Genomic DNA, 56,459 nt, shown 5'->3' on the forward strand with positions numbered 1-56,459 from the left:
CATCAGGTGCGCTTTCCTTCGATCGACACGGGGCCATACGGATAGGCCTGGCCGTTCTGGTTGACGAAGTCCATGAAATCGGCGCGCGCGCCGGGGAAGCCAATCATTTTCCAGCCGCCCATGTCGCGATTGCCGCCGTGGATCGGGTCGCAGAAGTAGCCTTCGCGGGTGTTTTGCAGCAACTGGCCGAAGAAGACGCCAGCCGGAACGTCCGCGAGATCGATCTTTTCTTTCTCCAGCGCGGCGAGCACGGTGTCGCGCGTGGGCGCGTCGAGGGCGTCGAACGGATGCGAGTAGGTCTTCGTGCAGTAGGCGTTCACCGCGGCGATGCCGAGCCGGTACAGATCGCGCGGCACGAGCTTCAGCTGATAGCCGAGTTCCGGCGCGCCCTGCTGGAATGGGCCCTGCATGTACCAGAGCGCACCGTGCGCGTACGGCGTGTCCATCTGCCGGTCGATGAATTCAGGCACGCCGGCTTCGACCGCGCCCGGGCCTTCACTGTCCGACGGGATCAGACGGTCGACCGCCGCGTGGATGAATGCCCATTCCTTCGCGTCGAAGAAATGCGGCTTGTAGTCGACGCCGGAGGCCTGGCCCGCGGAGGCGGCGCCGTTCGAACCCTGAGCGGTCGTCGCGGATTCCTTGACTTCGCAGCCGGCGAGGGTTCCGGCGGGAACCAGCGCGATGGCCGTGCGTAAGAAGCCGCGGCGGGAGGTGAGAGGAGATTGAGCCATATTGTTCTTTGTCACGAGATGGGAGCGCGCCATGGCGGCCCACGGGCAGTCGTCTGATTTCGGCGCCATGGTAAATGGAACCGGTTCCAAAGTCTTTTTACTTTTTTACAATAAGCTGTTTCGTGAAGTGATTAAATGCCACCGTTTTTGAAAAATCGCTTTTAAATCATAGGTGGTTTTCAGGCTGTGTGGCCTGAGAGCGGATCGGCGGGGTCGACGTGAAACTGACGCAAAAAAGCGACGTTTTCGCGCAAGCGTGGCTGTTAGCGGCCTGTCGAGCGGACGTGGTTTACCCGCGCTTACAGCACGCTGACGATGGCGAGCGGTCGCCGGCAGGGGCCTGAGACGGCCATACGGGTCACGTGAATCCCACTATATCGGCCAGTCGTATTGCGCCGGGCCCGGCGCGGGAATACTTTTCGCCTGCTGCAAACGCGCGAAAACAGACGAACCCTACAAATTGCAAGCTAATTACGCGCTGAAAGGCTCTTTTCGACGCCAGTGCCACGCGCCGCCGGGGGCACACATCACGACGACCATCAAGGAGACAAGCTGTGCTTCCCGCAACCATGCCGATTAACGTTGGCAATACCGCTTTCATGCTGCTCTGTGCAAGCCTCGTCATGCTGATGACGCCGGGGCTCGCGTTTTTCTACGGCGGTCTCGTCGAACGCAAGAACGTGCTGGCGATCATGATGCAGAGCTTCATCTCGCTCGCATGGACAACCGTGCTGTGGTTCGCTTTCGGCTACTCGATGTGCTTCGGCCCAAGCTGGCACGGCATCATCGGCGACCCGACCTACTATGCGTTCCTGCGCGGCATTACGCTGCAAACCATGTACACGGGCAACGATGCAGGCATTCCGCTGGTGGTCCACGTCGCCTATCAGATGATGTTCGCGATCATCACGCCGGCGCTGATTACCGGTGCGTTCACCAACCGCGTGACGTTCAAGGCGTACTTCCTGTTTCTGACTGGCTGGCTGGTACTCGTGTATTTCCCGTTCGTGCACATGGTATGGAGTCCGGATGGACTGTTCGCGAAGTGGGGCGTACTCGATTATGCCGGTGGCATCGTGGTTCACAATACCGCCGGATTCGCCGCGCTGGCGTCGGTGTTGTATGTGGGGCGCCGTCAGACCGTCACGCACAAGCCGCACAACGTGCCGTTGATCGCGCTCGGCACGGGCCTGCTGTGGTTCGGCTGGTATGGCTTTAACGCCGGCTCCGAGTTGCGCGTCGACGCTATTACGGCTTCGTCTTTCCTGAACACCGACGTTGCCGCTTCGTTCGCTGCCATTACGTGGCTGCTGATCGAATGGGCCAACGCACGGCAGCCGAAATTCATCGGTTTGCTGACCGGTTCCGTCGCCGGCCTCGCGACGATTACGCCCGCAGCCGGCTATGTGTCGTTGAGCACAGCCGCGATAATCGGGATTTCTGCTGGTGTGATCTGCTATTACGCGGTTGCGCTGAAAAACCGGCTCGGCCTCGACGACGCGCTCGACGTGTGGGGCGTGCATGGCGTGGGAGGCCTCGTCGGTACTGTTCTGCTCGGTGTGTTCGCGTCGAAGGCGTGGAATCCGAATGGCACGGATGGCCTGCTGTTGGGTGGCGGCGCTTTCTTCGTCAAGCAATGCGTGGCGGTGGCCGTGTCCGGCGTCTGGGCATTCGTGTTCACGTGGGGCATGTTGTGGCTGATCAACCGCGTGACACCCGTTAAGGTTGGTGACGCCGCCGAGCAGCAGGGGCTCGATGCCGAGTTGCATGGCGAAGCGGCTTATCTGGACGCGTAAGCGTCGGTACCGGTAGAGAAGAAAGCGGGACGCTTGCGTCCCGCTTTCTCTTTTCCACGGCATGATTAACGACGAGCCGACGCATACAAGCATGTGCGTCCGCAAACCTGCCGCCCAGTTCAATCTTTCGCGCTCAAAGCTGATGACACTCCCGAGGAGATCTGCCAGGAGGCGGCGCGACAAAAGCGCGATATTGCCTGGCACGCTTTGCTTTTTTAGTTCGATGTTAAGCCTGCTGCTCAGCCGTGTCGGAGACATTGGCATACGGCTGGGCCGCGCCTCCGGGTGTTCAAAGCGCGGAATATTTTGCAGCATGATGGTCCGCGTCAGGGACTCAGCGATGGTACAAATCCCGATCGGTTGAAGCCCCCGAAATACTCTAGTCTGAAATAATCAGATCCGTCATATTGGGGAGGTGAAAGCAAAATGAAAAATCGCTCACCGCTCGCTATCTGTTTGCCGCTCGCGATATTTGTCGCCGCATGCGTTCTGTCGCTTCCGACACTCGTGATCGCAATTGTCTGGATGACGATTGGCGTGATGGCGCTTGGTCACCGCAGCTTCGAAAGCTTTCCTACGACCGGGATTCGCCGTGAGTGGCTCCGAGGGTACCGCGGCGCATGCCTGTGGTTTTGCCACTTGGCCTGGTGGCCCTGGTACATGCGCTCGTCTATCCAGGATATCGCCGGGCAGATCGGGATGTCGCTGCATCGAACGAAGAAAGCAGGGGATAAAGGGCTGAATAGCTCGGCGGACAGGCGATCAAATGGCGACCATGATTGAACGCGCGAGGGGAACGGAGGGAGCCGCCATCTTCTGACGGTAGGCGCAAACCGCGCCCAATTCTGACCGGTCACAACTGCTGTCCAGATCCGCGCGTGTCCAACTGTACCTGTTGAATTCGTGAGTCACTAACGCACAATAAGAATCCCAGCCGTCCGGTGACGCATTGCCAGACGACGCTCGAAACTCCGCGTATAGCGTACGAACTTACCGAATGACAGCATTGATATCTCTGGTCCTGTTCGATATGGACGATGTTCTTTCTCATTACGACCGCTCAGCACGAGTCGATCATCTCTCAGCGGTGTCGGGCCGAACCCCTGAAGCTGTCCGTCAGGCCATTTGGGGATCCGGCCTGGAAGATCGTGCAGACGCCGGCCTGATCACCGGTGATGAGTATCTGAGCGCATTGGGGGAAATCCTGGGCTGCCGTGTCACTCGCGATGATTGGTTGACTGGCCGCCGCGCGTCGATATCGCCCAACGTCGAAGTGCTTGCGCTTGCCAGATCGCTGTCCGAGCGACACCGCGTAGCCGTTCTGACCAACAATTGTCTGCTGGTGACCGAAAACATCCAGTATCTCAATCCTGAGGTGGCTGAACTCTTTGGCCCGCACGTTTACGCTTCGGCCTCATTCGGTGCGGCCAAGCCGGCACCTCACACCTATCTTCGTTGCCTTGATGGCCTCGGTGTCAGCGCGGCCGAAACCCTGTTTATTGACGACCTCGAGATAAACGTGACGGGGGCAATCAACGCAGGTCTTCACGGGCACGTGTTTACCGGCGCGGCGTCATTATCCGAGGAACTGGAGCGTCGCAGGTTGCTGTAGCCGGGGTGCAGATCGTGCCAGCAAGTGGCGTGTCATCCCGGTCAGGAGGTTGCCCCATGAAAACCATCGTCGTTACCGCATACGTGTCGATGTTTGCGCGGCGGTCTTGCTATGCAGCAATGCTGGTCGTCTGTCTGACAGGACCCGTCGTGGCTCAAGAGCCCGCAAGTACGCCAGGTACGCCCACGGCTGCTGCCCCGAGCTACAAGGTCGGTGATACGTGGACATTTATACAGCGACGAACCGACTCCGAGCCCGGTACCCCCTATGTTCTGACGGTAGCAGCCGTAACAGAGGAGCAGACGACGTTGTCGTCATCGTGGAACGGCGGCCCCGCAAAGGAAATCGACTTGGACAATCAGGGAAACATGACGCGAGATGCCCACGGAACAACGTATGAGCCAAGCACTGGAAGCCTTAATTTCCCAATGACTGTGGGAAAAGGCTGGGACTTTCATCATGTACAGCGTTTCACGGGCGGAACCCTTGACGTCAGCGGCCACGACGAGATTGTTTCATTCGAGCGGGTACAGGTAACCGCTGGTTCATTTGATGCCTACAAAATAGTGAGCCGTGGGGTAAATGCAAAGCAGCTTGAACGCTTGTACAGTGCGCCATTCATCCAAACCTATTGGTATGCGCCCAGTGTGAAAAAAATCATCAAGTCGGATTACGCGTTGTATCTCAATCACCAGACGTGGACTCAGACTAGCGAATTAAGTGCCTTCTCACTGGCGCCTTGATGGACCTGAACGCTCACGCAGGCGCCGTCCGATTACGGCAAACTGACAAACCTCTCCGACCTCGTGCCGCGGCCGGTCAACATACTGCGGACTGCCGGTCACCACACAGGCAGCGGGCTTGATCGTCAGTATTATTCTTTCTTCGTCTTCGGTTGTTCGGGTTGCGGGTCACGTCCGCGTTGCGTCGGCGCCCTCGTACACGCATCCGGAGGCGTCACATTGGTCACGTCGTCGCAGCAGCACGCATAGACCGGAAATCCGTAGGCATTCGTGCGGATGATTTTCGTTGGCCCGTGCAGCGGGCACACTGCGTTCATGTCGTCTCCTTGGACTCATGATCGACGGGCTCGACTCGTAGACGCGCACGTCGGTTCGGGACGGCCAGGCGACGGTTCGACTAATCGGGAAAGTTAACCGTTGCCGGTCCGGCGCTCGAGGAGGGCGCCGGAAAAGAATCCACAGCAATATTCTACGACTCTCTCCACGTTGTGAAGGCACGATTGATGGTGGCACGAATGGCGTCCGCTCACGTAGACCGCAATCAATCATTCACTGGCGAGGGCCTTTCGGGCGGCTTTCTGACCGTAAGGAATCAGAAGCAAGCTGACATGCCTGAATTTCCGCGCTGCTTTAACCGAAGTGGCTGATGCCACGAATCCCGGCGCGGGTGCACCCTATTGGGTCGCTTCGATCAACTCACGCCTAGTCGTGGTGCAAATCAGTTGCGCAAGTTTCGGCCTGCGATTCAGCTCGGTGTACAGAAGGCCCCCAACATCCAGTTTGGCACATCGATTTTCCGTTGCGCGCATGTCCGATGATCCCCGCTTGGAATGCCTTCGATTGCTGCCGCGCTCATGCGTATCTGATCTCTCTGCGTTTTCTCCCGATGAGTTTTCGCAAAAAACTGGCATGACAGTTGCTCTAGTTGCTCGGCTCTATCGACATAAGGCCGACGTACGAGTCGGCTCTCCGGTTGCGCAATCAAAGAGGGGATTTCATGAAACTCATTACCGCAATCATCAAGCCGTTCAAGCTCGATGAGGCGCGCGAAGCCTTGTCGGCCATCGGCGTCTCCGGCATCACGGTGACGGAAGTCAAAGGGTTCGGCCGTCAGAAGGGGCATACGGAGCTGTATCGTGGCGCCGAATACGTGGTCGATTTCCTGCCAAAGGTGAAGATCGAGGCAGCTGTCTCGGACGACATCGTCGATCAGGCGATCGAGGCGATCGAACGCGCGGCACGCACCGGGAAGATTGGCGACGGCAAGATCTTTGTCACGCCGATCGAACAGGTCATTCGGATTCGCACCGGGGAGACCGGCGCGGACGCTCTGTAAATGCAACGGTAGCGATAGGAGGAAACGAAGATGCGCAAATTATTGATGTCCATGCTGATGGCCGGTTCGCTGCTCACGGGCGGCGTCGGCGCCGCCCTCGCGGATGACGCTTCCGCTCCCGTAGCCACTGCAGCGTCGGCACCGGCCGCTGAGGCGTCCGCCGCGGCGGCGGCCAGCGCCGCAGCCGCGCCTGATGCATCGGCCGCAGCCGCTGCCGCCGCACCGGCAGCGCCGACCGCGCCGTTCTCGGTCGATTCGTCGAAGATCAATTCGGGCGACACTGCCTGGATGCTGACCTCCACCGCGCTCGTGCTGTTCATGACGATCCCGGGTCTGGCGCTGTTCTACGGTGGCATGGTCCGCAAGAAGAGCGTGCTCGCGATCCTCATGCAAAGCTTCGCGATCACCTGCCTCGTGTCGATCATCTGGGTCGTGGTGGGCTACAGCCTCGCCTTCACGCCGGGCAACTCGTTCATCGGCGGCTTCTCGCGCTTCTTCATGGCGGGCATGAACTACATCCACGGCGACAAGGCGACGACACTGACCGTCAGCCACCTCGCGCCGACGATCCCGGAAACGGTCTACGTCGTCTATCAGATGACGTTCGCGATCATCACCCCGGCGCTGATCACAGGTGCGTTTGCCGATCGCATGAAGTTCTCGGCAATGCTGGTGTTCATGACGCTGTGGTCGATCATCGTCTACTCGCCGATCGCGCACATGGTCTGGGAACCGACCGGCTGGCTGGCTGCCGCGGGCATCCTCGACTTCGCGGGCGGCACGGTGGTGCACATCAACGCCGGTATCGCGGCGCTGGTCTGCGCGCTGGTGCTCGGCAAGCGTGTCGGCTACGGCAAGGAAGCGATGGCGCCGCACAACCTGACGCTCACGCTGATCGGTGGCGCCATGCTGTGGGTGGGCTGGTTCGGCTTCAACGCGGGTTCGGCAGTGGCGGCAGACGGCCGTGCCGGTTTCGCCATGTTCGCAACGCAAGTGGCAACCGCCGCAGCAGCACTCGCATGGATGTTCGCCGAGTGGGCAAGCAAGGGTAAGCCGTCGGTACTCGGTATCGTGTCGGGTGCGGTTGCAGGTCTGGTGGCGATTACGCCGGCTTCGGGCTTCGTCGGTATGACGGGTTCGCTCGTGATCGGTATCGCGGCAGGCGTGATCTGCTACTGGTCGGCAACGTGGCTCAAGCACAAGCTCGGTTACGACGACTCGCTCGACGCGTTCGGCGTGCACTGCATCGGCGGTATCGTGGGTGCGCTCCTGACCGGCGTGTTCGCGGTCAAGGACATCGGCGGCGCGGACGGCAGCGTCATTCTGCAAGCCAAGGGCGTGCTGACGACACTGATCTACAGCGGTGTGGTGAGCTTCGTCCTGCTGAAGGTCATCGACGTGGTGATGGGCATCCGCGTGTCGGAAGAAGATGAACGCGTGGGTCTGGACGTGAGCCTGCACGGCGAAGCCGTCGAATAGGCGGCGTGCCGGGCAAGTATCGGAAATAGCCCAGGCAGGTACGATCGGCTATTCTCCGAAGTCGGGGGGGCGAAAGTGCATTTTCGCCCCCCTTTTTGCGCAGCGAATCGCGAGTCGCTACGCCGGTGTAGAACCAGCGATACCTGCTATCGCAGTGGCACCAGAAAGATCGTCGCCACCTCTCCCAGGGTGGCAATCGCAATCGCCGAATAGATCGGGTTGGCACTCAAAAACACGTGCAACTTGATCTCGTCTTTGAACTTGAGCCAGGTGCCGAAAAATCCTAGCGACAGGATCAGGCCGGCCAGCAGGCTGAATCCCAACAACACCTCTATCCACTTGTTGTGTGTGAGACCGTTTGTCTCCCATGCGAACGCTGCCAGACAAACGAGTTGACTGGAGAGGACTGCTAATACGCCCGGATGATACTGTTCGAGTTTGTACATGACTGAAAGTGCCCCGTGCAACCGCTCGTTCTGTGGTCATGAGCCCGTCCAGCAAGCGACGGTGGTTTTATAAGGTGCGGTTGCGGACGCTGGCGGCAATGCCGGGTCGGCAGGGACCGCAAAATTTCAAGCGTTGCAAGACCTGAGGCGTGGCAGCCTCCAGCTGTCACGTAGGGCGCTTCACGAACGAAGTTGTAGGCTCTGTGCTCTTACGTTATCGGCGGCACCCGACCCATTTTACAGGGATGACCACGGGTGTTGTCACACCAATGTACACCGGGCATGGAAACAGAGGTTCTCGTCGTGGATTGTGCCTATATGCTAGCGTTGGGTCTGGACCCAATGTGAAGTGCACCATCCATGGAAAACCTCCTCAAAAAACTCGACCTCACCTCGCTGCGCCTGTTCGTCGCCGTCTGCCAGGAGCAGAACATCGCGCGCGCGGCTGAGCGCGAGTTCATCGCGTCTTCCGCGGTGAGCCGGCGCATTGCAGAGATCGAGGCGTTGATCGGCTTACCGGTGATTCAGCGCCAGTCGCGCGGCATTACGGTGACGCCGGTCGGCGAGACCGTGCTGCGCTATGCGCAGGCGATCATCGGCAACATCGAACAGATGAGTGCGGAGCTGTCGCGATTTTCGTCGGGGGCGAAGGGGCGGGTGCGGGTGGTGGCGAATCTCTCGTCGATCGTGCAGTTTTTGCCGGAGGACGTAGCGGCGTTCGGGCGCGTGTTTCCGGAGGTGTCGATCGAGCTGGAAGAGGAGAACAGTGCGGACGTGCTGCGTATCGTCGATGAACACGGCGCAGACTTTGGCATCTGCAACCCGGTGGCGGGTAGCGAAGCGTTCGAGCAGGTACCTTATCGGGAAGACCGACTGGCGGTACTGGTGCCGGGTGGCCATCGTCTTGCTAACGTCTCGCGCGCGGCGTTCGAGGCGCTGCTCGACGAGAGCTTCGTCGGCTTACGCAGCGAGAGCGCGCTAACGAAGCTTCTCGTGCAGCAGGCGGCTAGCGTGGGGCGGCAGCTCGATGTCAAGATTCGCGTGAGCAGCCTTGATGCGTTATGCCGGATGGTGCACGCGGGCCTCGGGATAGCGATCGTGCCCGAGCAGGTGGCACTGCTCTATGTGAACACGCTCGATGTGCGCTTGCTGTCTTTGAGCGATGCCTGGGCAGTCAGGCACCTGGTGATGATCTTCAAAGCCAGCGATCAACTAACGGCGAGCGCCGCGGCGCTAATGGGGTTTCTCGGCAAGGGGGCTTAACGCGCATGCAGGCACGCAGGCAAGCAGGCACGCAGGCAAGCAAGCAAGCGAGTGGGCAAGTTGGAGCAAGCCGGTCGATCCCGCCTGTATGATCTGGCGATCAAGCCGGCACGGCAACCGGTGCGCTCCCATCCCCCGCATCCAGCATTCGCACGGCAAATCCAAAGCATCGTTCTATCAGCGCCGGTTGCATGATGTCGCGTGGCGTCCCTTGCGCGATGATCGAGCCTTCAGCCAGCAACGCGATCGTATCGGCATAGCGCGCGGCGAGGTTCGGATCGTGCACGATCGCCAGTGCGCCGATATGCCAACGGCGCGTCAAGGCTTTCACTGTCTCGAGCAAACGATGCTGATGCGCAAGATCGAGTGCGGCGGTCGGCTCGTCGAGCAGCAGATAGCGTGGCGCTTCAATCGGCGTGTGATCCGTGGTTCCTGGTTGGTCCCGCCGGTTCGTTCGATCCGCTGTGTTCGACGCGTTCTCTGCATCCGGATGCGGCCAGATCTGTGCAAGCACACGTGCAAACTGCACGCGTGCCAGTTCGCCGCCGGACAGCGTGGTGATCTCGCGACCCGCTAACGGCCCGGCGCCGGCGAGGGTCAGCGCCTCGGCGACGATCCTGCGATCGTCGCGCGACACGGCGCCGTTTGTCGCATGCGGATAGCGGCCGAGCAGCACGATTTCTTCGACAGTGAAAGGAAACACAGGCTGTGACGCCTGCGGCAACACAGCCCGCAAGCGCGCCAGCCGCTTCGGGCCGATATCCGTCAGTGATTCGCCGTTGAGTGTCGTCGAACCGCTCTGCTGCGGTGGGCGTGTCGCACCATGGCCATGAAATTCCCCCGCGAGGGTTTTCAGCAGGGTGCTTTTGCCGGCGCCGTTGCAGCCGAGAAGCGTGGTCAGGCGGCCCGGCTCGATCGTCAGCGAAAGATCGCGCAGGATGGGGCGGTTACCGCGTGTGATAGAGAGGTGGCGGGTGATGAGCATCTTAGGCTCTCCGTTATGAAGTCCGCATGATTCACAGACCGAGTTGACTGCGGCTTCGCCACAACAACGCGAGGAAGAAGGGCGCACCGATGAGTGCGGTCAGAATGCCGAGCGGCACTTCGGCGGGCGCGGCAACAGTCCGTGCAGCGAGATCCGCGAGGACGGTCAGCGTCGCGCCGAGCAGCATCGCACCGGGCATCACCACGCGCTGGTCGGGACCGCACGCGAGCCGCACGCAATGCGGCGCCACGAGGCCGATGAAGCCGATCGCGCCGGTACACGACACCAACGCGCCGACCCCCAGCGCCGACGCCACCAGCACGGTGCGCTTGACCGCCTGAGCCGGTACGCCGAGATGCTGCGCTTCGGTCTCGCCGAGTTGCAGCGCGTTCAGCGCGTGGCCGTTGCGTGCGATCAGCGCTGCGCCGAATAGTACGAACGGCGCGACCGCGGCGAGCACGCGCCATTGGGCGCCACCCAGACTGCCCAGGCTCCAGAAGGTGAGCGAGCGGAGTTGCGCATCGTCGGCGAGATAGGTGAGCAGGCCGATCGCCGCGCCCGCGAGCGCGTTGATCGCGATGCCGGCGAGCAGCAGCAGCGGCAAGGCGAGCCTGCCGCGCGCGGCGGCGAGGCGATACACCAGCGTCGCCACGACCAGCGCGCCGATGAACGCGGCGACGGGCAGCCAGCCGAGACTCAACGCGCCGATCATGGGTCCGAGCACGATCAGCGTCGCCGCGCCGAGCGCCGCGCCGCTGGAGATGCCGATCAACCCGGGATCGGCCAGTGGATTGCGAAACAGCGCCTGCAACGCACTACCTGCCGAGCCGAAGCCTGCGCCGACCAGCAACGCCAGCAGGACGCGCGGCAGACGAATATCGAAGAGGACCGCGCGGGCCTGCTGAAGCGAAGGGTCGCTCGCCAGGTCGGCGGGTTGCGCGAGCAAGGCGGACCAGACTAGCGCAGGGCTGATTCGATAAGCGCCAATGCAGATTGCAGCGAGTGTCGCCAATCCGAGCGCGATACCGAGCGCGCCGAGCATGAGACGGGCGGCGCGTCGCCGTCGTTCTGCGAGCGTGCCCGGCGAGGCGGGTGCGCTCGCCGCGATGTCCATATCCATCAAGCCTCCAGAAGCCGCTGGTTCAGCGCGCTCACGGCGGCCGGCAGGCGGGGGCCGAAACCGAGTAGGAACAGCGCGTCGAGCGCCACGAGGCGCTTGTTTTGTCCCGCGGGTGTCGCGGCGAATCCCGGACTCGCCAGCATGGCTGCCTTGCCGCCCACCGCGCTCAGGCCTTCATCGGTCGTCAGAACAAGATCGGGCGCGGCGCTCACCAGCGCCTCGGCCGAGAGTGGCCGGTAACCGTTGAAGCCCTGCATCGCGTTGCGCGCGCCGGCATACGCGAGCATCGCATCGGCGGCGGTATGCTGGCCTGCGACCATCGCGGCATTGCCGGTGTGATTCAGCACGAACAGCACGCGAAGCGGTTGTGTGCGCTTCGTCAGTGGCGACGCCGCGACCGCGTCGCGGGCGCGCTGCCATTCGTCGTCGAACCGGGCGCGTAGCGCGTCGCCCTGCGGGTTCGCGTCGAGTGCCTTCGCAATGCCGCCAATCTTGTCGCGCACGCTGTCCGCATTGTGTTGCTCAGCGAACGATACGACGGTGACGCCCGCCTGTTTGACTTGCGCAAGGACATTGGGCGGCCCCGCTTCCGCGGAGGCCAGGATCAGATCGGGCCGCAAGGACAACAAACCTTCGGCCGACAACGCGCGCTGATAGCCGACCTTCGGCAATGCGCGCGCGGCGGCGGGGTAGCTGCAGGTCGTATCCGCACCGACCAGCAGGTTGCTCGCGCTGCCTTCTGCGCCAAGTGCGTAGACGACCTCGGCGAGCGCACCGCCGACCACGATCACGCGCCGCGGCGGCTGGGCGAACGCGCGTGGCTGGAGCGCGCCGAGCAACAGCGCGCCACCGCCGAGCATGAGGCGGCGCCGTTGCCCGCTGATACGGCCGCCGCTCACGTTGCCGCTCCGTCTTCGAGTGGTGCAATGCCGGCGATCAGTTCGCGCCACCCGTCGAGTTCAGGTGTGCCGGGTTTGCGCGCGCCGAACAGCATCGCGATGCTCTCGCCGCTGGCGTCGAACAGTTCGAGCGAGGTGACGATGCCGTCGCTGGTCGGCTTGCGCACGACCCATCCGCTCGCAATCAGGTCGCCGCGCAGATGCAGATTGAAGCCCGGGTCGAGCACGTTGACCCACGGTCCCATCAGGCGGATGTTTTTGACGGGGCCGGTATGGATCTGGATCATGCCGCGATTGCCGACGAACACCATGATCGGCAGTGCGCTGTCGGCGGCGCGTTCGAGCAGGCCGTGCAGCGCGTCGTTGGCGACCGGATACGCGTAGCGGCGTTCGGCGAGTCGCAGGGCCTGGGTGCGCGCGAGGCCGAACTTGCGAAGGAGGTCGAAAAATTGATGGGTGTCAGTCATCGCATGCCACTCCGCCTGAAAGGCGGGTACGTCGATATCGCCGTCCAGGTTTTGTGCGGGCGGCGTGAAGGGTTCGCCGAGCTTGAGCCCTGGCGTCTGATCGCGCATTTGCCAACGTTCCACGAACGCATCGAAGGCCGCGTGATTGCTATGTTCGCGCAGAAAAACCTTATGCACGGCATGACCTTGCGCGTCGAAGAATTGCAGGCTCTTCTGCACGCCGTGCGCGGTTTCTTCACGCAGGGCAAAGCCCGAGGCCCACGCGTGATAGAACACGCGCAGATCGATCGCGCTGCCGAGCACGAGACCGATCGTGCCGTCGTGGCTCATATCCTCGTAGGTGCCGTCTTTTTCATGCACGGCGGCCTCATTGCGCGTGAGGGCCATGACCGCGCCCAGTTGCGGCATCTGTTCGAACAGTTCGACAAAACGCGCCTCGAGACGCACAACGTGGGCCCCGACAAACGCAGCGAGCGCCTCGCCTTCGCTAATCCCGAGCGCATGCGCGGCTTCCCGGTTGCGCAGCTTCTGCGCGGTCTTGAGATTGAGAAAATCATGACGCAACTGATTCAATGAAGCTGCATCGTCACGAGCGGAATTCAGCATGATGGGGACCTCGCTTTGCCGGATGGCGGGTTGAAAGAGGAGAACGCGATACGGATGGGCGGCATCAGAAATCCATCTTCATGCTGACCGACACGTTGCGGCCGGGCGCGGTATAAGCGTCCTTGACCGGCGACGAATCGGCAATGCCGCGCACGTCCGACCAGTTCCAGTACTTGCGGTCGAACAGATTGAACACGCCGAGATAGGCGACTACATGTTTGTTGAAGCGATAGCCGCCGCGCAGATCGACCACGAACGACGAAGCCGGTGCGAAACAGGTTTGCGAAGAACAGCTCTTCGGCGTGATGTCGCTCGATTTCTTGGCTGCCTGGAACAGCAGATCGGCTTGCGCGAACCAGCGCTCGCTCGGTTCGTAGCGAATGCCGAACACCGCCGAGAACGGGGTGATCGAATCCAGCGGCTGGCTGGCGGCATTGTCGTTGTCGAGACTGCCCTTGGTGAAAGCCATCGCGGTCTTGAGCGAGAAGCCGTGCGGCAGCGCCCATTCCGCGCGTCCTTCGAGGCCGTGAATGTAGGCCTTTGCATAGTTGACGTACTGGAACACCAGCGGATCGTTGGGGCGTCCGCTGCCGCCCACGGTTTGCTGCGAGATGAAGTCGCGGTAGCGGCCGGCGAACACTGCCGCGCTGTAGCGCAGCGGTCCGAGTCCGGTGCCGAGCTTGCCGCGCAAACCGGCTTCGATGGTGTCGCTGGTTTCCGGTTTCAGGTTCGGATTGCCGATCGAGGTGTAGCCATAGAGCGGATTGGTAAAGCTGTTGTTCACCTGGTCCGGCGACGGTGCCCGGAAGCCATGCGCATATTGCGCGTACGGAATCAGCGCGGGCGACACTTCGTACAGCACCGCCAGACGCGGCGACAACGCGTTGTCGCTCGACGAAACCGGCTTGCCGAGATACTGCGGATCGCCGGTTTTCGCGCTCAGATCGTAGGTATCGAAGCGCAAGCCCGGTGTCACGGTCAAGGCGCCGTAGCTGATCTGATCCTGGATGAACGCGCCGAGCAGGCGGTAGTCGGTGTCGGGGAACGGTTTGTTCGGGAACGCAGCTTCACCTACGCCCGGCACGGTGCCGTCGCGCAGCGCCGTCACACGATCGAGACTGCCGTCACCGCCATACAGCAGCTTGTGCGCGAGAATCCCCGTGCGGAAGTTGCTCTCCGCAAACGCCGACCCGCCGAAGACACGCTCGCCATACGTGCTGAGGCGGGTGCGTGAAGCGGAGGAGCCGCGTGTTTCGTACGAGTTTTGATCCTGCCACGCATCCTGGTAGTACACCTGAACATGTGCGGTCTGGAAAAAGCGGGCAGCGTCGTTGTTGAAGTCGTAGTCGCCGCTATAACGGTTGCGTTCGAGTTTGTCCGCGCCGGTCAGTCCGAGTGTGGTGGGCGGATTGATGGCCGACAGCACGTTCGTATCGATCCGCTGGCGGACGGTTTCGGCGGTGAATTTGAAGGTGTCGTGCGCGGTCGGCTTGACGACGAGCTTGCCGAGCAGCGTTTCGGAGTAGGTGTCCTGCGGATTCGCCGTCGTGCGTTTTGTGCTGGCGGAGTTATTGGTCCCCTGGTTATCCACTTCATGCCCGCGCCGGCCATCGGCGATCAGCATGCCCTGGATCATGTCGTTGCCGCCGGCTGCCTGCACCGTCGCGCCGAAGCTGCGATCGGTCGAGTCGTAGCTTGGGCGCAACGAGAAATACATGGGCTTGTTGTAGATGTCGAGCAGATCCTGCGGGTCTTTAGTCAGGAAGTTCACCGCGCCGGTCAGCCCGTCGCTGCCGTAGAGCGCCGAGGCCGGCCCGCGCAGAATCTCGATGCGTTTGAGCGTGCCGATATCCGCGTAGTCGCCGCGACCCGCTTCGAGCGGGCCGAAGGTGAACGAATAGGGCAGGCGGATACCGTCTTCCATCATCAGAATCCGATTGCCTTCAAGGCCACGGATGTTGATGCTCGAATCGTTGTCGCGGCCGCCGCCCATGGCTGCCGAGGAAGGCCGGTAGGGCGCGCGGCGCACCGTAACACCCGGCTCGTAGCGCAGGGCGTCCTTGATGTTCTCGGCCTGCTGCTCTTCGAGGTCCTCGGCGGTGATGACTGAAACCGATGCGGCTGTGCGGCTCTGGGCCGAAGCCGTGCGTGTGGCGGTGACAGTGACCGGATCAAGCGATCGCGCCGACGCGAGTTGCAGCGGTGCCCGGGGCGATTGAGCCGATTGGGCGAGCGGTGAGGCTTGCGCCATCTGCGGCGCGGCGCCGTCCTGAGGCTGCGTGATATCTGCGGCGTGAGCGGGCTGCGCGGTCCATAGACCGACAACGCCAAAAACGCCGGACAGCATGGTGCACAGCGGACGTCGCGCTGTATTGAGGTGATGCACGTGTGGTTCTCCCGATCAGACAAGCCCGTTTAGCTGGCTGGGTGACGAGAAGCACCTGGCTGGCAGTTCGCATCGATGTGCGGACTGTGTATGTGAAATGGATAAATGAAGGTAACGAAAGCCTTACAAATTTATTGTAAATGAGAATCAATGTCAACTGAGCGGGTGCATAAATTTCTGTGGAATGCGGATGGTTGAATGCGGAATGCGGTGAGCGCCCGGCGCCAATCATCGCCAAACGAGACGTCTGCGTTGCTAGACCGGCACTTCGGCATCGCGAACGCGCGCCGTATAGTGAGTGCAAGGAGATTGCACATGAGCGACACGATTCGTTTGGGCGGCCGCGTGCTGTACCTGTCCCAGGACCCCGCGGTGATCGAGGCCCAACTTGCCGGCGAAAATTTCACGCGCGCCACCGCAGGTGCGCTGCGCGATAACGTCTCCACCGACGAGATCACACCGGTCACCGTCATGCTCACCTATGACGAGCGCCTCGGCCAGTATCCGTACGTCGGCTTCAAGGCGGGCGAGCGCATGCCGATCGGCCGCCATACGATCAAGGACGGCGGCTTCCAGGTGACCGTGGCGGGCAAGCGTTACGGCAAGGGTTCTTCGCGCGAATCGAGCCCGTTGGCGGAGTTGTCGGCGGGCATCCGTTTGATCGTCGCCGAGAGTTTCGAGCGTATCTACCAGCAGAATTGCGACAACATCGGCATCCTGACGACCACGGATTTCTCCGTACTCGATCGTTTGGTCGCGGGAGAGGCGGTGCCGATCGACGAGTTTCTCAGGGGGCGCGATACGCTCACCCAGCAGATCATTCGCAGCGGCGGATTGCTTGCGTACAGCAAGTTTGCGGACTGGCCCGCGCCGCGCGTGCGGGAGACGGCAAACACGGCGAACGTCGGCAACGCTGCAAACGCCGCAGACGCCACCGAGCCGAAGACGCTCGTCGAGAAGATCATCGCGCGTCATCTTCACCCGGGCGTTGAAAGCGCCCAGCGCGGCGACGGTGTGTTCATCGCCGCCGACTGGCGCTTCAGCCACGACTACTTCACCGGCATGTGCGCGCATCTGATACATCGCGCGTTCGGCAAACCCGCGCCGCTGCATGCGCCGGATCACATCATCGCGTTCCAGGACCACCTGGTGCTCGCCTCGCAAAGTATTCCGCATGTCCGCGACGGATTGCTGCCTGGTGTCGCCAATCTGATGGAAGGGCACACGTCGTTTTCGCGCGACTATCCGGTACGCTCGCACGGCGCCCTCGACAACTCGCCGGGTTCCGAAGGCATCTGTCATGCGCTGATGGCCGAGCAGTACGCGTTGCCGGGGCAGGTTGCGTGCGGCACCGATTCCCATACGCCGCAGTCGGGCGCGCTGGGCTGCCTCGCATTCGGTGCGGGCGCAACGGATATCGCCAATAGCTGGGTGACGGGCTACGTGCGCTGCAAAGTGCCGGAGACCTTGCGCGTCGAAATCGACGGCACCTTGCGCGACGGCGTAACGGCGAAGGACGTCGTGCTGCATCTGTTGCAGATGGACGCGATCCGTTCGGGCGGCGCGATCGGCCTCGTGTTCGAATACGGCGGCGCGGCCGTGCGCGCGATGTCGATCGACGAGCGCGCGACACTGACCAATATGGTTGCCGAGTTGGGCGGCTTCACGGGCATCGTGGAACCGGACGAACGCACAGTGGCCTTTCTGAAGGAGCGCCGCGGCGTCGATTTCACCCTTGAAAACTGGATGAAAAGCGATCCGGGCGCGACGTATCGCGACACGATCCGTATCGACGCTACCGCCATCGAACCGATGCTCGCGCGTCCAGGCGATCCGGGCAACGGTGTGCCGGCGCCGCAACTGGAACAGGACGTCGCGATCGATATCGCGTATGGCGGCTCATGTACGGCGGGCAAGCGCGAAGACTTCGATTTCTATCACGAGGTATTGCGCTGGGGCGTGGAGCAGGGCATGCATGTGCCGGAGGGCACGCGTCTCTTCCTGCAATTCGGCACCATGGCGGTCCGCGCGTATTGCGAGCGCCAGGGCTATCTGCCGGTTTTCGAACGCGCGGGCGTGACGCTCGTGATGCCCGGCTGCGGGTCGTGCGCGAATTGCGGACCGGGGCAGTCGGCCGATGCGAACGAGGTGACGATCAGCGCGATCAATCGCAACTTCCCCGGCCGTTCGGGCCCGGGCAATGTCTGGCTCGCCAGCCCGTACACCGTTGCAGCGAGTGCGCTGGCCGGAAAAATCACCACCTTCGAACAATTGAAGCGCGCACGCGGCTAGAATGCTGGCCGGACCTTGAGGTCCGGCATCGTGGTACGCGTGAGACGCGATAATACGAAAGACCGGCACAAGACCGGGCCCGGCGAGCATCATCGTGCATCGCCAGCATGATAAGTATCACCAGGAGACAAACAATATGGCATCCCCCGATCACGCCGGGTCCGTCGCGCGCAGCGCCGGCGGCGCAGCGTCTTCCGCAACCGCGACTGCCGCGGCGTCCACAGCGTCCGTTACTCTCGACGCGGGCAGTATCTCCGCGCGCCTCGACCGCCTGCCCGCCACGCGGTCCATCTGGAAGCTGGTAGTGCTGCTGAGCCTCGGCTTCTTCTTCGAACTCTACGACCTGCTGTACTCGGGCTATGTCGCGCCGGGCCTCGTCAAAAGTGGCCTGCTGACCGCGACGACGCACGGCCTGTTCGGCTCAACCGGTGTCGCGAGTTTCATCGCCGCGCTGTTCAGCGGGCTGTTCGTCGGCACGATCGCATGCGGCTTTCTGGCGGATCGCTTCGGCCGCCGCGCCGTGTTCACGTATTCGCTGCTGTGGTACACGGCGGCCAACGTCGTGATGGCCTTTCAGGACACGGCAACGGGTTTGAACTTCTGGCGCTTCGTGGCGGGGATCGGCATCGGCGTCGAGCTGGTGACGATCGGCACGTATATCTCCGAGCTGGTACCCAAGCAGATTCGCGGGCGCGCTTTTGCATGCGAACAGGCCGTCGGCTTTACGGCGGTGCCGGTGGTCGCGTTTCTCTCTTATCTGCTGGTGCCGCGCACGCTGCTTGGGCTCGACGGTTGGCGCTGGGTGGTGCTGATCGGCGCGCACGGTGCGCTGTTTGTCTGGTGGATCCGGCGCGCGTTGCCGGAAAGCCCGCGTTGGCTCGCGCAGCAAGGACGTCTCGTCGAAGCCGATCGCGTGATGAGCGAACTCGAGGCGAAAGTGCGCAGCGAATATGGCCGTGAGTTGCCGCCGCCCGCGCCACCGGTGCCGGTCGCGCCGCGCGGCAGCTTCCGCGATATGTGGATACCGCCGTACCGCAGCCGCACGGTGATGATGACGATCTTCAATATTTTCCAGACGGTCGGCTTCTATGGCTTTGCGAACTGGGTGCCGACGCTGCTGATCAAGCAGGGCATCACGATTACCACGAGCCTGATGTACTCGAGCGTGATCGCACTGGCCGCGCCAATCGGTCCGGTGATCGGCCTTTTTATCGGCGACCGCTTCGAGCGCAAGACGGTGATCGTGGTGATGGCGGCCGTGAATATCGTGTGCGGGCTGTGGTTCAGTCAGGCGGCGGGCGCGGTACTACTGGTGAGCCTCGGCGTGTGTTTGACGCTGGCGGGCAATATCATTTCCTATAGCTTCCACGCCTACCAGACCGAGCTTTTTCCGACCAGCATTCGTGCGCGCGCGGTGGGTTTTGTCTATTCGTGGAGCCGGTTTTCCGCGATCTTCACGGCGTTTCTGATTGCAGCGGTGTTGAAGCACTTCGGCACCACTGGCGTGTTTGTGTTCATCGCCGGCGCGATGTTGATCGTGATGCTCGCGATCGGTTTGATGGGGCCGCGAACCAAGGGTATCGAGCTGGAGAAGATCTCCCGCTAGCTAGGCAAAGCGCTCCCGTCGTGCGTGTTCGCGCTGGAGCAGTGGTGCGTACGCGTGCAAATCCCGTGGCGCGATGTCGAAGGCACGGCGGAATGCACGCGTAAAGGTCGACGCATCATTGAAACCCAACCCCGAGGCGATGTCCTGGACCTCCAGTTGCGGATAGCGCACCAGTTCGTCAGCCGCCATTCGCAGCCTGCGGTTGCGGATATAGGCGGCGAGGCCGCCTTCATGCTCGAATATGCGGTACACGCTGGCGCGCGAAAGATGCAGCGATGCCAGCACGCTGTCAGGCGACAAATCCGGATCGTGCAGATGGGCCTCGACATACCGGCGCACCTGTCCATAGACCGCCGCACGCACCGCTGCGCGACCGTTGCCGGAAAGCCCCGCATGACGGCCGAAAGCGGCGACCAGTAGCTCTACCGTGGCGAGAAAGGACTGACGCGCTTCCGGCTTGCCCAGCCCGACGATTTGTCGGTTGAGCGCCACCAGGTGCTCGATCAGTAAGCGTGTCAACGGGGTGGTGGCGTGAACCCAGCGGCCATGCAGCGAGGCGGCATCAGGGAACGACTTTTCCACCAGCACTCGCGGCACAAAAAGAAGCAGTATCCGGGAGTGAAAACTGCGGACTGTGCACGGCTGGTCCATGTCCAGCGCGAGGATACTGGGCACGTGCGGTATGGGCGGTGCGTCGGGCTTTGGCTTGCCGCCCAGGAACTGCCCCGGTGGCCCATCGAGGTACACGCTGAAGGTGAGGTCGCGAACGCTCTCGGTCGACACCCGCCCCAACGACCGTACGGCCAGGTTGGGCGCGGTGCGGAAGTCGAAGAGGCTCAGATTGTCGATCGTGTAACGGGACAGCGATGCGTCGAACGTATCGTCAGCCCGCTTTGACGGAGGCTGGATGTCGTAGACAGGACTCATGCGCTCCTGCCAGGCGAGGAAGCTTTGCCGGGCGTTGCCTTGCACGCTGAAACTGCTGTGCACGATGCCGGGTGCGAGCGCCGGTGGCTCCGGCGGCGACCACAAGCGGCTTGGCGGTGCGGCGGTGTGGTGCGAGTCTTCGTTCAATACGGTGCTCATTGCTGGTGGTCGTCCAGTTTTGATTTGCCCGGTGCGGCCGGACTTTATGTTGAGCCTCTAGCCCGCTCGGGGTGCGCTAGTGTGAAAACGATGACAAAAGCGGTCTGACTACCCGTTTGAAATACCCACGCTTTCAAAACGGGCATTGCGGCGCGACTGCGTCAGTTTCTCTTTTCGGCGTGACGAAGCTATGCCTGATTCGCTTATATACTGAGACCGGAATCCTGTCGATTGCTGCAGTAGACAAGGAGTGAAGTTTTGGACCTTACGCGATTCGCATTATCTCGCGTCATTCAGGCTTCTTCCTTGCTGGCGATACTTGTATCACGCGAAATGCACGGTGATCGGAGATGTGCATGCCCAGCTTGACCAACCGACGTAGCCTCACCGATCGCACGACGGTTGCGATTCGCGACGTATTGGCCGGCAAGCGGCCTGGGCTTCGCTCGGCGCTGCTGTTCGCGGGACCCGCTGTGATCGCCTCCATTGCCTACATGGACCCGGGCAATTTCGCGACCAATATCCAGGCGGGTTCACGGTTCGGCTATACGCTGCTGTGGGTCGTGCTGATGGCCAACCTGATCGCGATGCTGTTTCAGGCGCTTTCTGCCAAGCTCGGCATCATTACGGGCCGCAATCTGGCCGAAATGTGCCGGGAGCAGTTTCCGAAAAAAGCCGTCTACGTGATGTGGGGGGTGAGCGAAGTCGCCGCGATGGCGACTGACCTGGCAGAATTCCTGGGCGGGGCAATCGGCCTCGCGCTGCTTTTTAAAATGCCGTTGATGGCGGGCATGGCAGTGACCGCCGTGGTGACTTACGGCATTCTGGTCTTTGAAAAGGGCGGCTTCCGGCCCATCGAAATCATCATCGGCGCGCTCGTTGCCGTGATTGCCCTGTGTTATCTGGTCGAGATGTTCATCGCACCGGTTTCGTGGGGGCAGGCCGCGCTGCACTCGGTCCTGCCTGCAATACCGAATGGCGAAGCGCTGACGATCTCCGTGGGCATTGTGGGCGCCACCGTCATGCCCCACGCGATCTATCTGCATTCCGGCCTCACACAAGACCGGGCGCCGGCACGCGACGCGGGCGAGCACCGTGCCTTGCTGCGCTTCTCGAACCTGGAAGTCATCATTGCGCTGTCCATCGCCGGCCTCGTGAACATGGCGATGGTCATGATGGCGAGTGCCGCATTCCATGCCGGCCACAGCGATGTCGCCGAGATCGAGACGGCCTACCATATCCTGACGCCGCTGCTCGGCGCCGGCGCGGCGGCCGTCTTCCTCATCTCGTTGATCAGTTCGGGGATTTCCAGCTCGGTTGTCGGCACGATGGCCGGCCAGATGATCATGCAGGGCTTCGTCGGCTTCCGGATCCCGATCTGGGTGCGGCGCCTCGTGACCATGATCCCGGCCTTTGTGGTGGTCGGCCTCGGGGTGAATGCCACCCAGGCGCTGGTGCTCAGTCAGGTGGTGCTTTCCTTCGCCTTGCCGATCCCGATGGTGGCCCTGGTGCTGTTCACACGCCGCAGGGACATCATGGGTGAGTTCGCCAACGGCCGGTTGACGGACATCGCAGCGATCGCCGGGACGGTGATCATCCTTGTTCTCAATCTGGTTCTGCTGGTTCAGACCTTCGGCGTCAACATCCCGGGACTGCCGGCAGGCTAAGTCAGCGCGCCACACCGCCGTTCGGAGGTGTGGCTGCGTCCCTGAATGGGGTCAGGAACTGCGACGTGCGCGGTTGGATGATTGCCGGAACTCGGAGAGGAAGTACTGCAAGCCGCCCAGTTGTTGGGCGACGTAACCGCCGCTTGCCATCGATTCCGGCGCGCGCCGGTCGCCGGTGGCCGGATACTCGTCGGAGAAGTCCGCGGTACGGAACAGAATGTCCCAGATAGGGAAGACGGCGCCGTAGTTGCAGGAATTGCGGCCCGCCGCGCGCAGACCGTGATGCAGCCGGTGAAAGCGCGGCGAAACGATCAATCTGTCACCGAGCCAGCCGAAGGACATTTTAATGTTGGCGTGGCTCAGGCTTTCGATAAAGCGCATGACGAGGAACAGCAGCGGAAACTGCAGCGGCGGAATACCGATCGCGAGGCCGACGACGCCGAACCAGAGCGCGGCAATCAGATCGTCCAGCAGATGGTTCCGGTCGTCAGACCAGAAGCTCATCTGCCGTTGCGCGTGATGCAGCGCATGCAACGCGTACCAGCTCCGGAATGCATGCGACAGACGATGACGCCAGTAGTCCGCGCAATCCAGAATCAGCGCGTACGCGACGAAAGTGATGAAGGGGTGCCCGAGCAGCGGCGGCACGAGCGTTTCCAGCGTCGGCGGGATATAGCCGTGGCTGACCACAAAACCGTTCACGATCACCTGCGCCTGGTAGAACAGCAGGAAACTGACGATCGGCAACACGCCGACGCGGTTAAGAATCGTATAGAACGCGTCGACCACCACCGCCTTGCGATCTCCCCACTTTTCGATCGGAAAGAATGCCTCCAGCGGCCAGCAGATCGCGTAGGTGACGATGACCGCGAAGAACCCGTAGACGCAAATCAGCATCCAGTCGAAAGAAAGTTCTTCCCACTGCATCCAGCCGAAATGGTAGAGCACCGGCAAGACGAGATACTGATCGATTTCGCCGGCGAGCGCGTTAAACAGCCTGTCGAGGAATATAAGCATGACGTGCTTTACAAGGTTTCTGCGGTGATCAGGCCGTGCCGGGTCAGCTCGGTGCTCAGGAAGATGCCATGCGGAGAACGGCCTACGTTAATAGTTTCGTAGTTGCCGCTGGCCGGATCCAGCACCGCGACCTGCTCGCGAAAGCGCAGCGTGATCCATAGCTTGCCATCCGGCGCGACGTTGATGTCGTCGGGGCCGGCAGCATGGAACGGATAGGTACGGCGCAGCGCAAAGGTGACAGGATCGAGCGCCACCAATGAGCCGCCGATGCGGTTGGTCACGTAGAGCGTCGAGCCATCGGGTGTGAGAAACACGTTGTGCGGTCCGACGCCGGTTTTAATCCGCCGCAGTACCTCGCCGGTAACCGGGTCGACTTCGGCCACATGATCGCTACCCATCACACACACGAGCACTTTGCCGTTGTGCCAAAGCACACCGGCGGGGGTGGCGCCCACTTTCGACTTCCAGCGTACCGTCATGTTGGACAAGTCGAACGATACGAGGGTGCCCGATCCCTGCATGGAGTTGAAGCTCCAGCGCGAATCCGGCGAAAAGTCGAGGTGGCTCGGCATGGAGCCGGGCGAGAAGCGCTTCGCCAGGCTCAGGTCGTCGGCGCGATAGACGTCGACATAGTCGAGCCGGAGGGCGTTGACGACGAGGTATTTGTGATCCGGCGTAAAGCCGAGTTGATACGGATCGGCAATGACCTTTTGGCCGAGCGCGGTACCCGTGCGCGGATCGACAATGAACAGCGCGTTGCCACTGGCGTCCGCGATATAGAGCTTGCTGCGGTCCGGCGACAGTGCCCAGTGACTGGGTTCCCGCAGCGTGGGCAACGTACGGACGACCTGGTGCGTCGCCATGTCGATAACCGAGACGCTGGCCTCACCGGAATTCATCACGATGGCCAGAGAAGGTGCCGCGGCAGCGGCGAGCGCAGAGCGAGGCGAAATAAAGGGAGACAGACTGATGCTCAACGGAATGGCGAGGCTACGGCCAAGCAATGCGCGACGTGAAAGCTTCATGTGAGCGTGTATTTCGGAGCGGAGGGTCGCCTGTGGCGACGAGGCGGATAGTGCATAGCTTACGCCGCTCAATATATCGCGCCATCCTTTCAAATCCGCTATCGCACCGCATCGCCGAAACGCTGATGCCGATGCGGGCGAGGGCGGTTGTTATATGGCATTCAGCGTGTTTCGGATCAGACGGCAGTCTTATTGTCTGGACTTTCAGCGGTGACATATCGGCCTGGCGTCGTCCCCATGACTCGTCGAAACATGTCGATAAACGCGCTGACGTTGTCGTACCCGAGTTCAAGCGCAATCGTCGTCACAGGTACGCCGTCCGCGACCAGCTCGAGCGCGCGCAGCAGGCGGGCCTGCTGACGCCATTGCGCGAACGTCAAGCCGGTCTCCGCCACAAAACGGCGGCTCAGCGTACGTGGCGAAACACCGGCCCACGCGGCCCATTGCTCGAAGCGGCGGTGATCCGAAAGATCACTGGCCAACGCGTCCGTGATCCGGACGAGTCTTGGATCTTCGGGGCGCGGCAGACCCAGCGATTCCGCTTTCGCCGCGGCTAGTTCATCGACGATAACGCCTGCAATGCGCGTCTGCGCTTCGTCGAGTTCGATACCCGGCCAGGTCGCGGCGCGTCGCACGGCTTCGCGCAACAAGGGGGTCGTCCTGATTGCACGAGGCTCCCGAGGTAGCGACGCGCACTTTTCTTCGGCGATAAAAACGCTCCACCCTGAAAACGGGCCATACGAACGCACGGAATGGACACAATGCGGCGGAATCCACATCGCATGTATCGCAGGCACGACCCAATGCTGCTTGTCGAGTCCGATCGAGACGAGGCCGCTCAGCGCCCCCATGAGCTGCCCGCGCGCATGGCTGTGTGACGCCGTCTCGCGCGCTTCGCTTTGTGTCAGTTCCGCCGCGGCGAGGTACGGGCCTTCCTGCGAGGTCACGAGATCGGGACGAATGATGTAAGAAGGCATGGCCGAAACTCCGTATGGTATGGCCTTTATACCGGAGACGGGCCGCTCCTGCACGACTACACTGAATCCGTTCTTATCACGACCGGAGTGCAGTGCAATGCGAGCAGACCAGATTCTTCCCGATCACGTCGATCAAATTGACCTCAACGGTACGATGGTTCGCAAGGGCACCGTCGCGGCCTTTCTCGCCAATGCGCGTATCTGGACCGATGAAAGCGCGAGCGATGAGGCGCGCGCGCATGCCGAGGCCGACATCGTCGAGGGATTGTCGGCACTACGCGCCATCGGCTTCTTCGATGTGGTCGAGATCCGCGATGTTTCGCTGCGCAAGTGGCTCGACACGCATTGATTTCGCGCCCCGGTTCGGTTTTATTCTCAAGGAATTTTCATGAAAGCCGCAGTCGTCAAAGGCGCGGGCCAGCCCCCCGTTTACGAAGACTTCGATCGCCCCGATGCCCTGACTGGCCATCATCTGATCGACGTCACCGCTTCGGCGTTAAGTCGGGTCACTCGCTCGAGAGCAGCGGGCTCCCATTACTCCTCGTCGCACGTCTTCCCATTCATTGCGGGCGTCGATGGGGCGGGACGTCTCGAAGATGGCCAGCGTGTCTATTTCTTCGCACCGCACGCGCCGTTCGGCGCGATGGCGGAACGCAGCCTCGTGCCCGAGACCCACTGCGTACCGCTGCCCGATGCGCTCGACGACGTCACGGCCGCCGCGATTGCGATTCCGGGCATGTCGTCCTGGGCGGCACTCACCGAGCGCGCTAGGTTCGTGCCGGGCGAGACGGTGCTGGTCAACGGTGCAACGGGCGCCTCCGGACGACTTGCTGTCCAGATCGCGAAGTATCTCGGCGCGGGCAAAGTCATCGCAACCGGTCGCAATCCGGCCAGCCTTGAATCGCTCAAGCGTGCCGGTGCCGATTTCACGATTTCGCTGGAACAGGACGAAAGCAGTCTAAGACGCGCTTTCGAATCGCATTTTCGCGAAGGGGTGGACGTCGTGCTGGATTACTTGTGGGGACCCAGCGCACAGTCGTTGTTGATCGCTGCGGCAAAAGCATCGCCCGAGGCGTATCCCGTCCGCTTTGTCCAGATCGGCTCGGTCAGCGGCGCCGATATCGTGTTGCCGGGGGCCGTGCTGCGCGCGACCGCGATAATCCTGCTGGGCAGTGGAATCGGCAGCGTCAGGTTGTCTCGACTCCTGCACGCGGTAAAAGAAGTGCTCAATGCGTCCATACCCGCCGGACTTCAGATTGCGACAGAGGCCGTGCCGCTCGCGGATCTGAACCTGCATTGGGGAAACGCCGAAAGCCCGGTTCGCACCGTTTTCACGCTCCCTTCGCGCCGGTAAGTGTCGGCAACCAAACTCGATAGTCCGCACGAGATGGCGCGCCGACCCTTCCGCGTCCAGACTCCCGAAGCAGACTACACTTGCGTTGACAAGACAGGCTGCCGGCCACGGTGCCCGAGGGAGACACGATGGACCTATTCATGTCGATGGAAGCGTTCGTGCGGGCGGCGGAAGCGCAAAGCTTCGCCGGTGCCGCGCGCCAACTGGGCGTCGCCAAATCGGTGGTGACCTCGCGCGTCAAGCAACTCGAAGACCATTTCGGCGTGCCGCTCTTTCATCGTTCGACGCGGGCGGTGCGCCTGTCGGAACTCGGCGAGGCGTACTACCGTGAGTGCGCCGAACTGGTCAACAAGGTCCACGATCTGTCCGGCCGCTCGCGAGGCGATCCGCAGGCGCTTGCCGGGACGCTCAATATCCATGTGCTGCCGGGCTTCGCGCTCGGCCATTTTTCGCAAACACTGATCGAATTCCGCGCCGCGTATCCGCGCGTCGAGTTCGTCGTGACTGTCAACGACCGGGTGATCGATCCGGTTCAGGAAGGCTTCGATCTGGCGTTGCAGATCTATCCGCCGGCGTCGAATCTGCTGGTGGAGCGGCGGCTGTTTCCCGTGCGCGGCGTGCTGTGCGCCGCGCCGGGTTATCTGAAGGAAGAGCCGGTGATCGACACGCCGCTCGACCTGCTGCGGCACGATTTCGCTCGTTACTCGTACTATCCATGGGGCGACAAGTGGCCGCTAATGCGCGGCAACGAGTGCTTCGAAATCGCACTGAATCCGGTGCTGAAAACCAATAGCGTGCACCTGCTGCTCGAGTTCGCGCGGGCCGGTGCGGGGGTCGTCTATCTGCCGACCATGGTCGCTGCCGCCGATCTGCTGGAGCACCGCCTTGAACGCGTGCTGCCGGAGTACGCAGCCCCGCCGCTGTGGCTGTCGGCGGTCTATCCCGCCTCGCACCGCTCGACCACCAAGGTCAAGGCTTTCGTCGACTTCCTGCGCGCCCGCTATCTGCGCGAACCGCAGTGGGACAGGGCGCTGGGCATTGCCCCGCCGGACGACGAGACGAAGAGCGTCGGCGAGGAATTAGCCGAAGACTGAGCGCCACCGGAGGCCGCTCCGGGTTCTCCACCAGGTAGTTCCCCTGGCGCGATTTTGCAGCACCCATGGTTCGCGTTTCCCGACCCTCAGATCATTGCTGTTGCGTCTGCCGCCACTTAATCTTCGATCCATGCAACGCATTCGTGGATTCGTAGATCAACTGGAGGAAGACATGCAACAGACCTGGTTCGGCAGCCTGGACAACTTTCGGAAAGGCTCCATCGAAATCATCAAGGGCAAACCGGAGCATTACGCGATGTCGAACGTGTTCGACGTAGCGAGCCGCGCTGCGCCCTACGAGAAAATCGTCGTCGGCAAGAATCTCAAGTACGTGATCGAAACGCTGCGCGCGGAAGGTTCGTCGCCGTGGTTTGCTGCGTCGCACGATGAATTCGCGGTCGTACTCGACGGCGAGATCGACGTCTATTTCATCAAACCGTCGGACGGACCGCTGGTCGACGTGCAGACCGAAGGCAGCGTGCGGCTTGAAGGCCAACCGTCGGGCCAGTCGATGGGTTATGTGCGGCTGCGCCGCGGCCACCAGGCGCTGTTGCCCGCGGGCGCGGCTTACCGCTTCGAAGCGGTGAAGAAGGGCGTGGTGCTCGTGCAGACGATCCTCGGACGCAATTCGGTCGAGAAGTGGGCCGACATCTGCATCCACTGATTCTCTCTACACGAACGATCCTCTCCTGGAGCCCATCATGGACAAAACCAGCACACTGCAAAGCGTCACCGCGAGCGAGGCCGATACGGTTACCGGCTATCGCGTGTTCCGTCTCGGCGACTTCGAATTCAGCCGCGATGCCTATTTCGCCACCGTCAGATGGCCCGCCAAAGGCCAGACCCGCTCACACCAGATGCACGCCGACGACTTCCTGCGCGCCATGATGCGCGATGTTGCGTGGGGCTTCTTCTACGGCTGGGTCAATTTCGATGAAGTGATCGGCACGCGCAATCACTACGGCAAGGTCGACATGTATGCCGGCGCCTATAACGCGAGTTTCAAGGAAGCGGGCGTCGACCATATGCAGCAGTTCGATACGCCGCTCATCATGGCGACCTTCAAGGCGATCCTGAAGGATTGGGTCAACGAAGGCTTCGATCCGTTCGCCGCGCCCGAAGAAACCGGCTCCGCGTTCGGTACGAAACATGGCGACAACATCGCGGCCATCGAGCGCACGCGTATTGCCACCAAGCGCATGCCGGGCCTCGAAGGCGATTCGCCGCTGCGCGACGACTTGCCGATCAACCGCCAGTTCGCCGACGTCGACCAGGACGAACCGGAGATTCACGCCGAGCCAGGCTTTGAGAACACCTTGCATGCGTTCAGCCTCTTCAAGTACCTGTCGCGCTCAGACGTGACGTGGAATCCCTCGGTCACCTCCGTGTGCCAGCAAAGCCTGTTCTGTCCGACCACCGAAGAGTTCGTGCTGCCGGTGTTCCATGGCAACGACCGCGTCGAGTGGTTCCTGCAACTGTCCGACCAGATCATCTGGGACGTCGGTGACAAGGACAGCGGCGAGCCGCGTGCCCGCATCACGATGAACGCGGGCGATATCGCCGCGATGCCGGCCGACATCCGTCACAAGGGCTACTCGCAGAAACGTTCGATGCTGCTGGTGTGGGAAAACGCCACGCCCGATCTGCCCAAGCGCTACGAAAGCGGTGAACTGCCGCCGTACCCGATCCAGATCTAACACCCAGACATTCCCTCCGATCGTCGATCGAACGGCGCCAGACCGCTGGCGCCGCAGGGAATGTCACGTCCAAAGTTTTACTTGCATAGGACTGTCATGCAAACGCAACTCTTCATCGGCGGCCGCTTCGTGCCGGCTGCAAACGGCGAAACGCTCGCCTCCCTCAATCCGCACGACAACTCGGTGATTGCCGAAGTCGCGATGGCCGGACCCGCCGATGTCGACCGCGCCGTGGCGGCGGCGAAAGCAGCGTTTCCGAAGTGGAGCAATCTCGCCGCGATGGAGCGGGGGCGCTTGCTGCTCAAACTCGCTGACGCGATCGAAGCGAACGCCGATGCGCTCGCGCGCCTCGAATCGCTCGATACCGGTCACCCGATTCGCGACACACGCAATCTCGATGTGCCGCGCACCGCGGCCACGTTTCGCTATTTCGGCGGCATGGCCGACAAGTTCGAAGGTTCGGTGATTCCGGTGGAACAGGGCTTTCTCAACTACATGACACGCGAGCCGGTCGGCATCGTCGGGCAGGTGGTGCCGTGGAATTTTCCGCTGATGTTCACGAGCTGGAAGATGGCACCCGCGCTTGCCGCAGGTAACTGCGTAATCATGAAGCCCGCGGAACTCACACCGCTCTCGAGTCTCGCCATTGCAGAACTGATGGCCGAAGTGGGTTTCCCGGACGGTGTCGTCAATATTCTGCCGGGCCTGGGTCATGTGGCCGGCCAGTACATTGCCGAGCATCCGGAGATCAGCAAGGTCGCCTTCACGGGTTCCACGGCAGTGGGCCGCAAAATCGTGCAGGCGTCGAGCGGCAATCTGAAGAAGGTGCAGCTCGAACTCGGCGGCAAGGGCGCGAACATCGTGTTCGGTGACGCGAATATCGATGCAGTTGTGCAAGGCTCCGCGTTCGCGATTTTTCACAACCAGGGGCAGGCGTGTATCGCCGGCTCGCGGATGATCGTGCATGAATCGATCGCCGATGAAGTGCTCGAAAAGTTCGTCGCGCTTAGCCGCACGATCAAGATCGGCAATCCACTCGATCCACTCACCGAAATGGGGCCGCTCACCTCACGCCAGCATCGCGACCGCGTGCTCTCGTTTGTCGACGTTGCGCGTGAGCAGGGCGGTCGTGTGCTGTCAGGCGGCAAGGCGCCGGACGATGCCGCGCTGGCGAATGGTTGCTACGTCGAACCGACCATTGTCGAAGCGAAGCTGGAGGATCGGGTGTCGCAGGAGGAGGTGTTCGGCCCGTTCATGACAGTCACGACATTCCGCACCGATGAAGACGCGCTCGCCATCGCTAACGGCACTGAGTACGGCCTCGGCGCGGGCCTCTGGACACGCGACCTGCAGCGCGCACACCTGGTGGCTCGTGAGATTCGCGCCGGCATGGTGTGGATCAACTGCTACAAGCGCGTGAGTCCCGCATCGCCGTTCGGTGGTGTCGGCGCGAGCGGCTATGGCCGCGAAATGGGTTTTGAAGCGATGCGCGAATACACGCAGCCCAAGTCGGTCTGGGTCAACGTGGATGCGCAGATTCCGCCTTACTACCCGCGCTGACCCGCCATGGAACCGTTCATCTACAACGGCCTGCCGTCGCGTGTGATTTTCGGCGTGGGCAGTCTCGACCAGCTCGATCGTGAGATCGGTTTGCTCGGCGCCACCCGGGCGATCGTGCTGTCTACGCCGCAACAGCGTGCGCAAGCCGAAGCGTTGGCCGCAAGCCTCGGCGCGCGGGCGGCGGGTGTCTACGCCGAAGCGGTGATGCACGTGCCGGTCGAAACCGCGCGCGCGGCCCGTGACTTTGCTGCGAGCGTCGGCGCCGATTGCGCGATTGCAATAGGCGGTGGCTCGACCACGGGTCTCGGCAAGGCGATCGCGCTCGAAACCTCGCTGCCGATCGTCGCGATTCCGACCACTTATGCGGGCTCCGAAATGACGCCGATTTACGGCCTCACCGAGGGCGGCGTGAAGAAGACCGGTCGTGATCTGCGCGTGCTGCCGAAGACGGTGATTTACGACCCGTCGTTGACCACATCGCTGCCTGCCGCGTTGTCGCTCACGAGCGGCATCAACGCGATTGCGCATGCGGCCGAAGGGCTCTACGCGCAGGACACGAATCCGATCGTCGCGCTGATGGCGGAAGAGGGCATCCGTGCGTTAGGTCAAGGTCTGCCTCGCGTCATGCAACAGCCTGGCGATCTCGCCGCACGTGGCGACTGTCTCTACGGCGCCTGGCTCTGCGGCGCGGTGCTCGGTAGCGTCGGCATGGCGTTGCATCACAAGCTGTGTCACACGCTTGGCGGCACGTTCAATCTGCCGCACGCGGAGACGCACACGATCGTGTTGCCACACGTGCTCGCCTATAACCGCGAAGCCGCACCTGACGCGATGAAGCGCATCGCTCGCGCATTAGACGCCGGCGATGCCGCCCAGGGTGTTTTCGACCTGGCTCGCGATCACGGCGCCCCCACCGCATTGAAGGACATTGGTGTGAGCGCAACCGATCTCGACGTCGCGCTCGATCTCGCGTTGAAGAACCCGTACTGGAATCCGCGGCCGGTCGAGCGAACGCCGCTACGTGCGCTGCTGGAAGCTGCTTTCGAAGGCAGACGACCGGATTAGCGCGAACGCCCCCACTCATACAAAAAACTCAGGAGACAAGCATGGACAGCCATTCCTTCGACGCGAAGCGCCGCCGCTTCGTCACACTCGCCGCAGGCGGCGCGCTCGCCGCGTCAACGTCGGCGTTCTCGCCGCTCGTCTTTGCCGCCAGCCCACGCACGCTGAAAATCGGCTATGTATCACCGCAAACCGGACCGCTCGCGCCGTTCGGTGAAGCTGACCGCTTCACGATCCAGCAGATGCAGACGGTGCTGAAAAACGGCATCGTGACTGGCGGCAAAACGTACCCGGTGACGATTGTCGTCAAGGACAGCCAGTCGAACCCGAATCGCGCCGGCGAAGTCGCCAACGATCTGATCCTGAAGGACAAGGTCGACATCATGCTCGTCTCCGGCACGCCCGAGACCGCGAATCCAGTCAGTGATGCGTGCGAGTTGAACGAGATGCCTTGCGTGTCGACGGTGGTGCCGTGGCAGCCGTGGTTCTTCGGCAGAAAGGGCGATCCGAAGAAAGGCTTCCGCTTTACCTATCACTTCTTCTGGGGCTTGGAGGACGTGATCGCCGTCTACACAGGCATGTGGCAATCGGTGCAGACCAATCACAGTGTCGGCGGACTGTTCCCGAACGATGGCGACGGCAACGCATGGGGCGACGCAAAACTCGGCTTTCCGCCCGTGCTCGCCCAAAAGGGTTTCACGCTGAAGGACCCGGGTCGTTTCCAGAGCATGACGCAGGACTTCTCCGCGCAGATCTCGTCGTTCAAGCAGGCGAACGCGCAGATCGTCACTGGCGTCGTGATTCCGCCCGACGCCAAGAACTTCCTCGTTCAGGCACGTCAGCAAGGCCTGAAGCCCAAAGTCATTTCGATCGGTAAGGCATTGCTGTTTCCCACTTCGATCGAAGCGCTCGGCGATCTCGGCGATGGACTCTCCACCGAGGTGTGGTGGTCGCCGTCGCATCCGTTCAAGTCGTCGTTGACGGGACAAAGCGCGCGGCAAGTTGCGGACGACTACGAGCGCGTCACGTCGAAGCAATGGACGCAGCCGATCGGCTTCGCGCATGCGCTGTTCGAAATCGCCGTCGACTCGTTAAAGCGCGCGAAAGATGTCGACTCGAACGAAGCGATCCGCGACGCCGTGGCCTCGACGAAGCTCGATACGCTGGTCGGCCATGTCGCATGGGGCAGCGGGCCGGTGAAGAACGTTGCGAAAACACCGCTCGTAGGCGGGCAATGGGTGAAAGGGCAGAAGCATCGCTTCGATCTCGCGATCGTCAACAACCAGCTCGCGCCGAGCGTGCCGCTGTCCGGCCCGCTCAAGCTGATCTCGTGAATGCCTGACGGAGAGCGGCGATGAACCCAGTTCTCAGACTCACCAGCGTGTCGAAGCGTTATGGCGCGCTGCAGGTGACCGACGACATCAGCTTCGCGGTCGAACGCGGTGAAACCTACGGCATCCTCGGCCCGAACGGTGCCGGCAAAACTACGCTATTCAACCTCGTCAGCGGCGACGTACGGCCCGATCAGGGCAGCGTCGAATTCGACGGCGCGGATGTGAACCACTTGCCGCCGCATCGCCGGTGCGCGGCGGGAATCGGCCGCTCGTATCAGGTGCCGCGGCCGTTCGGCGGCATGACGGTGTTCGAGAATCTGCTGGTCGGCGCGACCTTCGGCGGTGAACTGGCCGAGCACGCCGCGTACGACGTCTGTATCGATGTGCTCGAACGCACCGGTCTCAAAGCGCGCGCCAACCAGTTGGCCGGCACGCTGGGGCTGCTCGACCGCAAGCGCCTCGAACTGGCGCGGGCGTTGGCCACGCAGCCGAAACTGCTGCTGCTCGACGAGATCGCGGGCGGCCTGACCGAACCTGAAACACACGAACTCGTCGACGAGATTCGACGCGTCAAGGAGCGCGGCGTGACGATCGTGTGGATCGAACACGTCGTGCATGCGCTGCTCGCGGTGGCCGACCGGCTGCTCGTCATCAACTTCGGCAAACGGCTCGCTGAGGGCCTGCCGGCCGCCGTGATGGACGACCTGGAAGTGCGGCGCGTGTACCTCGGACTGGAGGCATGACCATGTCGACATTACTGGAGACACACGCGCTCAGCGCGTTCTACGGCGACTTCCAGGCGCTGTTCGGCATCGACGTGACGGTCGCGCCCGGTGAGGTGATCGCACTGATCGGCTCGAATGGCGCAGGCAAGTCGACCTTCCTGAAATCGGTGGCGGCCCTGCTGCGTCCGCGTGCCGCCGGGCAGATTGTGTATCGCGGCGAGCCGATCGGCGGCTCGGCGGCGGCCAGCATCGTCGGCAAGGGCATTGCGCTGGTGCCGGAAGGGCGGCGTCTGTTCGCGAGCTTGTCCGTCGAAGAAAACCTGCTGCTCGGCGCATTTTGCAAACGGCCGGGGCGCTGGAATCTGCAAAGCGTCTACAAGCTGTTTCCGGCGTTGCAGGAGCGGCGTCATCAAGCGGCGACTGCGTTATCCGGCGGGCAGCAGCAGATGGTGGCAATCGGCCGCGCGCTGATGAGCAACCCCGATCTGCTGATGTGCGACGAACTCTCGCTCGGCCTCGCGCCAGTCATCGTGCGCGAGATCTATGCGGCGTTGCCCGAGATTGTCGCGGACGGCATGAGCGCAATCGTTGTCGAGCAGGACGTGCAACTGGCGCGCCGTGTGTCGTCGCGTTTCTATTGCTTCCAGGAAGGGCGCGTCTCGCTGGCGGGTGTCTCGGCCGACGTGTCGGACGAAGCGATCACGCAAGCCTATTTTGGAGCGGTCGCATGAACACGTTCATCAATATCGTCGTGCAGGGCGTTCTGCTCGGCGCACTGTATGGGCTCTTCGCGATGGGCCAGTCGCTGGTGTTCGGCGTGATGCGACTCACCAACACCGCGCACGGCGACTTCATCGTGTTGCTGGCGTTCGTGCTGTTCGCCCTGACGACCTACGCGCATGTGCCGCTCGCCATATCGCTGGTGCTGCTGCTCGTGATCGCATTCGGCGCGGGTTATGCGGTGCAGTACGCGATCCTCAACCGGGTTAGTAGCCGCGATCCGTTGCCGTCGCTGATCGTCACGTTCGGCTTGTCGATTGTGATCCAGAACGTGCTGCAACAGGTGTTTTCCGCCGATCCCCGTTCGGTCGCAACGGGCAGCTTCGAGTCGCAGAGCATCACGCTCGCGGGCGGCGTGACGTTGGGCTATCTGCCGCTCGTCACGCTGGCGGCGACCGTTGCGCTCGCCTTCGCCATGCAGTGGCTGTTCGGCCGCACGCCGCTGGGCCGCGCGTTTCGCGCCACCTCCGACGACCGCGAGATCGTGCAACTGATGGGTGTCTCTTATCGCCGTACCTATGCGCTCGCAATGGGTATCGCGTTCGTGCTGATCGCGGTCGCCGCCGCGCTGTATTCAATGCGCACCGCGGTGTCGCCGACCGATGGCCCGGCGTTGCTGCTGTACGCGTTCGAAGCAGTGATCATCGGCGGGATGGGCTCGTTCTGGGGCACTTTCGTCGGCGGCATGGTGCTCGGGATTGCGCAGCAGGTGGGCTTTTACTTCGATCCCGGCTGGGGTATCTGGCTCGGCCACGTGGTGTTTCTCGGCGTGCTGGTGGCCCGGCCGCAGGGTTTGCTGCCCAAAACCGCATAGAGGCGCGATATGACGATGCATATGAACCGGCCCAGAGAGGGCTTCGAAGTACGGCGCGCGACCCGTGCGAGCCGCGTGGCGGTGATCGTGCTGCTGATCCTCGCGCTGGCGGTGGCGAGCGCGCCTTGGTGGGCCGGGCGCGATGCGATGCGCGACTTCGTGCAGCTCGCGTCGTACCTGGTGTTCGCGTTGATGTGGAATCTGCTGGCGGGCTATGGCGGCATGGTGTCGATCGGCCAGCAAGCGTTCTTCGGCATCGGCGGCTACGGGATGCTGATTCTCGCGAACTACTGCGGTATTTCGCCGTTTGTTGCGGTGCCGATCGCGGCGATGATCGCAACGGTCGTGGCAATTCCGGTATCGCTGGTGGCGTTCCGGCTGGAAGGCGGTTACTTCGCCATCGGCACATGGGTGATCGCGGAAGTGTTCCGGCTGACGTTCGCGAACGTGTCGGCGCTTGGCGGCGGCTCCGGCACCAGCCTCACCGCATTGCAGGACGTGCCACGTGCGCTGCGCGAATCGCTGACGTTATGGCTTGCTTTGGCCATCGTCGCGGCGGCGATCGGGCTGCTGTATCTGTTCCTGCGCTCCAAAGCCGGTCTCGCCTTGACCGCGATGCGCGACAACGCGGTGGCAGCCAGCAGCCAGGGCGTTGATGTGAAGCGTGCGCGGCTGCTCGTCTACCTGGTGTCCGCGTGCGGCACGGCGTTGGCCGGTGGCCTCTATTTCGTCGGCAACCTGCGTATTTCACCGGACGCGGCCTTCTCGGTGAACTGGACCGCGTTCGGTATTTTTATTGTGATGATCGGCGGTCTCGGCACGCTTGAAGGGCCGATTGTCGGCGCGCTGATCTTCTTCTTGCTGAACCAGTTCCTGTCGGACTTCGGCACCTGGTATCTGATCGGACTCGGTGCGCTGGCGATCGTCGTGACGATGTTCTTTCCGCAGGGGCTGTGGGGCTTCGTGTCACGTCGCTACGGTCTGCAATTATTCCCCGTGGGGCGGCGCGTCGTGTTTGCGGACGCAGGAGCTTCACAGCAAGATTCACCGCACGATGCATCGACCGATTCCGTCGATGCGCCGTCGGCTCCCCACCGCGCATGAGGTCGACCATGAACGACGCAACTATCCATCCGCTGACGCAGACCGTACTCAAGACCTTCGCCGGCTGCACCGATCCCCGTCTGAAGCAGATCATGACCGCGCTGGTCAAACATCTGCATGCCTTTGCCAACGAGATCGAACTGACCGGTGACGAATGGCGTCGCGGCATCGAGTTCCTGACCGCGACCGGCAACAAGTGCAGCGGTATCCGCCAGGAGTTCATTCTGCTGTCGGACACCCTTGGCCTGTCGATCATGGTCGATGCGATCAACCACGGGCGCGGAGGCGATACCACCGAGAGCAGCCTGCTTGGCCCGTTCTATCGCGAAGGCGCAAAGGACGAAGCGTTCGGCGCCAACATCGCGCGCACCGAAGGCGAGCCGGCGCTGATTCACGGCCGCCTCGTCGACGAGCGTGGTGCGCCGGTGGCCGGCGCGCTGATCGAGGTGTGGGAAACGGCGAATAACGGCATGTACGAAGGCCAGGACCCCGATCAGCCCGAGAGCAATCTGCGCGGCAAATTCCGGTCGGGGCCGAACGGCGAATATGCGTTCAGAACCATCAAGCCCACCAGCTATCCGATTCCGACCGATGGTCCGGTCGGACAGATGCTGCTGGCGACCGGACGTCATCCGATGCGGCCCGCTCATGTTCACTTCCTGATCGAGGCGCCTGGCTACGAAACGCTCACGACCGCGCTGTATTCCGCCGGTGACCCCTATGTCGAATCTGACGCGGTGTTCGGCGCGAAACCGTCGCTCGTCATTGACTACGTGCCGAACGACAGCGAGGCTACGGCGAAGGAGTGGGACCTGCCGAGCCCGTTCTTCGAAGTTCAGCGCGACTTCGTGCTGAGTCAACGACACGCGTGAGGAGGCCACGTCATGAACGCGGCAAGTCCCGAACCTCGAGCAGGTTTTTTGTGCACGCTCGACGACATTCCCGATGGCGGCGCGCTGGAAATCGCCGCAGAGCAAACCGGCGCACCAGGCATCGTCGTATTACGCCGGGGCGAGGACGCCTGGGCCTATCGCAACGTCTGCCCGCACTTTTCGATTCCGCTGAACTACGAGCCGAACACGTTCTGGGCTTACGACGCCGAATTGCTGATGTGCGCACATCACAGCGCGATGTTCCGTTTCGAAGACGGCTTGTGCATCGACGGCCCATGCCAGGGTGCCGCACTTACGCGTATTGCCATTCGTATTGAACAGCGAAACATATTCAACAACGACGGAAGGGGACAGGCATGAAGAAGACGAAATCGAAGCGCATTTCGATAGCAGGCTGCACGGTCGCGTTGATGGCGCCGGGTTTTGCGAGCGCCCAAAGCAGCGTGACACTGCAAGGCGTGATCGACGCGGGCGTGACGTATGTGAACAACCAGCATGGAGGCGCCGCGACGCTGTTCGACAGCGGCGTGCTATCGCCGGATCTGCTGACCTTCAAAGGCAGCGAAGACCTGGGAGGCGGCAACAAGGCGATCTTCGAACTCACGTCGCAGTTCGATCTGGGCAGCGGCGCGACGATTCCGGGCGCGGGGCAGCTTTTCAACCGCACAGCGCTCGTCGGACTCACCAACGAGCGCGTCGGTTCGCTGACATTCGGCAACCAGTACGACTTCATGTTCGAGACGCTGACGCTCGGCCTGTATGACGGCGCGTTCCTGTTCGGCGGGATCTACGATTTTCGCCAGGGGCCGTTTGCCGCGTTGGGCGTGCCGAACAATCCGACCGGCTCGTTCGATTTCGACCGGATGGCGGGCGCGACGCGCGTGGCGAACTCGGTCAAGTATCGCAGCCCGGATATCTCAGGATTCACTTTCGGCGCGCTCTATGGGTTTGGCGGTGTGCCCGGTTCGTTCTCCGAAGACTCGACGATGAGCTTCGGTGCGAACTACGCGAATGGTCCTTTCGGCGTGGGGGCGGCGTACGTCGAAGTGAAATATCCGCAACTGGGCAACGGTCACGACGGCATCCGCAACTTCGGCGCAGGCACGCACTATAACTTCGGCAGTGTGCTGGCGATGCTGCTGTACACGAATACGAAAAATACCGCGAGCGGCGCGACGATCAATGTCTACAAGGGCGGCGCGGCGTGGACGATCTCCGGGGCCTGGACCCTTGGTCTCGACTATACGTACATGAAAGGCAACGACGTGCTGCTGGACAACAAGGCACAGCAAATCACCACGGCGCTGCAATACAACTTCTCGAAACGCACCACCGGTTACGTTGAAGCGATTTATCAGCGTGCGGGCGGCGACGCGGCAGTGACGCAGGCGTGGATCAACGGTTTGGTACAACCGGACGGCGCGGCGAGCAACCGGTCGCAAACGCTTGCGCGCATTGGTTTGCGCACCAGCTTCTGAGGCCGGGAAAGCCGTCTTCCGGTCGATACCGACGGTTGTCCGAAATTCGAAAGTGGTTGTCGCCCGTGCCTTCTCATGGCCGACTACATTGACTCCTTCGCGTAAAACAGTTGGTCTCAGCGCCGGTGGCCGGTTGTGGCAGCGGCCGACATTCCATTCTTGAACAGGGTTAGGCATGCAGGCCGTCGGCAGGACGGTCTGCGTCATCATCGGCGCAACGGGCGACATCGGCAGGGCAACAGCGTTGCATCTTGCCGATACCGCTGCTGGTGCACGATCGTCGTGACTCGCCATGCGGATTTGCAGGTTAAAAAATCGGAGCATCCGGTAAACCATAGGACGAGGCGCGCACCAGGTTCGGTCCCGATGGACTGATACTGCATCAGCTTTTGTCGTAGAGGTCATTCCTCTGTCCAGGTTATTCGGGAGATGCCGTCCATGATTCAACTTCGCTTCGCGTCCCGGAAGGTGATCGCGACCTTCTGTTTTACTTTTGCGCTGCTTGATACGGCCACTGTGTTCGCTCAGTCGTCCGATGCGCTCACCGCGCCAGCGTCCGGCGCCGCCGCTGCGTCCACGCCGAAGCAGATTCGCAAGGCGCAGCGCAAGGCCGCCCGCGCCAGGAAAAATGCCGATCTCAAAGTGCTTGAGAAAAATGGCTATCAGCCAGGTGGTGATCTGACCAGCTATCCACAGAACTTGCAGGACGCGGAGCGCAAGACGGCACCTAAGCCAGTCAATGCAACGCCCGCTTCCGGGCAATGAAGCGATTGACACGATTAAAGCAATGAACACGACGACAGGATTCCTTGTGCTGCCCAGCAGGCGCATACCAATCCTGTCTGACTTCGATAGGAACTGTACATCATGCATTGGATCGTTTACTGCACCGATAAACCGGGTGCCTTAGCCCTTCGCGAAGCCAACACGCCGCAGCATCGCGCGTATCTGGAGAGTGGGCCGATCACACTGGTCACATCCGGTCCCCTGGTGGACGACATAGGTGAGAACAAGATTGGCAGCTTCTTTCTGGTGGAAGCGCAAACGCGCGGCGAAGTCGAGGCATTCAATCGCAACGACCCGCTTTTTGCCGCTGAGGTGTGGGACGAAATCAGAATTCACCGCTTTCATCGCCGGGTTGGGTGAACGATTCACGACCGGCGTGTGCCGAAGCGCCGCGAGATGCGGCGCTTCTTGTTTGACGATGTCCGTCCGATCCTGAAACGGAGCCTCGCGGCCTGGTGCAGCGCCTGGTTCGAGTCATCTCCACCTGGTTAGAGCCCCGGCAGTTGATACGGCAGATCCGTTTCGAGAGGGACGGCGCGCGCCTGGTCAGGGTGCCAGTTTGTATGTCAGTTAGCGTGCCAATCGCTCAGAGCGCGCCACACGCACGGTGCGCGTGACTTCTACAAACACGCTGGGATTAATCGGACTCGTCGGTAAGTGCGCGGGCTTTTCGGTTATGGCGTGCGAACTATCGAGACGTACGCTTCAGGTTGAAACGAGTCGCGCAGTCATGCCGCTCGGTAACAAAGAGGAGACGAGTGTGAAGTTCAATAGTCCGTTTCGGTTGATGAGGGCGGCAGCGGTCGTGTCGCTTTGCTCGCTGTGTGTCGTCGGCGCACAGCGAGCCGTCGCGGCCGATCAGGCACCCACGCAGGAAGAGGGCGCGGTGGTCAGAGCCTATTCGCTGAGCTTGACTCAGGCGATGAAGCTGATTGATACCGGCATCGCCGAGGCTCGTGCACATCATGTCGCGCTGAGCTTCGCCGTGGTGGATCCGGGTGGTCATCTGATCGCCGCGGCGCGCATGGACGGGGCGCCTTTTGCGAGCCTCGACTTCGCGCGCGGCAAGGCTTTCGCCTCTGTCGCGCTCGGCGGACAGTCAGGGGCGACGCTGGAACAACGCTTCAGGGATGATCCCTCGGAGTACAGCAATGTTTCCAGCGCCGGCTATTACGCGCCATTTCTGCCCGGGCGAGGCGTGCTGCCGATTTTTTCCGAAGGACATCTGCTCGGCGCACTGGGTGCGAGCGGGGCGCCCTCTGACATAGATGAACAGATGGTCAAGGGCGCGATTGAATCGATCGGCGCATCGACCGCACGGTGATTCAGGCCGATGCATCGATAACAAATCAGGAAACCCTATGAAAAGCGAGACACAGACACAGCATGATGCCCAATCCGTCGTCACGGAGAGCGCATCGCAGGCGGGTAGCGCGACGACGCTGGATGCAACCGCCCATTGCCGTCGCACGATGCTTAAGCTCGGTTTCGGCGTGCTGGCTGCCGGCGCGTTCGGGTTGCCGCGCGCGGTCCGTGCGCAAAGCACGGCAACGGCTGGGCAAACCAGTGGACTGACTTCTCCGGACGGCGCACTCGTCAGGCTCGTGCCTTCGGAAGAGACCGTCCGTGTAGGTCAGATGGAGCCGGACACGCCGGTCGCCGCTGCCGTCAAATCGGGCGACACGGTGTGGTACGACGGTACGTGGACCAACTGGGGGAATGAAGCGAAGTACGGCATGACGTTCAAGGAGCGCGAGCCGATCCGCAAGAAGTATCCGAACGGCGCGTTCTCGCTGATTGGCCCGGTCGTGGTGGAGGGCGCCGAGGCGGGCGATCTGATCGAGTGCCGGATGCTGAGTATGCGCCCGATCGATTGGGGCTGGAATTCGGCGCCTCCGGGCGTCGGCGCGCTGCCGCATGATTTCAAGCCCTACCTGCGCTATCTGAAGTTCGACAAGGAGCGCACCGCGGCCGCGTATGTGCCCGGCGTCAACATTCCATTGAACCCATTTCAGGCGTATATCGGCACGCAGCCGCCAGGCGATAAGCCGGTTAGCGCGAACCTTGCCGGCAATTACGGCGGCAATCTGGATTGCGCCGTACTCGGTATCGGCACATCGATCATGCTGCCGGTTCATGTGGCGGGCGGCCGCGTCTGGACGGGCGGCTCGATGGGTGCGTCAGGCGAAGGCAACGTCGACCAGACCTCGATCGAGACGGCCTTCGAAGAAATGCGCATTCAATACGTGCTGCACAAGCGTGCGGCACTGAACGTGCCGATGGCGGAGGCACCGGACCACTGGATCGGCTTCGGTTTTGCCGACTCGCTCGACAACTCGCTGGTGGCATGTCTGCGGCAGATGATCGGCTGGCTCTCCGCCGCGACCGGCATTGCGCCTGAGGACTGCTACGGCATCTTCAGCGTGGCGGGCAGTTTTCGCGTCACGCAGTACGCGAACCAGACCGCCACGGTGTACGCGACGATTCCGCCGAAGGGCATCCACTGCATGCTGCCCAAGAACATCTTTTCGGCGGCCCTGCAGCAGCGTATCTCGACGTTTACACGAACCTGACAGGTTTATTCCGGACTCGGGGCGGTTGATTCTGGCGCGCCGCCGCCGGTCCCGCGCGGCTCGCGTGCGCTGCGCGCGAGTTGCAAGGAGATGATTTGATGGATGCGAAAGACAAGCAGGTAGCGACGCCCGGCGACCCAGGGCAGAAGCAGGGTTCTGGCTGGTTGTGGGCCCTGCTGGTGTGTTTTCTGGTGATTGTGCTCGACGGCTTCAACACCACGTCGATTTCGTTTGTCGTGCCGAAGCTGGCGAATGATTGGAGCCTCGCGCCCGCGCGTTTTACGCCGGTATTCGTGGCGACGAATATCGGCGCGGCAATCGGTTTCATGATCAGCGGGCCGCTTGCACAGCGGTTCGGCAACCGGCTCATCGGTCTCGCGAGTGTCGTGCTGTTCGGCGGGAGCACGCTCGTGACGATGTTCACGGCTGACGTCGTCAGTCTGTCGGTCCTCCGCCTGATCGCGGCCATTGGGCTGGGCGGCGCATTGCCGATCGCCATTACCGCGTCGGCCAGCATTATTGGGTCGAAACACAAAGTGGCGGCGTCGCTGCTGGTGACGACCGGCATGTCGGTGGGCGCGGTGATCGGCGGGGTGACGGGCGGCCCGCTGATGAGCGCGTTCGGCTGGCAGTCGATCTTCGTGGTTGGCGGTGTGCTGCCGTTCTGCCTCGTGCCCGTGTTCTTCAGGATTCTGCCGGCCGAGGGCAAGGCGAGCGCGAGCAGCGCAGCCGTGCGGACGTCCAACCCGTTCAAGGTGCTGTTCAAGGAGGGACTCGGCCTCTATACCTGCTTGCTGTGGGCATTCTCCTTTCTGATCTTCACGGACGTTTATGCGTTGCTGTTCTGGCTGCCCACGCTGCTGCCCAACTTCGGTTTTGCGCCGGATCATGCATCGGTCGGCATGGCCGCCTTCAGCATTGGCGGATTGGGCGGCAACATCCTCATGACAGTGGCCGTCGCGATGATGACGATCGGCGGCCAGCTCCGCTTGAAGTCGGCGCTGACGCTCGGGGGCGTGCTCATGATCCTGAGCATCGTCGTGCTGAGCCAGATTGCCGTCGCACCTGGCATCGCGCTGCTGCTCATCGCCGTGATCGGGGCCGGTCTCGTCAACGGCATCATGGGGCAGACCGCACTCGCGGTTTCGTTCTACCCCGCTCAAATACGCGCGACCGGTGTGGGTTGGGGCCATGCGGTCGGGCGAGTCGGTTCCTTCGTCGGCCCGGCGATTGGCGGTGCCCTGCTGTCGATAGGCTGGCCCGCACGCGAGATCGTCCTGACGGCTGTGCTGCCCGCGGTGGCTGCGATTCTTGTGCTCGGCGCGCTGGCGTTGGCCGGTCGCAGAAGCGCATGCGATTTCGGCAGTAACGCGGTGGCAGAGCACTAAGCATCCACTAAATATCTGCTGCGATTCAACGCCCGCCGGCTTGCTGCCAGCGGGGTAGGGGCGCGCGCTCTGCGGGGCCTTCGGGGCGCCCGTCAGTACGCAGGCTCGCCAATCCAGATTTCAATTTCCTGCTTTTTCTTTACGGATAGACCACGATCATGAAAATTATCGCTTACGCAGATGGCGACCAGATCGCGCTGGGTGTCGTCACCAGCCCGACGCATTTCCTGGCCATTGCCGACATCGCGCCGGATTTGCCGACCACCCTGATTGCGATTCTCGAGCAGGAGGACGGTCTGGCACGGCTCCGGCAAGCCGCGCTAGGCCGGAACGGAGCCCACTTGCTCGCCAACGTCACGCTCAAGCCGTTTCTCGAGCGGCCGAATGCAATCTGGGCATTGGCGCTGAACTTCAAGAGCCATATTGCCGAGACCGGTCTGCAGACCTCGCTGGAGTTCCCCCACCTGTTCATGCGTACGGCCGCCTCCTACGTGGGCGGTAACGAACCGATCATCGCGCCGCCTGAAGCGATTGCACGCGCTTTCGACTATGAAGGCGAACTGGGCGTCGTGATCGGCAAGCCTGGCCGCTTCATTCCGGTGGAGCGGGCCATGGAACACGTGGCGGGTTACACGTGTATCAATGAAGGATCCGTGCGCGAATATCAAATGCACAATCGCCAGTTCGGTCTCGGCAAAAATTTCGAGGCGTCCGGTTCGTACGGGCCATGGCTGATGACGGGCGATGAGTTCGGCGACCCCGCGACGCACTCGGTCCTGACGCGCGTCAACGGTGTCGTGCGGCAACGTGCGCCGCTGGACGACATGCTGCTGGATGTGGCGAAAGTGGTTAGCTACCTGAGCCAGGGGTACCGCTTGCGGCCGGGCGATTTCATTGCAATGGGCACGCCCGGCGCGCTGAAGCCGCAAGCCGATGACAAAGAAGGTCAGGATCTGAGCCGTCAATACGGGCCGTTTCCGACGCCTGGTCTCGTTCACATGCGGCCTGGCGACTGCGTCGAGGTCGAGATCGACGGACTCGGCGTGCTACGCAATCCGGTGGTGGCCGACACGTCTTACGCGGGATAAACGTGGTAGCCACGCGACCCCGTGATCGTTGCGTTCAGGGCCACGCCGCCTTTCGCGGTGGCGTGGCACACCGTCTCGCGATTGCGTGATTGGGTGATTGGGTGATTGGGTGATTGGGTGATCGGTGGACTTGGGGCGTAGACGAGGCGCCCCTCCATGTATGAAGAATCGCGCTGTCGTGACGACGTTATGGTGTTTCGGTACGCAGGCTGACGGAGTGCCGGCGAAACTCACTGGGCGGAACACCCATGTGCTGAGCGAAAAAGCGCGTGAAATGGCTATGTTCTTCGAACCCCAGTTCGGTGGCGACATCGGAAAGCGGTTTGTTGCTGGCGCCGAGCAGGTGAATGGCATGAGACATGCGCACCCAATCGATGTAGTGCTGGGGCGAAATACCCATGCAGCGACGGAACTGCTCGAAGAACCGTGAGCGCGACAGCCCGACCTGAGCCGCAACCTGCGCGACCGTGGGATTGGCGACCGGTGCGTGCTTGATGAAGTCGAGTGCCTTGCGAATACGGAAATCGACGGGCCTGCCGGACGGCGTCATGCCCGCGGTCAGTACCGGATCCGCGAAATCGCGGCCCAGCGCGGTTATCAGGTCTTCAAGAATATGCATGCAGCGATCGTCCTCGGCCACCAGATGATTCGTGATGGCCGCTGCGATCCGGTCTACATGGTGGCGCACGTCCGGCGTGACGACCACGGCGGGCTGCGGAAAGATGCTCGCGGTTCCGCCGTCAGCCAACTGCAGTCGCGTTCGCAACCATGGTGCTTCGATGACGAGCGAAAGAATCAACGACGGTGCGTCGTTGCTGCTGCTTTTCGCGTGCTCAACCCATGGATTCATACAGATTGCGCGCTCATCAGTGAGCATGCAGTCTTCGCCTTCGATGCGGAAATGGCAATCGCTGCCCCCGAGTTTGAACAGAAACTGGTATTGCGAATGGGCATGCGCGACAAGCGGGCGGCTGATGAGATTCACCGTCGCGCGGCCGAAGTGGCCTTGCAGGATCCAGACGGGTTTGTCCGCGTCGTGCGGTACGGTCGTGATGCTCAACATGTCTCCTTGCGGAAACGCCACCTCAGTCCTGCCGCAGCGCTTCCAACCAACAAAAACCAGACTCAACGGTAAGCAGCGGGATTCTGCTGCAAGGACGCAAACCGTTGATTCGAATAGGCTTCACTAAACCAAATGCGAGGAGACACGTCAATGGGTAGAAACGCTTTCAAACGAGGCATGACGCGCCGTGCGGCGCGCGCGGCGCTGGTCGCCGGCATGCTGCTGGGCGCCGCGGGCGTCGCACGTGCCGACAATCTTCAGATACGTATCGGAGAACTGACGACCCAGCGCTGCGCGGCCTGTCACGGCGTCGACGGAAACAGTACGGTCGGTACCTATCCGCGCCTGGCTGGCCAGTATCAGGAGTATTTGTATAAACAGCTCACGCAGTTCAAGGGTGGCCCGGGTGTGCCGCCGTTGCGGCACAACGCAATCATGCAATCGATGGTGCAAGACCTGACGCCAGACGAGATGAAAGCGCTCGCGGCTTTCTACTCGGCCCAGAAGCCTGCGCAGGGTGCGGCTTCAAATCCCGCCCTCGTCGATGCCGGAAAACTGATCTATACCCATGGCGGCAAGGACGGCGCGCCCGCGTGCATTTCATGTCACCGGGCGGCGGGAGCCGGTATCGAACCGGATTTTCCGCGCATCACCGGCCAGCACGAAGAGTACGTCGAAACGCAACTCCACGCATGGAAGAGCGGTGCGCGCGGAGGCAAGGGAAAGCTGATGAGCCTGATCGTGCCGCTCCTGAGCGATGACGAAATAGCTGCCGTTTCCGCGTATGTTGCAGCGCTCAAGCAATAAAAATTCGGACGATCCGGCAAGTCGGCATTCGTTTCGGTCAGGTCTGTTGGTGGCAGTGGCCATATAGTGAGTACCACGATGAGTGCAGGAAAACGCTGAGATCAGGAGGAGACACATGCGATATTTCGAACGCGAAGGGATCAGGTTCGGCTACAACGAAACCGGTCCAACTGACGCACCGATTGTGGTGTTCAGTCACGGATTTCTGATGGATGGTGAGATGTTCCGGCCGAACGTCGCCGAACTCAGCAACGCGTTCCGGTGCGTCGTGTGGGATCAACGGGGATTCGGCGCGACCGGCCCAACGGACAAGCCGTTTAGCTACTGGGACTCGGCGAGAGACCTGATAGCGCTGCTCGATCATCTGGAGGCGGCGTCGGCGTCGCTCGTTGGCATGTCGCAAGGCGGCTTTCTCTCGATGCGGGCCGCGCTGCTCGAACCCGATCGCTTTCGGGCGCTCGCACTGATATCGACACGAAGCGATGTCGATTCCGAGGCAGTTCAACAATCGTTCGAAACGCTCAAGCGGGAGTGGGCCAGAAATGGTGCCGCACACGTGGCTGCGGACCTGTCGGCGTTCCTGCTCGGCGTCGACTTTGAAGCCTCGCCTGTGTGGATCCGGAAATGGATGGCGCTGGCTGCCGAGCATTTCGAGCATCCTGTGGATGCGCTGATTTCAAGGGACGACATCACACCCCGGCTTCACGAGATCACCCATTCGTCGATTGTCTTCCATGGCAGCGACGACATTGCCATCAGCCCGCGTTGCGGCGAATCGCTCGCTTCCGGATTGCCGAACTGCAAAGGTTTTGTACTTGTGGACGAAGCGGGCCATACCCCCAACCTGACTCACGCTGAACGGGTCAATCCCGCGCTGCGGGACTTCCTGATGCGCTACGCGCGTTAGTCAGGTTCGCGGCCGGTGCAAGATCTATCAGCGGCCGCGAAACAAACCATAACAATTAGTATCACTAATTTAATGCGCGAGCGAATTTACATTTAACAGAGTGATGGAGACCAGGGATGTACAGGAAAATAATTGCCGTTTTGGCCGCTTCTCTCGTGATGGTCGAAGCTCATGCGCAATCGAGTGTGACCTTGAGCGGAATCATCGACGGCGGCGTCAGTTTCACGAATGGCGTAGGCGCCGCTGACAAGAACCAGTGGGCGTACGGCCAGGCGAATCTGGTCGTTAGCCGGCTGATCTTCTCAGGCGTGGAGGATCTCGGGGGCGGGACGGCCGCGCTGTTCAAACTCGAGTCGGGTTTTCTGTCGGGTTCCGGGAAGAGCACCAACTCGGGCCAGCCGACCACGGCGGGCAACTTCCTGTTCGATCGCGGCGCATGGGTGGGATTGAGAAAAGACGATCTCGGGACGCTTTCGTTCGGCCGCCATTACACCCCATTCATCGAAGTGCTCTATCGCACGGACGCCAGCGGTTTTGAGAATTTCGGCTCGGTGGCAAACACGGTCTTTCAGACGCGCACGGGTTTCAACGGCTTTCAATACACGTGGGCCAACAACTCGGTCAAGTATCAGACGCCGACGATCTATGGCCTGAGCGCCAGCGTATTGAACAGCTTTGGCGGGACTGCAGGTGATTTCCAGAACCAACGGGAGGTGTCGGCCGCGTTGTACTACGCGCTGGGACCCGTATCCATGAGCGCTGGCTATATCTCGGGCAACGACCCGACCGGCCTGACCGATCAGACGGTAGCGAGAGCCTACACCGTATTCCTTGCCTATACGGGTAGCGTGTTCAAGGCGAGTTTGAATTTCCAGAACTTTAAGGACCCGGCAACCGGAAGCAGTCAAGACTACTATTCTGTCGGCGGCCGGTACGACATCACCCCCGCGTTCAGACTTGTTTCCGACTATACGTATCTGGCTGACAGGGTGAACAGCGAACGCAATGGGGCCTTCTTCAAACTTGGCGTTCACTACCTGCTGTCCAAATCGACGGATCTGTACACGGAGGTGGGGCTGTCCAGGAACAATGCTCAAGGCACGCTCGGGATCTCAAGCACTTCACCAGCTAGCGCCGGGATCAACCAGCGCTCGGTCGTGACGGGCATGATCCACTATTTCTGAGCAAAATTGCGGTTAGAACAACTGTTTCTGCCCCGACGTCAAGGTCGTAAAGTCATCTTGCAACAGGGGCAGAATCGCGTCGGCAACCGGCTGCAACTGCCGCGTCAGATAGTGTTCGTAGTCGATCGCCGAGCGCAAGGTTTCGAGCGGTTCCGGTCCGGCGGTCGTCATCACGTAGCTGATCCAGCCGCCGTTCTGGTATTGCAATGGCCGTCCCTGTTGCCGGTTGAACTCGTCGGCCACACGCGCCGCGCGCACGTGCGGCGGCACGTTGCGCTCGTATTCGCCAAGCGGCCTGCGCAGCCGCTTGCGGTACACGAGCTGGTCGTCCAGCTTTCCGTCAAGCGTATCGCGCACGTAGTCGCGCACGTAATCCTGATACGGCTGTTGCTTGAAAATTCGCCGGTAGAGTTCCTGCTGAAACTGTTGTGCGAGCGGCGTCCAGTCAGTCCGCACTGTTTCGAGCCCCTTGTAGACGATGTCCTCGCTGCCGTCCGGCAGAACGGTCAGGCCCGCGTAGCGTTTCTTGCTGCCTTCCTCGGCACCGCGAATCGTCGGCATGAAAAAACGCGTGTAATGCCGCTCGAATTGAAGTTCGAGCGCACTCTCGAGCCCGAAACGCGCCTGCAGATTCTCCTTCCACCACGCGTTGATATGCTCGACAAGCGCGCGGCCAATCCGGCTCGCTTCCTCCTCGCTATGCGCATGCTTCAGCCACACGAAAGTCGAATCCGTGTCGCCGTAAATGACCTCGTAACCTTGCGCCACTATCAGCTCACGCGTGGTATGCATGATTTCATGGCCGCGCATGGTGATCGACGACGCGAGACGCGGGTCGAAGAACCGGCAGCCTGTGGATCCGAGCACGCCGTAAAAGGCGTTCATGATGATCTTCAACGCCTGCGAAAGCGGCTTGTTGTGCTCGCGTTTGGCTGTCTCGCGCGCCTGCCACACCTGGCCGACGATCGACGGCAAGCAATGGCGGGTGCGCGAGAAGCGTGCACCGAGAAAACCCGGCGCCGATTGATCGTCGCCGGGATTCCGCATGCCATCCACCAGACCCACCGGGTCGATCAGAAACGTGCGGATGATCGACGGGTACAGGCTCTTGTAGTCGAGCACCAGTACGGAATCGTAGAGGCCGGGCCGTGAGTCCATCACGAAACCACCGGGGCTCGCGGCACCGGCTACGTCACCGAGATTCGGCGCGACGTAGCCTTGCCGATGCATGCGCGGCATATACAGATGCGTGAACGCCGCGACCGATCCGCCACTTCGATCCGCAGGCAGGCCGGTGACCGTTGCGCGCTCCAGCAGAAAATGCAGCAACTCGGTCTTCGCAAAGATGCGTGTGACCAGCTCGCAATCCTTCAGGTTGTAGTGCGCGAGAGCCGGCTTATCCTCATCGAAGCGACGCTGGATTTCATCCATGCGCTGGTAGGGATTGTCAATCGACTTGCCCTCGCCCAACACCGAGCGCGATACATATTCGAGGCTGAACGAGGGGAAACTCCACGTTGCGGAGCGCAACGCTTCGATACCGTCGATGATCAATCGCCCTGCGGCGCCCGCGAAGAAATGGTTCTGTTTGTGGCTGTGCTCACGCCATTCCATCACGGCGCCGCCGCGACCCAGTCGCAGCGGCACGCGATATTGTTCAGCGTGCTGCTGCAGCACACGTAAATCGAACTGCACGAGGTTCCAGCCGATGATCGCGTCGGGGTCGTGCCGCTCCAGCCACGTGTTCAGTTTTTCGAGCAACTGTGCGCGGGTTTCGCAGTATTCGAGGTCGAAGTCGACTCCGCTGGCGTCGCCGTTCGGCGGTCCGAGCATATAAACCTGACGCTGCCCACAACCTTCGAGCGCGATGGAATAGAGCTCAGCGTGCGCGCTGGTTTCGATATCAAGCGATACCAGCTTTAACTGCGGACGGTAATTCGTCGCCGGCTTCAATTCGCCGTTCAGCAGCGGGCCGCCATACTGTGCAGCGCCGCCGAACCACACCGGCGCGGTGATGAAGCGCTCCATCATGTAGCGCTCGGGCGGGAAAATGTCGGCCTCGTAGACATCGACGCCGCCTTGCTTCAGACGTTTCTCGAAGCCCGTCAATTGCCGGTACTGCTGGCAGTAAAGCCCCATCACCGGCCGATGGTGGAAGTCGCACAGGTCGAGCGGGCGCAGATCGAGCGGCGCTTCACGACGCAGGATCGTTTCGGCGCGCTCCCGGTGTTCGGCCGGAATGAACGCCACTGAAGGCTGAGGGCGCAGGCGGATGTGGCGGGGCCCGCCGTCTGTTGCCAGCCAGAAATCCACTTCCGTGCCGGCGGGTGTATCCCGCCAGTGTCGGGTCAAAATGAAACCCTGTTCAAGCTCAGTCAAACTTCCACCTCTAATCGGGCGTCATCGCCTGGCCTGATTTTACCGTTATGCGCTTTGGGCCGTGCCCCTCACCTTTTTTGCGGCCGTGATGCGGGTTGGGTTCGTTCGCATGGCCGGGCTGGATGCAGCCGCGCCGCGTAGTCTGTATGATCGTTTTGCAGCGATTCCTTCGGCGCAGACTCTGCGCCGGTCAAGTCCACCAGGAACGGAGTGAAAAATATGAGGTTGAGCAAACTTGTTGTTGTGGTCGCGGTAGCTGCAAGCAGTTTTGGTGCGCAGGCACAAGTCGCCGGTACGCAACCCTTGAGCGTCACCGTCGAGCAGTCGAACGCGCTGCTGAGCGGCTGGAGTGTGAAGAAGAGCATTCTCGGCAAGGCCGTGTACAACGACCAGAACGAGAAAATCGGTACGATCCGCGATCTGGTGGTGGCGCCCGATGGCTCGCTGTCCGCTGCCATCGTCGCTGCCGGCGGATTCCTGGGCGTGGCGTCGCATGACGTAGCGGTGCCTGTCGCTGCGCTCGATATTCGTTCGGGGAATTTCTATCTGGCCGGTGCGACCAAAGATGCCTTGAAGGCGACGCCCGAGTTCCAATACAACAAGGTTCAGACGCCGCCGAAGCCTAAAAAGCTGATCGGCCAGTAATACGCGAAGCCGGCGCAGTCTCGGACTCTGCCGGCTGAATCACGCTCACGCTTCCAGCGCGAGCGTGGCGAACGTGCCCAGCCAGTGTTCGCCCATATAGTCACCGGCCACGTGCTGCAGGGCGCTCTGGAGATGACGCTCGGCCGAATCGAACAATATGGTCCGGCATACGTCGCCGGCGGGCAGCGCGCGCGCCAGCGACCGCTGACACCATGCGCGGCTCAGATTCAGGCCATCCAGGTGGGCGATCTTGCCGTCCGTGCGATCGGTCACCGTAACAGGTTCGAACAGCGTGGCGGGCTTCTTCGCGCCAATATCCGGCAGAAAGCGCCTGAACCATTCAACGAATTGCGCGGGCGGCAAGATGCGCCGCATCAACTCCGCTTCCATCAGTGAAGGCGACAAAAACTCATCGCCGGCGGGTTCCCATGCCTGGCAAGCGACATCGTTCAGAAACCAGCGCTCGGCCGTGTTCACCACTAGCGCCTCAAGCGATTCACGCGACGTTTGCCGCGCGAAATCGAGCGTGAGCGCAAGCGCGAATGCCATGTTGAAGTGTGTGCCGACACGCAGCGGGTAGGTCGCTTTCGGCAAAAACTCCTCGAAGCGGTCGACAAAGGTCTCGGTCAGCGGCGCAAAGACCTTGGACCAGCGCGCGGCTTCCGATAGTTTCAGCGAATGGAGTTGCGCGCTCAGCGCAAGCAGCCATGCCCATCCATACGGGCGCTCGAAACCGCGATTGTGCGGCAGGTCGAGATACGCAAGCTCACCGGCCACATTCGCTTCGGTGAAGTGCTCGTCGACCACCGCGACGATGCGCGCGGCTTCCGGCAGATCGGGAAAGCGGTCGAGCAGATGCAGGATCAGCCAGTAGCCATGCACGCATGAATGCCAGTCGTAGCTGCCGTAAAAAATCGGATGCAAGGCGCGCGGGCCCTGCACATCTTGCGGACCGGCGAGCGAGTGGGTCAGCTTGTTCGGATACTCGCGCGTGAGGTGGGCGAGGGCGAGATTGGCGAATCTGGACGCGAATTCGGGCGTGAGTTGGACAGTCATCGGCGACTCCTCAGAAACGGAATACGAACAGGTACAACAGTATGGTATTGACGATCAACAATAGTAAAGCGGTCGGCCACTGCGCCTTGATCACGCCGTTCTGGTCTTTCAGCTCCAGCAGCGCAGCCGGCACGATATTGAAGTTGGCGGCCATTGGCGTCATCAAGGTGCCGCAGAAGCCGCACAACATGCCGATCGCGCCGAGAATGGCCGGGTTGCCATGGAATTGATGCACGATCAATGGCAAACCAATGCCTGCTGTCATCACCGGAAAAGCGGCGAAGGCGTTACCCATGATCATCGTGAAGATCGCCATGCCGAATGTATAAGCCGCGACCACGGCAAACGCGGAGTCGACGGGAATCCAGGTTTTCACGAGGTCTGACACCACATGGCCCACGCCGGCGATTGCAAACAGCGCGCCGAGGGCGGCCAGCATCTGCGGCAAAATGGCTGCCCATCCCACGGTATCCATGGTGTGCCGCGCATCTTTCAACGCGTGCACCGGCGAGTCGCGCAACATGAAGAGCGCCGCGCCGAAAGCGACCAGCGTGCCTAGTACCAGCGAAATCAGCGTGACATTGTTCGGTTCAACGAACGGTACGTATTTCAGCGTCAAGGTGCCGAGCAAGGTAATGACCGGAATCAGCAGCGCCGGTATGAACAGTGTGTTGCCGAAGCGCTTTGCGTTAGCTTCGCGGCGCGCGGCGGCTGCTTCACCATTGCTATCTGTTTTGCCTTTGCCGAGCTTGCCGGACCCGGCGATCAAGGCGAGCGCGATAGCGAGGCAACCGGTCACGAAATGCGGCAGTTCTCCGCCGAACATGAACGTGATCGCATAGATGCCCCAGAACAGGAAGTTGACGAGACGGCGCGGATTCGAGCGGTCTTGCAGATTGAAGAGCGCGAACGCGGCAAACATCAAACCGGCCAGCACGTAGAGAGATTCGAGTTTGATCATCATTGTGCGATACCTCGTCCCTGTCCCCGTTCCAGTCCCAGCGTGTTCATCTTGTGCGACAGATTGCGATCGAGCAGCATCAGGCGCACGGCGTGAATCAAGAGTGCGGCGATCGCGGTGGGAATGGCCCACACCGACACATGCAAGGGCTCGACCATGATGCCGTTCTGTTCAAGGAAGCCTTTGATCAGCAGGATCGACTGGATCGCAATGAAAATGTCTTCGCCGAAGAACACGGCAATGTTGTCGACCGCCGACGCGTTCGCACGAATCTGCTGGCGCACCGCATCGGGTAATTCGCCGTAGCGGTTTGCGGCGGCTGCCTCGGCCATCGGCGCGATGAGCGGGCGCACCATCTGCGCATGACCGCCGAGCGAGGTGAGCCCAAGCGCGGCAGTGATCTGGCGGATCACGAAATACAGCATCAACACGCGACCCGTGGTGGCGGCGTGCAAACGTGAAATCAGGTGCTTGGCCTGTTCCTTCAGGCCGTTGCGCTCGAGCAGCGCGATCACCGGCAACGTCAGCCAGATCAGGCCCATGTAGCGGTTATCCGCGAACGCTTTGCCGAATGCGCTGACGATCTCCACCGGTTGCAAGCCGCCGGCAACGCCGGTGGCGATCCCCGCGATCGTCACCACCAGCAGCGCGTTGAAACGCAATGCAAAGCCGAGTACGACGATCGGCACGCCAATCAAAACCCACATTCTGTTCTCCTGTGTCGCTGCTATGTCGTTGTTTTGCCGCTGCACGCGCCGCTTCGGACGCTTGGCGAGAGCCGGTTGCACTCGGGTGCTGGCAAGTTGCACCTGGTTGCAATCGCGCTCAGGCGACGAAATCTACCACGATAATTTATCGATAAATAGTCGACAAAATGAGGTTTTCGGGTAAACGCCAGGAATGACGAATGGTTGCGCCGGGGAGCGGGTGCGCCAAAGGGGGAGGTGCCAGATCGCGCAGCCGTTGCTGAATGGTGTTCGCGCTGATCTATCCAGAAAATGAATACAGGCCATTCCAACATTTAATTTGTGGATACAGCGGCTGTCCGATATGGTGCAACGATCGATCCCACATAGGACCATGCAGCGCGACGAACGCAACCCGATCAGGGCGCGTTGGATGCGTCCTGACTCGCAGAGGCAGAATCATGTTCGACCGCGTATTCGTCAATGCCATAGACGCCGACGGCAGCCCGCTCAACCTCGCCGTACATGAGGGTCGCTTGGTCGGCATCGGTGCGGAACGCCCCGAGATCGACAGCGCGGAGGTCGTCGATCTGGAAGGGTGTCTGGTGTTGCCCGGGTTCGTCGATGGACATATTCACCTCGATAAAAGCTTCGTTGGCGATGGTTGGCGTCCTCATCGCGATGTCGCGAGCCTGCGTGAGCGTCTCGCCATCGAAAAGCAGGAACTGGCCAGTGCCGCGCCTATCGTCGAGCGCGCCGATGCGCTGATCCGCCAGGCCGCGTCGTTCGGCACCATTGCGATGCGCAGCCATGTCGACGTCGATGCGACGACGGGTCTGGCGAACCTGCATGCCGTCATGGAAGCGCGCGAGAAATGGCGCGGCATCGTGGATATCGAACTCGTCGCGTTCCCGCAGGCAGGCGTCGTGTCGTGTCCCGGCACGGCGGAGATTCTCGATGCTGCAGCCCGCGAAGGTGCGCAGGTTGTGGGCGGTATCGATCCGACTACGCTGGATGGCGACGCCGAAGGCCAGCTCGACATTGTCTTTGGCATTGCTGAAAAGCGTGGCGTGAAAATCGATATTCACCTCCATGAGGCGGGGCAGCAAGGTATTGATCAACTGCATCGTATTGCCGCGCGTACCCGGGCATCGGGGTTGAACGACCGGGTATCGGTGAGCCACGCCTATGGGCTCGGCGACGTCGCTTCCGAGGTGGTCGATCGCGTAGCCGTCGCGCTCGCGCAAGCCGGTGTATCGATCATGACGAACGCGCCGGGCGACCGCGCGTTCCCGCCGATCCTGCAACTGCGCGCGGCAGGTGTTCGCGTGTTCACCGGTAACGACAACATTCAGGACGCGTGGTGGCCGTATGGCAACGGCGACATGTTGCAACGTGCCATGCTGGTCGGCTACCGCTCTGGTTTCTATACTGACGAAGCGTTGCGCGTTGCCCTGCACATGGCGACGGAAGCGGGCGCTGCCGTTCTGGAGAAAAAC

54 protein-coding genes and 1 pseudogene (2 of these 55 only partly in view) are annotated in these 56,459 nt (G+C 61.7%); 36 read left to right on the top strand and 19 right to left on the bottom strand.

Features of this window, described 5'->3' with window-relative positions:
* Both PQQ96_RS02775 and PQQ96_RS02780 read right to left on the bottom strand, forming a co-directional pair.
* On the bottom strand, positions 1 to 3 hold the 5' portion of the coding sequence (locus PQQ96_RS02775) for a GMC family oxidoreductase (RefSeq protein ID WP_408288436.1). Its footprint begins 1,776 nt before the window's first position; 3 of the gene's 1,779 nt are visible here — the first part of the coding sequence; the start codon lies at positions 1 to 3; the stop codon falls past the left edge of the window.
* Entirely contained in the window at positions 3 to 734 is a 732-nt protein-coding gene (locus PQQ96_RS02780) for a gluconate 2-dehydrogenase subunit 3 family protein (protein ID WP_408288439.1), read from the bottom strand. Before PQQ96_RS02780 ends, PQQ96_RS02775 begins: the two co-directional genes overlap by 1 nt.
* Before the next feature lie 554 nt (positions 735 to 1,288).
* Between PQQ96_RS02780 and PQQ96_RS02785 the strand changes: the two genes are divergently transcribed.
* Positions 1,289 to 2,530, top strand: a complete 1,242-nt coding sequence (locus PQQ96_RS02785) for an ammonium transporter (protein ID WP_408288442.1) — start codon at positions 1,289 to 1,291, stop codon at positions 2,528 to 2,530.
* A gap of 42 nt (positions 2,531 to 2,572) precedes the next feature.
* On the opposite strand, the pseudogene PQQ96_RS02790 reads toward PQQ96_RS02785, so the two are convergent.
* Positions 2,573 to 2,734: pseudogene (locus tag PQQ96_RS02790) on the bottom strand (MgtC/SapB family protein); the annotation flags it as partial.
* A 222-nt stretch (positions 2,735 to 2,956) separates the two neighbouring features.
* Between PQQ96_RS02790 and PQQ96_RS02795 the strand changes: the two are divergent.
* The 3 genes from PQQ96_RS02795 (at position 2,957) to PQQ96_RS02805 (ending at position 4,885) form a co-directional block, all read left to right on the top strand.
* Entirely contained in the window at positions 2,957 to 3,313 is a 357-nt protein-coding gene (locus PQQ96_RS02795; protein ID WP_408288445.1) for a hypothetical protein, read from the top strand.
* A 214-nt stretch (positions 3,314 to 3,527) separates the two neighbouring features.
* A complete protein-coding gene (locus tag PQQ96_RS02800) occupies positions 3,528 to 4,142 on the top strand; it encodes an HAD family hydrolase (RefSeq protein WP_408288448.1) in 615 nt (204 codons plus the stop codon).
* A gap of 56 nt (positions 4,143 to 4,198) precedes the next feature.
* The gene (locus PQQ96_RS02805) at positions 4,199 to 4,885 is read left to right on the top strand and encodes a hypothetical protein (protein WP_408288451.1); all 687 of its coding nucleotides are present in this window, start codon (positions 4,199 to 4,201) and stop codon (positions 4,883 to 4,885) included.
* Between the two features lie 131 nt (positions 4,886 to 5,016).
* Here the strand turns inward: PQQ96_RS02805 and PQQ96_RS02810 are convergent, their stop codons facing one another.
* Entirely contained in the window at positions 5,017 to 5,202 is a 186-nt protein-coding gene (locus tag PQQ96_RS02810) for a hypothetical protein (RefSeq protein WP_408288454.1), read from the bottom strand.
* 680 nt (positions 5,203 to 5,882) lie between these two features.
* Here PQQ96_RS02810 and PQQ96_RS02815 point away from each other — a divergent pair.
* Both PQQ96_RS02815 and PQQ96_RS02820 read left to right on the top strand, forming a co-directional pair.
* Positions 5,883 to 6,221, top strand: a complete 339-nt coding sequence (locus PQQ96_RS02815) for a P-II family nitrogen regulator (RefSeq protein WP_020566534.1) — start codon at positions 5,883 to 5,885, stop codon at positions 6,219 to 6,221.
* A 30-nt stretch (positions 6,222 to 6,251) separates the two neighbouring features.
* Positions 6,252 to 7,700: an ammonium transporter gene (locus tag PQQ96_RS02820; protein WP_408288457.1), complete on the top strand. Its 1,449-nt coding sequence runs from the start codon at positions 6,252 to 6,254 to the stop codon at positions 7,698 to 7,700.
* A gap of 146 nt (positions 7,701 to 7,846) precedes the next feature.
* Here the strand turns inward: PQQ96_RS02820 and PQQ96_RS02825 are convergent, their stop codons facing one another.
* Positions 7,847 to 8,146 (bottom strand): hypothetical protein, encoded by a 300-nt coding sequence (locus PQQ96_RS02825; RefSeq protein WP_408288459.1) that lies wholly within the window; start codon positions 8,144 to 8,146, stop codon positions 7,847 to 7,849.
* 360 nt (positions 8,147 to 8,506) lie between these two features.
* On the opposite strand from PQQ96_RS02825, the gene PQQ96_RS02830 reads away from it, so the two are divergent.
* Positions 8,507 to 9,409 (top strand): LysR family transcriptional regulator, encoded by a 903-nt coding sequence (locus PQQ96_RS02830; RefSeq protein WP_408288462.1) that lies wholly within the window; start codon positions 8,507 to 8,509, stop codon positions 9,407 to 9,409.
* A gap of 100 nt (positions 9,410 to 9,509) precedes the next feature.
* Here the strand turns inward: PQQ96_RS02830 and PQQ96_RS02835 are convergent, their stop codons facing one another.
* The 5 genes from PQQ96_RS02835 to PQQ96_RS02855 all read right to left on the bottom strand — a co-directional run bounded on the left by PQQ96_RS02835 (position 9,510) and on the right by PQQ96_RS02855 (position 15,833).
* Positions 9,510 to 10,394 (bottom strand): heme ABC transporter ATP-binding protein, encoded by an 885-nt coding sequence (locus PQQ96_RS02835; protein WP_408288465.1) that lies wholly within the window; start codon positions 10,392 to 10,394, stop codon positions 9,510 to 9,512.
* A gap of 31 nt (positions 10,395 to 10,425) precedes the next feature.
* A complete protein-coding gene (locus PQQ96_RS02840; protein ID WP_408288615.1) occupies positions 10,426 to 11,508 on the bottom strand; it encodes a FecCD family ABC transporter permease in 1,083 nt (360 codons plus the stop codon).
* 5 nt (positions 11,509 to 11,513) lie between these two features.
* The gene (locus PQQ96_RS02845; protein ID WP_408288617.1) at positions 11,514 to 12,374 is read right to left on the bottom strand and encodes a heme/hemin ABC transporter substrate-binding protein; all 861 of its coding nucleotides are present in this window, start codon (positions 12,372 to 12,374) and stop codon (positions 11,514 to 11,516) included.
* 35 nt (positions 12,375 to 12,409) lie between these two features.
* Positions 12,410 to 13,486 (bottom strand): hemin-degrading factor, encoded by a 1,077-nt coding sequence (locus PQQ96_RS02850; protein ID WP_408288468.1) that lies wholly within the window; start codon positions 13,484 to 13,486, stop codon positions 12,410 to 12,412.
* Between the two features lie 64 nt (positions 13,487 to 13,550).
* The gene (locus PQQ96_RS02855; RefSeq protein ID WP_408288620.1) at positions 13,551 to 15,833 is read right to left on the bottom strand and encodes a TonB-dependent hemoglobin/transferrin/lactoferrin family receptor; all 2,283 of its coding nucleotides are present in this window, start codon (positions 15,831 to 15,833) and stop codon (positions 13,551 to 13,553) included.
* Between the two features lie 354 nt (positions 15,834 to 16,187).
* Here PQQ96_RS02855 and PQQ96_RS02860 point away from each other — a divergent pair, with 354 nt between their 5' ends.
* Positions 16,188 to 18,164, top strand: coding sequence for an aconitase family protein (locus PQQ96_RS02860; RefSeq protein ID WP_408288471.1), 1,977 nt, complete (start codon positions 16,188 to 16,190; stop codon positions 18,162 to 18,164).
* A 136-nt stretch (positions 18,165 to 18,300) separates the two neighbouring features.
* Positions 18,301 to 19,770: an MFS transporter gene (locus PQQ96_RS02865; RefSeq protein ID WP_408288474.1), complete on the top strand. Its 1,470-nt coding sequence runs from the start codon at positions 18,301 to 18,303 to the stop codon at positions 19,768 to 19,770.
* Here PQQ96_RS02865 and PQQ96_RS02870 read toward each other — a convergent pair whose 3' ends face one another.
* Complete coding sequence (locus tag PQQ96_RS02870; RefSeq protein WP_408288477.1) at positions 19,771 to 20,742, bottom strand: helix-turn-helix domain-containing protein; 972 nt, start codon at positions 20,740 to 20,742, stop codon at positions 19,771 to 19,773.
* Between the two features lie 470 nt (positions 20,743 to 21,212).
* Here PQQ96_RS02870 and PQQ96_RS02875 point away from each other — a divergent pair, with 470 nt between their 5' ends.
* On the top strand, positions 21,213 to 22,523 hold the full coding sequence (locus tag PQQ96_RS02875; RefSeq protein ID WP_408288480.1) for an Nramp family divalent metal transporter: 1,311 nt from the start codon (positions 21,213 to 21,215) through the stop codon (positions 22,521 to 22,523).
* A 51-nt stretch (positions 22,524 to 22,574) separates the two neighbouring features.
* Here the strand turns inward: PQQ96_RS02875 and PQQ96_RS02880 are convergent, their stop codons facing one another.
* From PQQ96_RS02880 to PQQ96_RS02890, 3 genes are all read right to left on the bottom strand, one after another.
* On the bottom strand, positions 22,575 to 23,540 hold the full coding sequence (locus PQQ96_RS02880) for a sterol desaturase family protein (protein ID WP_408288483.1): 966 nt from the start codon (positions 23,538 to 23,540) through the stop codon (positions 22,575 to 22,577).
* Positions 23,541 to 23,548: 8 nt separating this feature from the next.
* Positions 23,549 to 24,565 (bottom strand): YncE family protein, encoded by a 1,017-nt coding sequence (locus PQQ96_RS02885; protein WP_408288486.1) that lies wholly within the window; start codon positions 24,563 to 24,565, stop codon positions 23,549 to 23,551.
* 176 nt (positions 24,566 to 24,741) lie between these two features.
* Entirely contained in the window at positions 24,742 to 25,542 is an 801-nt protein-coding gene (locus tag PQQ96_RS02890; RefSeq protein WP_408288488.1) for an AraC family transcriptional regulator, read from the bottom strand.
* Between the two features lie 97 nt (positions 25,543 to 25,639).
* On the opposite strand from PQQ96_RS02890, the gene PQQ96_RS02895 reads away from it, so the two are divergent.
* From PQQ96_RS02895 to PQQ96_RS02995, 21 genes are all read left to right on the top strand, one after another.
* Positions 25,640 to 25,891, top strand: coding sequence for a hypothetical protein (locus tag PQQ96_RS02895; protein ID WP_408288491.1), 252 nt, complete (start codon positions 25,640 to 25,642; stop codon positions 25,889 to 25,891).
* A gap of 39 nt (positions 25,892 to 25,930) precedes the next feature.
* On the top strand, positions 25,931 to 26,896 hold the full coding sequence (locus tag PQQ96_RS02900; protein WP_408288493.1) for a quinone oxidoreductase family protein: 966 nt from the start codon (positions 25,931 to 25,933) through the stop codon (positions 26,894 to 26,896).
* Between the two features lie 128 nt (positions 26,897 to 27,024).
* Positions 27,025 to 27,990, top strand: coding sequence for a LysR family transcriptional regulator (locus PQQ96_RS02905; protein ID WP_408288496.1), 966 nt, complete (start codon positions 27,025 to 27,027; stop codon positions 27,988 to 27,990).
* A gap of 172 nt (positions 27,991 to 28,162) precedes the next feature.
* A complete protein-coding gene (locus tag PQQ96_RS02910) occupies positions 28,163 to 28,654 on the top strand; it encodes a cupin domain-containing protein (protein ID WP_408288499.1) in 492 nt (163 codons plus the stop codon).
* A 37-nt stretch (positions 28,655 to 28,691) separates the two neighbouring features.
* Entirely contained in the window at positions 28,692 to 29,687 is a 996-nt protein-coding gene (locus PQQ96_RS02915; protein ID WP_408288502.1) for a hydroxyquinol 1,2-dioxygenase, read from the top strand.
* A gap of 96 nt (positions 29,688 to 29,783) precedes the next feature.
* Entirely contained in the window at positions 29,784 to 31,247 is a 1,464-nt protein-coding gene (locus tag PQQ96_RS02920) for an aldehyde dehydrogenase family protein (protein ID WP_408288504.1), read from the top strand.
* Between the two features lie 6 nt (positions 31,248 to 31,253).
* Positions 31,254 to 32,312, top strand: a complete 1,059-nt coding sequence (locus PQQ96_RS02925) for a maleylacetate reductase (RefSeq protein WP_408288507.1) — start codon at positions 31,254 to 31,256, stop codon at positions 32,310 to 32,312.
* A gap of 41 nt (positions 32,313 to 32,353) precedes the next feature.
* Complete coding sequence (locus tag PQQ96_RS02930) at positions 32,354 to 33,643, top strand: ABC transporter substrate-binding protein (protein WP_408288510.1); 1,290 nt, start codon at positions 32,354 to 32,356, stop codon at positions 33,641 to 33,643.
* Positions 33,644 to 33,663: 20 nt separating this feature from the next.
* On the top strand, positions 33,664 to 34,386 hold the full coding sequence (locus PQQ96_RS02935; RefSeq protein ID WP_408288513.1) for an ABC transporter ATP-binding protein: 723 nt from the start codon (positions 33,664 to 33,666) through the stop codon (positions 34,384 to 34,386).
* A 2-nt stretch (positions 34,387 to 34,388) separates the two neighbouring features.
* Positions 34,389 to 35,099, top strand: a complete 711-nt coding sequence (locus PQQ96_RS02940) for an ABC transporter ATP-binding protein (RefSeq protein ID WP_408288516.1) — start codon at positions 34,389 to 34,391, stop codon at positions 35,097 to 35,099.
* Positions 35,096 to 35,962 carry a branched-chain amino acid ABC transporter permease gene (locus PQQ96_RS02945; protein WP_408288518.1) on the top strand — a complete coding sequence of 289 codons (867 nt, stop codon included), beginning with the start codon at positions 35,096 to 35,098 and terminating at the stop codon, positions 35,960 to 35,962. The genes PQQ96_RS02940 and PQQ96_RS02945 overlap by 4 nt, the downstream gene beginning before the upstream one ends.
* 9 nt (positions 35,963 to 35,971) lie before the next feature.
* Positions 35,972 to 37,066 (top strand): branched-chain amino acid ABC transporter permease, encoded by a 1,095-nt coding sequence (locus PQQ96_RS02950; RefSeq protein ID WP_408288521.1) that lies wholly within the window; start codon positions 35,972 to 35,974, stop codon positions 37,064 to 37,066.
* Positions 37,067 to 37,074: 8 nt separating this feature from the next.
* Entirely contained in the window at positions 37,075 to 37,938 is an 864-nt protein-coding gene (locus PQQ96_RS02955) for an intradiol ring-cleavage dioxygenase (protein ID WP_408288523.1), read from the top strand.
* A 12-nt stretch (positions 37,939 to 37,950) separates the two neighbouring features.
* On the top strand, positions 37,951 to 38,319 hold the full coding sequence (locus PQQ96_RS02960; RefSeq protein ID WP_408288524.1) for a Rieske (2Fe-2S) protein: 369 nt from the start codon (positions 37,951 to 37,953) through the stop codon (positions 38,317 to 38,319).
* A complete protein-coding gene (locus PQQ96_RS02965; protein ID WP_408288526.1) occupies positions 38,316 to 39,437 on the top strand; it encodes a porin in 1,122 nt (373 codons plus the stop codon). Before PQQ96_RS02960 ends, PQQ96_RS02965 begins: the two co-directional genes overlap by 4 nt.
* A 468-nt stretch (positions 39,438 to 39,905) precedes the next feature.
* Positions 39,906 to 40,202, top strand: a complete 297-nt coding sequence (locus PQQ96_RS02970; protein ID WP_408288528.1) for a hypothetical protein — start codon at positions 39,906 to 39,908, stop codon at positions 40,200 to 40,202.
* A 102-nt stretch (positions 40,203 to 40,304) separates the two neighbouring features.
* Positions 40,305 to 40,583, top strand: a complete 279-nt coding sequence (locus tag PQQ96_RS02975) for a YciI family protein (protein WP_408288531.1) — start codon at positions 40,305 to 40,307, stop codon at positions 40,581 to 40,583.
* Positions 40,584 to 40,953: 370 nt separating this feature from the next.
* A complete protein-coding gene (locus PQQ96_RS02980) occupies positions 40,954 to 41,547 on the top strand; it encodes a GlcG/HbpS family heme-binding protein (protein ID WP_408288534.1) in 594 nt (197 codons plus the stop codon).
* A 37-nt stretch (positions 41,548 to 41,584) separates the two neighbouring features.
* Complete coding sequence (locus PQQ96_RS02985; RefSeq protein ID WP_408288537.1) at positions 41,585 to 42,796, top strand: acetamidase/formamidase family protein; 1,212 nt, start codon at positions 41,585 to 41,587, stop codon at positions 42,794 to 42,796.
* A 98-nt stretch (positions 42,797 to 42,894) separates the two neighbouring features.
* Positions 42,895 to 44,184: an MFS transporter gene (locus PQQ96_RS02990; protein WP_408288539.1), complete on the top strand. Its 1,290-nt coding sequence runs from the start codon at positions 42,895 to 42,897 to the stop codon at positions 44,182 to 44,184.
* Positions 44,185 to 44,342: 158 nt separating this feature from the next.
* Positions 44,343 to 45,272, top strand: a complete 930-nt coding sequence (locus PQQ96_RS02995; RefSeq protein WP_408288542.1) for a fumarylacetoacetate hydrolase family protein — start codon at positions 44,343 to 44,345, stop codon at positions 45,270 to 45,272.
* Positions 45,273 to 45,459: 187 nt separating this feature from the next.
* Here the strand turns inward: PQQ96_RS02995 and PQQ96_RS03000 are convergent, their stop codons facing one another.
* Positions 45,460 to 46,335 (bottom strand): helix-turn-helix transcriptional regulator, encoded by an 876-nt coding sequence (locus PQQ96_RS03000; RefSeq protein WP_408288545.1) that lies wholly within the window; start codon positions 46,333 to 46,335, stop codon positions 45,460 to 45,462.
* A 150-nt stretch (positions 46,336 to 46,485) separates the two neighbouring features.
* Here PQQ96_RS03000 and PQQ96_RS03005 point away from each other — a divergent pair, with 150 nt between their 5' ends.
* From PQQ96_RS03005 to PQQ96_RS03015, 3 genes are all read left to right on the top strand, one after another.
* The gene (locus tag PQQ96_RS03005; protein WP_408288547.1) at positions 46,486 to 47,142 is read left to right on the top strand and encodes a c-type cytochrome; all 657 of its coding nucleotides are present in this window, start codon (positions 46,486 to 46,488) and stop codon (positions 47,140 to 47,142) included.
* A 115-nt stretch (positions 47,143 to 47,257) separates the two neighbouring features.
* The gene (locus PQQ96_RS03010; protein ID WP_408288550.1) at positions 47,258 to 48,049 is read left to right on the top strand and encodes an alpha/beta fold hydrolase; all 792 of its coding nucleotides are present in this window, start codon (positions 47,258 to 47,260) and stop codon (positions 48,047 to 48,049) included.
* 116 nt (positions 48,050 to 48,165) lie between these two features.
* On the top strand, positions 48,166 to 49,233 hold the full coding sequence (locus PQQ96_RS03015; RefSeq protein WP_408288552.1) for a porin: 1,068 nt from the start codon (positions 48,166 to 48,168) through the stop codon (positions 49,231 to 49,233).
* A gap of 12 nt (positions 49,234 to 49,245) precedes the next feature.
* Here the strand turns inward: PQQ96_RS03015 and PQQ96_RS03020 are convergent, their stop codons facing one another.
* Positions 49,246 to 51,612 carry a DNA polymerase II gene (locus PQQ96_RS03020; RefSeq protein ID WP_408288555.1) on the bottom strand — a complete coding sequence of 789 codons (2,367 nt, stop codon included), beginning with the start codon at positions 51,610 to 51,612 and terminating at the stop codon, positions 49,246 to 49,248.
* 219 nt (positions 51,613 to 51,831) lie between these two features.
* Between PQQ96_RS03020 and PQQ96_RS03025 the strand changes: the two genes are divergently transcribed.
* Positions 51,832 to 52,257, top strand: coding sequence for a PRC-barrel domain-containing protein (locus tag PQQ96_RS03025; protein WP_408288558.1), 426 nt, complete (start codon positions 51,832 to 51,834; stop codon positions 52,255 to 52,257).
* 45 nt (positions 52,258 to 52,302) lie between these two features.
* Here the strand turns inward: PQQ96_RS03025 and PQQ96_RS03030 are convergent, their stop codons facing one another.
* From PQQ96_RS03030 to PQQ96_RS03040, 3 genes are read right to left on the bottom strand one after another with little or no spacing between them, the layout of a single operon-like run.
* Positions 52,303 to 53,313, bottom strand: coding sequence for a DUF2891 domain-containing protein (locus PQQ96_RS03030; RefSeq protein WP_408288561.1), 1,011 nt, complete (start codon positions 53,311 to 53,313; stop codon positions 52,303 to 52,305).
* 10 nt (positions 53,314 to 53,323) lie between these two features.
* Entirely contained in the window at positions 53,324 to 54,274 is a 951-nt protein-coding gene (locus PQQ96_RS03035) for a DUF979 domain-containing protein (protein WP_408288622.1), read from the bottom strand.
* Positions 54,274 to 54,981 (bottom strand): DUF969 domain-containing protein, encoded by a 708-nt coding sequence (locus PQQ96_RS03040; RefSeq protein ID WP_408288564.1) that lies wholly within the window; start codon positions 54,979 to 54,981, stop codon positions 54,274 to 54,276. Before PQQ96_RS03040 ends, PQQ96_RS03035 begins: the two co-directional genes overlap by 1 nt.
* Positions 54,982 to 55,421: 440 nt before the next feature.
* Here PQQ96_RS03040 and PQQ96_RS03045 point away from each other — a divergent pair, with 440 nt between their 5' ends.
* Positions 55,422 to 56,459 carry the 5' portion of an amidohydrolase family protein gene (locus tag PQQ96_RS03045; RefSeq protein ID WP_408288567.1) on the top strand. 180 nt of this gene lie beyond the right edge of the window, so 1,038 of the gene's 1,218 nt are visible here — the first part of the coding sequence; it begins with the start codon at positions 55,422 to 55,424; its stop codon lies off the right edge, out of view.

Origin of the sequence: Paraburkholderia sediminicola, from assembly GCF_046027825.1 — a bacterium.
Taxonomy (GTDB): Bacteria; Pseudomonadota; Gammaproteobacteria; order Burkholderiales; family Burkholderiaceae; genus Paraburkholderia; species Paraburkholderia sediminicola_D.

Bases quoted from the DNA above. Each gene is read 5' to 3' on its own strand.
- PQQ96_RS02905 (WP_408288496.1), top strand. From the start codon at position 27,025: ATGGACCTATTCATGTCGATGGAAGCGTTCGTGCGGGCGGCGGAAGCG.
- PQQ96_RS02850 (WP_408288468.1), bottom strand. From the start codon at position 13,486: ATGCTGAATTCCGCTCGTGACGATGCAGCTTCATTGAATCAGTTGCGT.
- PQQ96_RS02880 (WP_408288483.1), bottom strand. From the start codon at position 23,540: ATGCTTATATTCCTCGACAGGCTGTTTAACGCGCTCGCCGGCGAAATC.
- PQQ96_RS02980 (WP_408288534.1), top strand. From the start codon at position 40,954: ATGCCGCTCGGTAACAAAGAGGAGACGAGTGTGAAGTTCAATAGTCCG.
- PQQ96_RS02875 (WP_408288480.1), top strand. From the start codon at position 21,213: ATGCCCAGCTTGACCAACCGACGTAGCCTCACCGATCGCACGACGGTT.
- PQQ96_RS02840 (WP_408288615.1), bottom strand. From the start codon at position 11,508: ATGGACATCGCGGCGAGCGCACCCGCCTCGCCGGGCACGCTCGCAGAA.
- PQQ96_RS03015 (WP_408288552.1), top strand. From the start codon at position 48,166: ATGTACAGGAAAATAATTGCCGTTTTGGCCGCTTCTCTCGTGATGGTC.
- PQQ96_RS02975 (WP_408288531.1), top strand. From the start codon at position 40,305: ATGCATTGGATCGTTTACTGCACCGATAAACCGGGTGCCTTAGCCCTT.
- PQQ96_RS03030 (WP_408288561.1), bottom strand. From the start codon at position 53,313: ATGACTGTCCAACTCACGCCCGAATTCGCGTCCAGATTCGCCAATCTC.
- PQQ96_RS02890 (WP_408288488.1), bottom strand. From the start codon at position 25,542: ATGCCTTCTTACATCATTCGTCCCGATCTCGTGACCTCGCAGGAAGGC.
- PQQ96_RS02885 (WP_408288486.1), bottom strand. From the start codon at position 24,565: ATGAAGCTTTCACGTCGCGCATTGCTTGGCCGTAGCCTCGCCATTCCG.
- PQQ96_RS02940 (WP_408288516.1), top strand. From the start codon at position 34,389: ATGTCGACATTACTGGAGACACACGCGCTCAGCGCGTTCTACGGCGAC.
- PQQ96_RS02930 (WP_408288510.1), top strand. From the start codon at position 32,354: ATGGACAGCCATTCCTTCGACGCGAAGCGCCGCCGCTTCGTCACACTC.
- PQQ96_RS02945 (WP_408288518.1), top strand. From the start codon at position 35,096: ATGAACACGTTCATCAATATCGTCGTGCAGGGCGTTCTGCTCGGCGCA.
- PQQ96_RS02780 (WP_408288439.1), bottom strand. From the start codon at position 734: ATGGCTCAATCTCCTCTCACCTCCCGCCGCGGCTTCTTACGCACGGCC.
- PQQ96_RS02915 (WP_408288502.1), top strand. From the start codon at position 28,692: ATGGACAAAACCAGCACACTGCAAAGCGTCACCGCGAGCGAGGCCGAT.
- PQQ96_RS02995 (WP_408288542.1), top strand. From the start codon at position 44,343: ATGAAAATTATCGCTTACGCAGATGGCGACCAGATCGCGCTGGGTGTC.
- PQQ96_RS02950 (WP_408288521.1), top strand. From the start codon at position 35,972: ATGACGATGCATATGAACCGGCCCAGAGAGGGCTTCGAAGTACGGCGC.
- PQQ96_RS03000 (WP_408288545.1), bottom strand. From the start codon at position 46,335: ATGTTGAGCATCACGACCGTACCGCACGACGCGGACAAACCCGTCTGG.
- PQQ96_RS02895 (WP_408288491.1), top strand. From the start codon at position 25,640: ATGCGAGCAGACCAGATTCTTCCCGATCACGTCGATCAAATTGACCTC.
- PQQ96_RS02810 (WP_408288454.1), bottom strand. From the start codon at position 5,202: ATGAACGCAGTGTGCCCGCTGCACGGGCCAACGAAAATCATCCGCACG.
- PQQ96_RS02835 (WP_408288465.1), bottom strand. From the start codon at position 10,394: ATGCTCATCACCCGCCACCTCTCTATCACACGCGGTAACCGCCCCATC.
- PQQ96_RS02900 (WP_408288493.1), top strand. From the start codon at position 25,931: ATGAAAGCCGCAGTCGTCAAAGGCGCGGGCCAGCCCCCCGTTTACGAA.
- PQQ96_RS02985 (WP_408288537.1), top strand. From the start codon at position 41,585: ATGAAAAGCGAGACACAGACACAGCATGATGCCCAATCCGTCGTCACG.
- PQQ96_RS02990 (WP_408288539.1), top strand. From the start codon at position 42,895: ATGGATGCGAAAGACAAGCAGGTAGCGACGCCCGGCGACCCAGGGCAG.
- PQQ96_RS02860 (WP_408288471.1), top strand. From the start codon at position 16,188: ATGAGCGACACGATTCGTTTGGGCGGCCGCGTGCTGTACCTGTCCCAG.
- PQQ96_RS02820 (WP_408288457.1), top strand. From the start codon at position 6,252: ATGCGCAAATTATTGATGTCCATGCTGATGGCCGGTTCGCTGCTCACG.
- PQQ96_RS02800 (WP_408288448.1), top strand. From the start codon at position 3,528: ATGACAGCATTGATATCTCTGGTCCTGTTCGATATGGACGATGTTCTT.
- PQQ96_RS02910 (WP_408288499.1), top strand. From the start codon at position 28,163: ATGCAACAGACCTGGTTCGGCAGCCTGGACAACTTTCGGAAAGGCTCC.
- PQQ96_RS03035 (WP_408288622.1), bottom strand. From the start codon at position 54,274: ATGATCAAACTCGAATCTCTCTACGTGCTGGCCGGTTTGATGTTTGCC.
- PQQ96_RS03010 (WP_408288550.1), top strand. From the start codon at position 47,258: ATGCGATATTTCGAACGCGAAGGGATCAGGTTCGGCTACAACGAAACC.
- PQQ96_RS02935 (WP_408288513.1), top strand. From the start codon at position 33,664: ATGAACCCAGTTCTCAGACTCACCAGCGTGTCGAAGCGTTATGGCGCG.
- PQQ96_RS02830 (WP_408288462.1), top strand. From the start codon at position 8,507: ATGGAAAACCTCCTCAAAAAACTCGACCTCACCTCGCTGCGCCTGTTC.
- PQQ96_RS03025 (WP_408288558.1), top strand. From the start codon at position 51,832: ATGAGGTTGAGCAAACTTGTTGTTGTGGTCGCGGTAGCTGCAAGCAGT.
- PQQ96_RS02925 (WP_408288507.1), top strand. From the start codon at position 31,254: ATGGAACCGTTCATCTACAACGGCCTGCCGTCGCGTGTGATTTTCGGC.
- PQQ96_RS02825 (WP_408288459.1), bottom strand. From the start codon at position 8,146: ATGTACAAACTCGAACAGTATCATCCGGGCGTATTAGCAGTCCTCTCC.
- PQQ96_RS02865 (WP_408288474.1), top strand. From the start codon at position 18,301: ATGGCATCCCCCGATCACGCCGGGTCCGTCGCGCGCAGCGCCGGCGGC.
- PQQ96_RS02955 (WP_408288523.1), top strand. From the start codon at position 37,075: ATGAACGACGCAACTATCCATCCGCTGACGCAGACCGTACTCAAGACC.
- PQQ96_RS03005 (WP_408288547.1), top strand. From the start codon at position 46,486: ATGGGTAGAAACGCTTTCAAACGAGGCATGACGCGCCGTGCGGCGCGC.
- PQQ96_RS02795 (WP_408288445.1), top strand. From the start codon at position 2,957: ATGAAAAATCGCTCACCGCTCGCTATCTGTTTGCCGCTCGCGATATTT.
- PQQ96_RS02815 (WP_020566534.1), top strand. From the start codon at position 5,883: ATGAAACTCATTACCGCAATCATCAAGCCGTTCAAGCTCGATGAGGCG.
- PQQ96_RS02855 (WP_408288620.1), bottom strand. From the start codon at position 15,833: ATGCTGTCCGGCGTTTTTGGCGTTGTCGGTCTATGGACCGCGCAGCCC.
- PQQ96_RS02965 (WP_408288526.1), top strand. From the start codon at position 38,316: ATGAAGAAGACGAAATCGAAGCGCATTTCGATAGCAGGCTGCACGGTC.
- PQQ96_RS02805 (WP_408288451.1), top strand. From the start codon at position 4,199: ATGAAAACCATCGTCGTTACCGCATACGTGTCGATGTTTGCGCGGCGG.
- PQQ96_RS02920 (WP_408288504.1), top strand. From the start codon at position 29,784: ATGCAAACGCAACTCTTCATCGGCGGCCGCTTCGTGCCGGCTGCAAAC.
- PQQ96_RS03040 (WP_408288564.1), bottom strand. From the start codon at position 54,981: ATGTGGGTTTTGATTGGCGTGCCGATCGTCGTACTCGGCTTTGCATTG.
- PQQ96_RS02960 (WP_408288524.1), top strand. From the start codon at position 37,951: ATGAACGCGGCAAGTCCCGAACCTCGAGCAGGTTTTTTGTGCACGCTC.
- PQQ96_RS02845 (WP_408288617.1), bottom strand. From the start codon at position 12,374: ATGCTCGGCGGTGGCGCGCTGTTGCTCGGCGCGCTCCAGCCACGCGCG.